The following is a 55,098-nucleotide window of genomic DNA, read 5'->3' on the forward strand; positions in this document are numbered from 1 at the left end:
TCGACGGCACTCAGCATTGGGCTGGAAAAGCCCGGTCGCCTTCGAACGGAAAGTGGCTTAAACGAGCACCTGGAGCGGCACAAATACGTGACAGGTCCACTGGGCCTGAAGCAGAAGGCTGAGGCGCGTCCCTGAGCACCTGCTCATATCTGAAGTTGAAATCATCACCGATGGCGGCCGGCGCGCGCGCCAATGGCTTGGCGTCGATTCTACAATGAGGAACGTCCGCACGGCGCGATTGCCAAAAAAACCCCGATCACGCTGACGAAATCGGGGGCATCACCAGCCTGTCACCCTGATCGAGGCGGAAAACTCTCGCCAAGGGCGGTCCAACGTTGGGGGTCGGATCAAAAGGTAACAAGCTCGACTTGCGAATGGTCTTCAAAAAGGGGGCGGGTAAGAAGGACTCCAACAGAAAACCGCGAAAGAAGGCAGGTCAGACGGACACGAACAGAGCAGATAGCACCGCTTCGGCGGATCAATCATTTGTGCAAAAACGCTTGACCGCCAGGCCCCCGTTACCGAAGCCCTGACCCTCAATCCGAAAGGCTTTAAAACGTTGTGTAAAAATGATAAATATTTGATAGACTGGTTTGCCGTTCATGGCTGACCAAGCGGAAAGGATTTGCTCGTGGTGCGTCCAAATGTGCTGGTTCTCGATGACGAGATTCAGATTACAGAACTACTTGAGATGGCCCTGTCCGAGTACGGGTGTGACGTATGCACGGTCAGCAAAATCTCGGAATTTCAGAACAAGCAAGCCGAGCAAGCTTTCGACATTTACATCATTGATCTTGGTTTGCCGGATGGCAACGGCTTGTCCTTGATTCAGGAATTGTCCCAAAATCCGGCTTGCGGCGTCATTATTGTGAGCGGACGTGGGGCGGATACCGATCGTATCGTTGGTCTTGAGATTGGGGCGGATGATTACATCACCAAACCGTTCAAGTTGCGCGAGTTGGTGGCCCGCGTCCACGCTGTTTTGCGCAGAACGCAAAGGCACCGGGTCGTGCAACAAGACGTCGCCCATGCTACCACGGATAGTACGGCTGACACGACAAGCACCATTCAGTTCGATGATTACAGACTTGATCTTGGTGCCCGACTTCTATTCGCGCCTCACGGGGGCGAAATCGAGCTGACCACCGCAGAGTTCAACCTGCTCGCCGCATTGCTGAACCGTCGAGGACAGGTGCTCACCCGAGACCAGTTGATGAACGCCATCAAGGGGCGTGATTGGGAAAGTTACGATCGCGCAGTCGATAGTCTGGTGAGCCGGTTGAGAAGCAAGATACCCGCTCCGTCGAGGCGCTCTCACTATATACGAACGGTTCACGGGGTTGGATACGCGTTTTCGCTGCCCTCCAACGACCGTGTCCGCGATCATGAGGGCTAAGCATCTGGCAACACAAACATTTCCTCTTATTGGGCGCATGGCCGACCTCTAGCACGCTCCGGCTTGTTTTGAATGAAAGACTGTTTCACACTATTCTTTAGGATTACTTGCAGCGATGTGGTTTGCTGGTCGCGCGGCCTCGCAGACTCGACTTCGCCAACACGTTACGCGGAAGCCGGCAGCAACAGCTTTTGAAATGAGAGAATCCATGCGTGGCGACTGTACCTCAAGGAGCGAAGAAAGAGGCGCTTGGTACCGATGCTCATCTGCATTTTTCCATCTTTTCTTTTGGCTGTTCGTGTCGACGGCAGCGCTCTCTGGCCAGACCGCACTCGCTGACCCGATACGGATCGGCGGAGTTGAGTATCTTGGTGACTTGCCAACTTTCATCGCAGAGCGTGACGGGCATTTCGCGCGTCATCACGCGGATGTCGAAGTCATATTCAGCGGTTCCGGGCGTGAGAATCTGCGCAGGCTGCGTGCGGGGGAGATAGATTTCGCGCTTATGGCCATGACCCCACTGGTCTTCGATGCACTTGCCAATCCCGTACGTGACGGCCCGGACTCCCCGGTGATCTTGGCCAACCTGTCGCATGCGCGCCCCGTGGTTCATTTGATGCTGCTCGATGTTGGTGACGTTCCTATGGACGAAGCGCTGCGCGGGCGGACCATTGGGGTGCCGCACGGCTCCAATGCTGATTATGTTCTTCACGTGATCGCCAGGATCGCAGGCATCTCTGAAAGCGACTACAGCTTGCTGGATATTGACCCCGAGGAAATGGGCGATGCGCTGGCTTCCGGTCGGATCGACGCCGTCAGCGTATGGGATCCGTGGGCGGGTCAGCTTCGCAACCGCTTCGGCGACCGCCTGAAAGAGCAGCCAGATACTGGCCGCTACGTCTCACGCTGGTTGCTCGTCACGCGGCGTGAAACCGCAGAGACCGATCCTGGCCATACCCAGGATATCCTGCGCGCGTATCGGGACGCTGTTGTCTGGATCCAGGCAAACCCGGAGGCAGCCTTTTCTGCACATGCGGCGCGCATCTCCGGCGCGAACTCGACTCAGAGAAACGGGGAGGTCGATCTTCTGTTCGACGTGACGCTCGACTGGTCGCTGATCGCCAGCTACCAACAGCAACTGGTCTGGGCCCTCACGGATACAAGAACGAACGACAGGGAAGTACCCAGCTTCATGGACATGGTTGCTCCCGCGCCGTTGGCCGCCATCGCTCCGGAAGCGGTGACCATACCGTATATCCCAAAAGACAGCGGCAGGCAGGACAAATGAGCCTCGTTCGCCTTTCGCAAATTTGCCTCGCCCTTGGCCTGATGAGTTTTCTTGCATTGTCCGGGGTGTCGTTTTTTCTGCTGGACCGCCTTCATAAAGAACAGCAGCAGCTTGCGTTTCTTTTGCAGGTTCAACGAGAGGTTAGCGCCATATCGGTTGGAGCCGACGCGATCGCGCTCTCGGGGACAGATCAAAAGCTCTACGAGGCATTCGTAGCCAAAGCGCGTCGTTTACAGACGGATTTGAAATCGCTCAGCAACGAGTTTCCGGATGCCCGCAATGCCGTCAAGGCCATCGACATGATCCTGACCGACCTCGATCCTTTGGTTCCGCGAGACCGCGCAGATTACCTTGGTCCTTTCGCGCGTGCCAATGCCGACGACTATTTCTCGAAACTTGCAGACTCCAATATTGCCAGCCACGGCATCGCACTGGATGCCGCTGTCAGTGAGGCGCTGAAACAGCGGCAAGAGCAGATTGCAGACCGGGCATTCTGGGTCGCCGCATCTTTCGCGTCCGTTGCATCATTTTTCCTCTTCGCCACGGTTGGCAGCTTTGCGCTGATCTACCAGCGAATCGGAGGACCACTACGCGCGTTCGCCCGGACGATTAAAGCGATCGACCAAGGGCAACCGGATGCGCGCGCGCCAGACACTGCCGATGACGAGATCGGAGAGGTTGGCCGCGCGTTCAACGAGCTCATCAAGCATCGCCGTGCCGCAGAAGAAGAATTGGAACGCTCCGCTTCGCTTTTGCGTATTGCCGGCCAAATGGCCCAGTTCGGAGGCTGGCGCTATGATGCCGTAAAGCGGGAAATCGAATGGAGCGACGAAACTGCGCTTATCCACGGAGAGCCCCCTGGCACACAGCCATCGCTGGAAGACGGCTTAAACTACTACGTAGAGGAAGACCGTGCCCGCATCGCAAAATTGTTCGGCGACTGCGTCGAAAAAGGCCAGCCGTTCGACGACATCTTCCGCATTTGCAATGCGAACGGAAATGTTGTGTGGATTCGCTCCGCGGGCCAGCCAGTCTATGGCGGCGACGGCACCATCAATGGCGCCCATGGTGCCTTCCAGGACGTGTCCGACCTTATGGCAGCTCGAAGTGAGGCAGAAAGGCGCGATGCGGAACTGCAGGATGTCATCAACTCGATCGGCGACGGCTTCATGATTCTCGATCAGGAGTGGCATTTCCGCTATGCCAACTCCACCGCATTGCGCCTGATGGAGCGCTCCGACAGTGATTTGATTGGTCGGAACATCTGGGAAGAGTTCCCAGAGGCGGTGGGGACGGATTTCGAGCATTACTATAATTCAGTTCTGGAAACCGGACAAAGCCAGTCCTTCGTGGCGTATTTCGCGCCGCTGGAAAAGTGGTTCGAGGTCAGTGCGCATGCCACCCGCGAGGGGTTGGCCGTGTACTTCCGCGACTACACGGATGAATACGAAAGGCAAAGCCAGCTGCGGCTGCTTCAAGCGGCAATCGATCGTATCGATGATATCATCCTGATCACCGAAGCAGAACCGATCAGCGGCCCCGACCATCCGCGCACCGTTTATGCCAATGCTGCCTTCGAACGACGGACGGGTTACTCGCGTGAAGAAGCGCTGGCGACCACTCCGCGGATTCTCCAGGGGCCAGAGACCGATCGGTCGGAGCTTGATCGCATTCGGGCCGCCCTGATCGCCTTGAAACCGGTGCGCGCCGAACTCGTCAACTATACGAAATCAGGCGAGCCGTTCTGGCTCGAGCTCGAGATATCGCCCGTTGCCGATGAGACCGGCAGTTACACTCACTGGATCTCTGTCGAACGCGACATAACCGAACGAAAGGAAATCGAGCGCCAGCTTCGGGAGTCCCAGAAGATGGAGGCAGTCGGTCATCTGACGGGCGGTGTCGCTCATGATTTCAATAATCTGCTGACTGTCATTCTCGGCAACGCGGAGCTGATCTCAGAAATGGCGAGCGACCCGAAAATTCGTCAGATGGCGGAAGTCACAATGTCCGCGGCGGAGCGTGGCGCCCAGTTGACCGGTCGCCTGCTGGCGTTTGCACGTCGCAAGCCACTGGATCCGAGACTGACCGACTTGAACCAATTGATCGAATCGATGCAACCACTCATTCGCCGCACCGTACCTGAAAGCACCGAGATCGAATGCGTACTCGACCCTGAACTCGGCATCGCTGAAATCGATGCCGGGGAATTGGACACGGCCCTGCTCAACCTCATTGTCAACGCGCGCGACGCCATGGAGGACGGTGGAAAAATTACCATCGAGACCGCCAATGTCGTGCTGGACGATCATTACGCTGCCCGCCACAGCGAAGTCGAGCCGGGCGAGCATATCATGGTCTGCGTGTCCGACACCGGCAAGGGGATGGATCCTGAGACGCTCCGGCAGGCCTTCGAGCCGTTTTTCACCACCAAGGACGTAGGCAAGGGAAGCGGTCTCGGGTTGAGCATGGTGTTTGGGTTCACCAAGCAGTCGGGTGGACACATTAAGATATATTCCGAGCCCAATGAGGGCACGTCGGTGAAGCTCTATTTTCCACGCCTGCCAATCGAACAAGAAACGGATGTCAAGCCAGCGGTCGAGGTTCCGCTGACAGGAGGAACAGAGCATATTCTGATTGCTGAGGATGATGACCTAGTGCTCCAACACCTCAAGAACCAGCTTGTTTCATTGGGTTACCGGGTGAGTGAGGCAATGTCTGGCCCAGAGGCGCTTGAAGTCATGCAAACGCACGAAGACATTGACCTCTTGCTGACAGACATCGTCATGCCGGGGGGTATGAACGGGCGCGAACTTGCTGAACAGGCGCAATCGGCTCGACCGTCCCTGAAGGTGTTGTTCACCTCGGGCTACACCGAGAACGCGATTGTCCATCAGGGACGGCTCGATCCAGGCGTCGCCCTGTTGAGCAAACCCTATACCCGGCTGGAGCTGGCAACCAAGGTGCGCCGCGTTCTCGATGGGGATCACGCCCAATTTACGCAAAACGCCATCCCACCTTTAGAATGATGGCGGCCGGCCGTTGAACCCGCGCCCTGCCCCTTCGGCTACCCAACTCCGATGTGTGATTGCTCGGAAGGCTGACGTCAGCTCCCCATCAGGTTCTTGAGCCCGCCTGTGAACGTCGCGTCCTCTCTGATCTTTCGGTCTTCGAGTATAGGATGTGCATCCTGGCCCGTGCGGAGGCGGAGGCGATCCCCGGTTTCGTTGGCGGCCTGCCAGATGATCTCGCCGACAACGTCAGGGGAGGACAGGGTCGCGACCAGCTCACCGAACAACCGGCCCATGGCTCGGCCTTCCAACTGGCAGACCGTGGTGTTTCCGTGGTTCGGGATCGTGACGGGGCTTCCACGCTATCGATAAAGCCATATTGCCTGCCGATTTACAAATCGGCAGGCGACCCCAAGTTGGTCGAGCGCGTGAACAAGCGGCGCTTGATGATGTCACCTGGAAGCAATTCACTTGACGACCACGCTCGACCACGGAGGGCACCCTTCGCCCCTTGTAATGTTGTCATTGTCGAGCCGCGCGCATCACCGATTGCGACACAGGAACGACATTTGACATCCCTGTTCGAGCGGAATACCCGACACGCTTGGTATCCTGAAACGGCAGTGAATTCTGCTTTGCGCGGCGTGCGCGGTCGAGACTCAGCTTGTAACCAATCCCATAGATAGTTTCGATGCCGTCGAACGCGGGGTCGAACTTGCGAAACTTGTTGCGCAAACGCTTTATGTGGCTGTCGATATTGCGGTCGTTGACACCACCCTGATGGCCATAGTCGTATACGATTTCAATCAGCTGTTCGCGCGACTTGACCACTCCGTCATGACGGGCAAGCGCATGGAGAAGATCGAACTCCGTCTTGGTCAGGAACAGCTCGCTTTCCAGCCAGAACGACTGAAACCGGCTTTTGTCCATGACAAGCGTACCACGCTTGCTCGGCACCTCTAGGCCCCGTTCCACGATGTGCTCACTCTTCTTGTCGACCGGACGCGCGCGGAACGTTATCCGGGCGAAGAGTACTTCGGGCGATACCGGCAAGCGAACGTAATCCAGCGCGCCAAGGCGCAGCACCGTCAATTCCTGAGAGGCCTCGCCATTGGCCGTGATCGCGATCACCTGTGCACCGCCATTGAAACCATGCCGGAACATTAACTTCCAGCCGCTGGCCTCGGGATCGTCGAGCGAGACCACGATCATTTCGGGCCGGAACCTCAAGAGTTCCTTTTCGGCGCGTCCGACATCAGCGACGACCAATGTCTGACTCCCAGCGTGGCGCAGCAAATCCGCGGTTTCATTGAGAAGTGCCCGGTCAGCCCCAACAAGCATCGTCCTGATCATTTTCTTACCCCCAGTATGTGCATCGGCCAATTCACCGACGACACCTACATGAGACCAGACTTTCGCCGTCTTTTGGCCCGGATCTCAGAAAACGTGCCACGTTTGTGCAAAAATGTGTGGTGGCTGTGGCGTTGTTGTTCTGCCCCCGCCTGAGGCGTGAGCTCCAATGTCCACTGACGTCATGCCATGCGGACGACGTGAGAGACGGCCAAGGGCGCTGAAGCGGTCCATCAGGGCCATGCGGATGTGGATTTCGGCGGTCTGGCGGCCGGGGCCTTTCGCGGCGATGCGCGCGCCGAAGGTGTTAAAGATTACATCGAACGTATGCGCGCGCGGTTTCCGCAACCGGAGAATAGACAGGCTGGGTCGCGTTCTTCCTCGAGGCCATGCACGCCCACGCCATGGTCGACATCGAGACGGCGGACGCAATCTTCAGCCTTCATGGCGAGAGCGGTTCCGCGAAGTGTTGAATTCTCAGTTCAATGACCAGGCATTGGACTTCGTTTGCGCCAGCCCGGCCTTCCGCGCGACCGGCTTGTAGGCCGCGTCCTTCGATGTTCCGGATTCCTTGTTCATCTTCGCGCCTTGGTGGCTGCGATGCGCCAGAAATCCGCCGTTACGAAATCCTCAAATCTGCCCCATAGATCCTGAGGCCAGACACTCGCACAAGTCACTCTCTTTCGTCCAACACCTGACGTATCTTCGCGGCCAAGTGTTCGCGCCGATAGGGTTTGTTAAGCAGCTTGACGCCCGGGTCCAGGCGTCCCTGGTGGACGATAGAGTTTTCGGTGTAGCCTGATGTGAACAAAACCTTCAGGTTTGGTCGAAGCTGGCGCGCTGCTTCCGCGAGTTCCCGGCCGCCCATGCCGCCGGGCATCACCACGTCAGTGAACAGCAAATCGATTTGAGCCGTCTGGCCCAAGATGTCCATGGCCTCTGCGCCCGCGGATGCTTCAAGCACATTATAGCCCAGCGACTTAAGCTGTGCCGACACATAATCGCGCACAGCGCCGTCATCTTCGACCACCAGAATGGTTTCTGTTCCACCGGTGATCTTCCGACCGGAGTTGACGATCGCGACGTTTTCCTCCTCGGTCCGAGCCCGCGGGAAATACATCTTGATCGCGGTTCCTTCGTCCATCTCCGAATAGACCCGGATATGTCCGCCGGATTGCTTGACGAACCCGAAGACCATACTCAATCCCATCCCCGACCCCTTGCCCACCTCCTTGGTGGTGAAAAAGGGCTCGAACACGCGTGCGAGCACGTCGGGCGGCATTCCAGTGCCAGTGTCAGTCACAATAATTACCACATACTGCCCCGGTCTGACATCCGGCTCCACGGCCACATAGTCATCATCAAGCATGGCATTGGCCGTCTCGATGGTCAGACTGCCTCCGTCCGGCATGGCATCGCGGGCGTTCACCGCAAGATTGAGAAGCGCCGACTCGAGTTGCGACGCGTCTGCCTCGATCTTCCACAGGCCGCCTGACCGGACGATCTCGATATCGATGGTCTCGGGGAGCACTCGACGCAACAGCACGTCCATACTCTGGATCAATGGCGCGATGTCGAGGATCTTGGGATCCAAGGCTTGTTTGCGTGAGAAGGCAAGCAGGCGGTTGGTAAGGTCCGCACCGCGATCGGCTGCGTCCAGAGACATCCTGGCCAGTCTTTGCAGGTGCGGCATATCTCTCAGCTTTTCTTCCAAGATCTCTGCATTGCCCATAATGATCGTCAGCAAATTGTTGAAATCATGCGCGACACCGCCGGTCAGGTGGCCAACCGCCTCCATTTTCTGGGCCTGGCGCAGACTCTCTTCGAGCTTCTCCCGTTCGGTTACGTCGGTGATCGATCCAAGAGCACGGATGACGTTACCGTGTTCATCACGAGTGGCAAAGGCGTGATCCTCGATAAGCACCCATGTGCCGTCGGGCCGTTTTACGCGATACCTCTCGTGCAATTCTGAAATTTCTCCCGAAAGGAACTTGCGCCAAGCCGTGTCGTAATTTTCAAGGTCATTTTTATGCACACGGTCACGCCAAGCTGCGTGAAATGACTCGGTTTCGTCCGGGTCAAAGCCCGTGATTTCGGCAAATCCGTCGCTCCACCATTGGGTGTCTGTTGTCAAATCCCAGTCGCCAATGGCACTGCCGGTGGATTTTGCGACCATACGGAAGCGCTCCTCGTTGGCGCGTAGGGCTTCCTCTACCTGCTTTCGCGCTGTGAAGTCCCGCTCGACAGCAATCCAGTGCGTGATCTGGCCGTCTTCGTTACGAAGCGGATGAATACTCAGGTCCTTCCAGAACGCCGCCCCGTCCTTGCGATAATTCAGGATTTCTGTCTCGATCCCCTCACCGCGCTCAAGCGCTGTGCGGATACGGGCCCGCGTCGCGCGGCTAGTCCCCGGCCCCTGCTGCAACCGGGGAGTCTGCCCGATCGCTTCTTCGCGGGTGTAACCCGTGGCCCGTTCGAATGCGTCGTTGACATAGACGATGCGCGGACCTTCGGGGGGCTCTATCGAAGCATCGGTAATGATCAGAACATCGCTTTGCTGGTCAACCGCGGCTTCGAGCAGCCGCAGCTGCATGTTCCGGGCGCGCTGCCGGGTGACGTCCCGGAAGTACACCGCGAGCCCTGCGGGGGTGGGATCGGCATTGACTTCGAACCACTTCTCAAGCGGGGAGAAGTACGCCTCGAAACGGACAGCACATCCTTCGGCAACCGCACGTTGGTAGTTCTCTTCGAACCCGCTACCGACAGCTTCCGGGAATTCCTGCCAGACGGACTTGCCTAGGAGGTTCTGTCGCGTTCTTTGCAGAAGTTCCTCAGCAGTGGAGTTGATGAACGCAAATTGCCAATTTTCATCCAGAAGGAAAAAAGCATCATGCATCCCTTCCAATGTGCTCCGTAGCCGGGCAGACAGGGTATCGGCCAGTGCTTCGACCTGGGTGATCTGCGTGAGGTCGCAAATACTCGCGACGATCGCCTCAGCCCCTTCAAAGGTAACTTTGCTCCAGGTGAAGGATACGGTGCGATGTTCGCCTGACCGAGTAATGATGGTCCAGGCTCCAGCATCGGCCTGCGTTCCATCGAAACGGCGAACTTGTTCGACGATCCTCGCCCGGTCGGCTTCGGGGCGCAGATCGGCGATGGTCATTTCCTGTAATGTCCGCGCGTCATAGCCGATCCAGCTTTGCGCTGCCGCGTTCGCGCTCAAGATACGAAGCGTCTCCGTCGAAAACATCCAAACCGGCAGCGACAGATGATCATAGGCTTTGAAAGCCGCTCGAGACAGTGTCGGAAATTTGGTCATGACAACCCCGCGTCGCCCGATGACGACCCTTTCTCATTCGATATATTGACAAAAATCGCCACATGCAAATTTGTTCAACCGAGGGCGCGACGCAAGATAGAGGTGCCCGGCACGCGATGTCAGCCGACGTGACGTGCGGCCAGCGGGAGCCATCAATCAGGTGTTCCCTGGCTAGTTTCCACCCCTTGTCAGAGAGTTTAGGGGACGGTTCTTTCAAAATTCCGATGCGCATTGCCCTGCACGGTTCGCGGGGTCAGAGCCAGCAGCTTCTGCCTGATGAGCCACTCCCGGCTCCGCACGAACTCGGGCAGCATTTTCGTGGTCCAGAGGTCAGCTTCATCCTCGATCAGGTGGCCGCCGCGATAGGCCGCATTCCGGCTTGTGATCCAGGCCTCGAAGGGCATGCCCTCTTTCTCTAGGTTTTCCTGGGAAGGCAACAGCTGCAGATTACCCAGCCTTTTCACCGCGGCCGCGATTTCTCGTGCCCGGTGCTCGGGTAGATCAATACACGGACGTTCCGAAAACGCCGCGTGCAGCACCAAAACGCTGCCGCCAAAACTGAAACGGAAATCGAACCAGCACCACCGTTACGATACTGCCTCAGCGTTCCGAAAAATTCTGGCGACGGACACGAGACCGATTTTGCTCACTCCAGAGGCCCTGATCCAAGGCAAGTTAAAGCTCGGCTTCATGAAATCGATCCCTGTCACCCGGACACCCACGGCGCCATGAATAGGGTTCGCCCCAAGGGTGTCAGCGTGATCTGATGCGGCGTGTTCTGCGCCGCCTCGGGCGCATACCGGCGCGATTGTTCGGGGCTTGCTCACGCCAGAACACATACAGTCCGGAGGTCAGGATGATCGTGATGCCTGCCCAGGTCGGGCCGTCCGGGATATCTGCAAACACCACGTAGCCTGCAACCGTTGCCCCGATGATCTCGAGATACTGGAACGGGGCGAGCAAACCTGCCTCTGCCTGGCGGAACGCTTCGGCAATCAGGATGAAGCTGGCGGCGGCAAGGCCGCCAGATGCAATGATTGCCCCCCAAACCCAGCCTGGCAGGCTGGTGTACGAAGGCTCCAGATGTCCTGTCGCTCCCAGCCCCAAGGAAATCAAGATCAGACCAAGGCCGGCATAGAACGTGGCGCCACACTGGACAGTCAGGCTCGACCGGGAACCTGACGCCTTGCGCAGGACAATCATGTTCAGCGCATAGCAAAAGGCTGCCAGAAGCGGCAGAAAGGCCATCGGCCCCAACTCGCCGCCGGGGCGAATGATGATCAGGACGCCGAGCAATCCGAACACGACAGCGATCATGCGCCGCGCGCCGACCTTTTCGCCAAGAAGCGGGCCGACGAGGGCCGTCAGGATCAGCGGCTCCGCGAAGAAGATCGCGATGGCCGTGGCGATCGGCATGACCGAGAACGCCCAGATCAGGCTGATTAGTGTCACCATAACCAGCGCGCCGGAAAGTGCGACGACCGGCGATAACATCGGTCCGCGCAGGCGGTTGCGCATCACGATAGCAATCGGGAGCAGGCACAGACCCTGCGCCACGAGGCGCGCCGTTGCCACCTCTACGGCGGAAAGATGGGCCGTCAGCAGCTTGGACAGCGTGTCACCGATCGGAAGCAGTAGCATCGCGACAGTCATGCACATCATGCCGACGACGGAGCTGTTCTCGAAAAGCGCGCCGCGGCGCGGCGATGTCGGGACGAATGTCATGGTCATCACTCCATATTCCAACGGCCCGAACGGCTTCGGGCGAGTGATGTCCGGGCGTTCAGGACACGGTTCAGGATTTGGGGTAAATGCGTATGTGAAAGCGACGCCATCGCAGAACGCATTGGACGGCAGATAAGGCCTCGGGGCGTCATGGGTCAAGGGGCTGACCGAGCCGGCTGTCCGAAAACTGAATGACATGACCACGCAGGCTTTTTGCAACCATCGGGCGCAGGCTGCGGATGGCGGAATTTCTCAGCTCGCGTCCTTTTGTGCTTTGATTTAAGCTGACCTTGGCGCCCATTTCTTCGCAAGGCGGTCAAGGCGTGCGATGATGCTGTAGGTCGCGGTATCTTTGGCATCGAAGGCCCCACCAGACCAGTGGATCATGTCCGCTTGTTGCCCTTGATCAAGCTCGGCGAGGACTTCGAGACACTCATGGTAACCCCACGCGCGAAGACTTCCTGCGCTTCGAGCGGGTGAACCGTGAGATTCTTGACGACGAGATGCTCGATATGATGCGCAATATTCCAGCGCATGTCGTCTACAGCGCGTTCTCGAAGGCATTCTTTCAGGGCATAGTCAGGATGTTTCAGCAAGACAACGAGATGCGCAGTGCGGTTATGACCGACAAGGGCGCACGAGAGCAAACTACGCGGCATTTCTTCAAAAGGGCGCAACGGCAAGCGCCGGAGGGGTGACATGGGGATCAGCAACACGCGCGCGGCTTCTTCGCGGTGCATACTTGAGAACAACGATATCAGGAGCCCCCAACAAGATCCGGCGCCTGTAAACGTCAATATCGAGAAAAATGGTAGCGGAGGAGGGACTTGAACCCCCGACACGCGGATTATGATTCCGCTGCTCTAACCACCTGAGCTACTCCGCCACTGGGTGACGCGGGATTTATGGGAAGGCGCCCGCGCGGTCAAGCCGGAAATCGCGCTTTTTCGATGCTTTGCGCGCGCGGGGCCTTCAGCCCTCGCGCCACTCGAAAAAGCCTGGCCCCGCCTCGTCCAGAAGATCCTGGGCCATGGCCTCTGCCAGCGCCACGCCATCGGAAATGGGCGCGCTGCGGTCTGCTCCGAGCCGCTCGGACCCGTCGGGGCGTAGTACTTCACCGCGCAGGCGCAGGGTGTTTCCATCCAGCTCGGCCAGGCCCGCGATCGGGGTGTCACACGACCCGTCCAGCGCAGCCAGAAACGCGCGCTCGGCGGCCAGCCGCTGGCCGGTTTGCCCGTCATGGATCGCTTCGAGCATGGCCGCGGCATCCAGGTCGTCGCTGCGCCGCTCGATTCCGATTGCTCCTTGCGCGATGGCGGGCAACATATCTTCGGGCGCGATGGCTGCACGCGCGACATCGGCCATGCCAAGCCGATTCAGCCCAGCCATCGCCAGGAATGTCGCCTGCGCCACGCCATCATTCAGCTTTTTCATGCGGGTCTGCACATTTCCGCGGAACTCGACCACCTTGAGGTGCGGAAACCTGTTCAGGATCTGCGCCCTGCGCCGCAACGAGGACGAGCCGACAACCGCACCTTCGGGAAGGCCATGCAGCCCATCGGCCGTGACACTGACAAAAGCATCGCGCGTATCCTCACGCGGGAGGTAGCAATCCAGCATCAGCCCCGGCGGCTGTTCGGTGGGCATGTCTTTCATCGAATGTACGGCGATATCGATGCGCCCCTCGATCATCGCGTCTTCGATTTCCTTGGTGAACAGGCCCTTGTTGCCAATCTCTTTCAGCGGGCGGTCGGCATCGATCATGGCGCGGTTGTCGCCAGTTGTCTTGATCACCACGATCTCGAACGCTTCGTCGGGCAGTGAAAAGGCCCGCATCAGGCGATCACGGGTCTCGTGGGCCTGCGCAAGGGCAAGGGGCGATCCGCGGGTGCCGATCTTGAGAGGAGAGGCGGGGCTGGGCAATTGCGTTGTCATGGCGAAAGGATTAGCCGTGTCACACTGTCCTGACAAGCGCCCCGCGCTTGACAATGTGTCGCCGTGAGGGGACGAACAGTGTCAACAAGGAAGGACAGCCCATGCCAGACAAGACGATCCTCAAGGCCCTTGCCGGTGAAACCCAGGAAACGCCGCCAATCTGGATGATGCGCCAGGCCGGGCGCTACCTGCCCGAATACCGCGCGACACGCGCGCAGGCGGGCGACTTCCTTTCGCTTTGCTACAACCCCGAACTGGCCGCCGAGGTGACGCTGCAACCCATTCGCCGCTACGGGTTTGACGCGGCGATCCTTTTTGCCGACATCCTGCTGATCGGGCAGGCGCTGGGCTCGAAGCTGTGGTTTGCCCAGGGCGAGGGGCCGCGCATGTCCACCGTGACCGACGCGGCAGGGGTTGCCGGTTTGCGGCCCGCGTCCGAAGTTCACGAAACACTGTCGCCCATTTACGAAACGCTGCGCATCCTGTCGCGGGAATTGCCGCGCCAAACCACGCTGATCGGCTTTGCCGGCGCGCCCTGGACGGTTGCCACGTACATGATCGGTGGAAAAGGCAAGGATGAACAGGCTGCAGCGCATGCTTTCAAGGCGGCGGACCGGGCGGCCTTTTCACTGCTGCTCGACCGGATCGCCGAGGCAACGGTGGAATACCTGTCCGCACAGATCGATGCTGGCGCCGAAGTGGTAAAGATTTTCGACAGCTGGGCCGGAAGCCTGAAGGGCCAGGATTTCGCCGATTTCTGCGAAGCCCCGATTGCCCGCATTATCCAAGATCTCAAGGCCCGCCACCCGGCCACCCCCATCATTGCCTTCCCGCGCGAGGCCGGGGACCGTTATATCGGGTTTCACAAGCGCACGGGTGCCGACTGCGTGGCCGTGGATGACAGCGTGACACCGGAATGGATAGCCAAGAACGTGCAACCCGATGGGTGCGTGCAGGGCAACCTGAAATCGTCGCACATGGTGACAGGCGACCAGGCGCTGGTGGACGAGACACGCCACATCGTCGAGACGCTGAAGGGCGGGCCCCACATCTTCAACCTGGGTCATGGGATCACGCCGGATGCCGACCCCGACAACGTGCAACTGATGATCGACACGATACGCGGCGCCTGAGCCGAGGGAGCGGCGGGCAAATGCCCGCCCTACCCGTTATGCCGTGCGGCCCGCGCGGTTGACCAGCCACACGCCGGTTACGCAAACGGCCATGCCGGCCATGGCCATTGGCGTCATGATTTCGCCCAGGATTGCCCAGGCCAACAGCATGGCCAGCGGCGGCACCAGGTACATCAGCGACGAGATGCGCGTGGCATCACCGCGCTGCACCAGGCCGACATACAGGCTGATCGAAACGATGGAATTGGCCAGCACCAGGTAGGCCAGCGATATGAACAGGTCGCCCGTCCAATTGACCGAGCCCAGCCCGAACGACAGCGCGATGGGCGCCATCACCACGAACCCGACGGCGTATTGCACGATGCCACCTATCACCGGGTCGGTGCGCCGTCCGTGCCATTTCTCGAACAGGGTGGCAAAGGTGATCGCCAGGAGCGCAGCAATGGCAAAGGGAACGGCCACCCAGGGGCTGGGCCCGATGGTCTTGCCCCCCAGAATAACGATCAGCACGCCCAGAAGACCCAGAACCAGCCCCGACCAGAGCCGCCGCGAGCCACGGCTTGCCCCCACCATCGGCGCAAGAGCGGCAACCAGTATGGGCTGCAATGCCATTATAAGGGCCGTGGTGCCGGCGTTCATGCCGTTCTGCATGGCCACGTAGGCGCCCCCGAAATAGAGGCACTGGATCATGAATCCGGACAGCGCAATAACGCCCCAATGCCGCCCACCGCGCGGCCATTGCGGGCGATAGAACAAAAGAAGCGGCAACAGCACCAGAACCGCCAACCCGTAACGCAGCGCCAAAAGCGTCATCGGGCGGATATGTGGCAACCCCAGCTTGGCAAAACTGTAGCCGCCCGCCCAGAACAGCACGAAGATTACCGGCGCCAGGCGCCATAAAAGGCTGTCATCGTTCGGTGTGGTCACGTTGGTCATGGGGCCAGTTACGCCGATGCGTCGCGACGCCGCAATGCGCAATTTAACGTTTCCCTGCCATTAACGATACTTGAAAAACCCTCTTATTGTCGGGCGAATGCCACGCTGCTGCCAGATTTCGGCGCGACACCGTTTGTTGACGAAACGAGGTATCGAGGTATCGAAGCATGGACCGACTGACGGAAATGGAGGCCTTCGCCACCGTCGTTGATCAGGGGGGGTTCACCGACGCCGCCAAGAAGCTGGGAATTTCCAAATCCGCCGTGTCGAAACACGTTTCCAGCCTCGAGGCCCGACTGGGTGCACGCCTGCTGAATCGCACGACCCGAAGGGTCAGCCCGACGGAAATCGGATTGGCCTATTACGACCGCGCGCGACGCGTTCTGAACGACGCGGGCGAGGCAGATGCACTTGTCACCTCGATGCAATCGGCGCCGTCGGGGCTGTTGCGAATCTCGGTGGCGACCGATTTCGGGGTGAACCACCTGTCGCCGGTTCTGGGCGAGTTTCTTCAGGAATATCCCGACATCACCGTGAACATGGTGCTGAACAATCGTTATGTCGAATTGATCTCCGAAGGCTTCGACATGGCCATCCGCATAGGCGAGTTGGAGGATAGCAGCCTGCGCGCCCGAAAGTTGACGGAAACCAGCAAGCGGATGATCGCGGCACCGTCCTATTTCCAGAAATACGGCCGCCCGCAAAAGATCGACGACCTGAATGAACACAAGTTGCTGCATTATTCCAACCAGTCGGCTGGTAACCTGTGGAAACTGACCGCGCCCTCGGGTGAAAAGCGCCAGGTGCGCACCGCCGGGTGGCTTAGCGTGAATGACGGGCAATCGCTGCTCAATGCTTGTGTCGCGGGGCTGGGCATCGCCTACCTGCCGTCCTTCCTGTATGCCGACGCAATGGAACAGGGCCTTGTGGAAGACGCCATTCCTGATCTGCCAGTGGAAACCCAGGGCATTTTCGCCGTCTACCCTCCGGGCCGCTTCACCCAACCCAAGGTGCGCGCCTTCATTGATTTTCTTGTCGACACCTTTGCCAACAAGGGGCCGACCGACTGGTAAGGACCGGGCTTTTGGCGGCACGGGCGCGTTCGGCACCGGGCGCGCCCTTTTTCGTGACGGCCCGCGCCCCTAGATTGACCTGCATGGACAGCCGGCGCGCAAGCCGATAGGACACGCCATCATGGCCAAGGCAAACACAGACCCGAACTACAAGGTGATCGCGGAGAACCGCCGCGCGCGGTATGACTTCGCGATCGAGGACGATATCGAATGCGGTATCATTCTACAGGGGTCCGAGGTGAAATCCCTGCGCGAGAACTCGGCCAATATCGCCGAAAGTTACGCAATGGTCGAAGACGGTGAACTGTGGCTGACCAACAGTTACATCGCCCCATACGAACCCGCCAAGACCTGGGGCCATGACGAACGCCGCAAACGCAAACTGTTGGTGTCGAAAAAAGAACTGGCGCGACTGTGGAACGCGACCCAGCGCAAGGGCATGGCGCTGGTTCCGTTGGTTTTGTATTTCAACCATCGCGGCATCGCCAAGATGAAGATCGGCATCGCGAAGGGCAAAAAGAACGTCGACAAGCGCGCGACCGAGGCCAAGCGCGACTGGAACCGCCAAAAGCAACGCCTGCTCAAGGAAAACTGAGCCCGCGGCACCGGGCAGGCGGGGCCGATGCCGGTCGCCGGCTCGATGTGCTTGGGCGCCCGGCGGCTCGGGCCTTGCCTCACACCGGCCCCCATTGTAGGCAATACACGACAATCGCAGGGGCATGGCATGGCACAAGACGATCCCAAGACGCTGGTTTCAACCGATTGGCTGGCGACACATCTGAACGACCCGGATTTGCGCGTCATCGACGCGACATGGGCCTTGCCGCAGATGGGCATCGACGCGAAGGCCGGGTATGCGGCGGCCCATATCCCCGGTGCCCGTTTTTTCGACATCGACGAGATTTCCGACCACCGCTCGGACTTGCCCCACATGGCGCCGCCAGTGGAAAAGTTCATGTCGCGAATGCGCGACATGGGCGTGGGCGATGGCCACCAGGTCGTGGTTTACGACCAGATCGGCACCCATTCGGCCGCCCGCGTCTGGTGGACATTCCGGCTGATGGGGCAAGACAATATCGCCGTGCTGAACGGTGGCTTTCCCAAGTGGCAGGCCGAAGGCCGCCCGATCGAAGATCTGCCGCCGGTCATCCGTGACCGCCACATGACCGTGCGACGCCAGTCCCATCTGGTGCGCGACGTGACGCAGGTTTCCGCGGCCTCGAAACTCGGGGATTACGAAATACTCGATGCGCGCTCGCCCGGCCGCTTTGCAGGCACCGAACCCGAACCGCGCGAGGGGTTGCGCAGTGGCCACATACCCGGCTCGAAATGCCTGCATTACGAAACCTTGCTGAACACCGACGGCACTCTGAAATCCCCCGACGATCTGCGCGCAGTGTTCGCCGCGGCGGGTGTTGATCTGTCGAAACCCGCGATCACCACCTGCGGGTCGGGCATAACCGCCGCGATCATCAGCCTTGCGCTTGAACGCATCGGCAAGACCGATCATTCGCTTTATGACGGGTCCTGGGCCGAATGGGGGGCATTCCCCACCCTGCCCGTCGCAACTGGAGAGTCATGATGTTTTCCTCGCTCAATGAGCAACCCGCCGACAAGATCCTGCAGCTTATGCAGCTGTTCAAGGAAGATCCCCGCGACACCAAGATCGACCTTGGAGTGGGTGTCTACAAGAATGCCGAGGGCGTGACCCCGGTGATGCGGGCCGTCAAGGCCGCCGAAAAGCAGGTCTGGGAAGAACAGACCACGAAATCCTATGTCGGCCTGCCGGGTGACCCGGCCTTTGGCGACGCGATGGTAAACCTTGTGCTGGGTGACTCGGTGGCGCGTGACAAGGTGGCCGCTGCCGCCACGCCGGGCGGCACCGGCGCGGTACGCCAGGCGTTCGAACTGGTGCGCATGGCCACGCCCGACGCGCGCGTTTTCGTGTCGAACCCGACCTGGCCCAACCATGTCAGCATCCTGAAATACCTCGGGATACCGATGGTCGAGTATCGCTATTTCGACAGCGAGACCGGCGGCATCGACTTCGACGGGATGATGGCCGACCTCGAAGGCGTCAAGCCGGGCGACGTGGTCTTGCTGCATGGCTGCTGCCACAACCCGACGGGTGCCAACCTGAACATGACCGAGTGGCAGGCGGTGGTCGACCTGCTGAACCGCACAGGCGCGGTGCCGATGATCGACATCGCGTACCAGGGCTTTGGCGACGGTCTGGAAGAAGATGCCGCGGCAACCCGCCTTGTGGCCGCCTCCTGCCCCGAAACCCTGATCGCGGCAAGCTGTTCCAAGAATTTCGGCGTCTACCGCGAACGCACGGGCATCCTGATGGCCGTGGCACAGGATGCAGGTCTGAAGACGCTGACCCAGGGCTCGCTCAACTACCTGAACCGGCAGAATTTCTCTTTCCCGCCGGATCATGGCGCGCGGGTGGTCACGACGATCCTGAACAGCCCCGAACTGCGTGCCGATTGGGCCGCCGAGCTGGAAGATGTGCGCCTGTCGATGCTGGGCCTGCGCGAACAACTGGCCGGTGAATTGCAGCGGCTGTCTGGCTCGGATCGTTTCGCGTTCCTCGCGCAGCATCGCGGCATGTTCTCGCGGCTGGGGACCAGCCCCGAGATGGTCGAGCGCCTGCGCGCCGAACATGCCATCTACATGGTGGGCGACTCGCGCATGAACATTGCCGGGCTGAACAAGACGACCGTGCCGATCCTGGCCAAGGCAATCATTGACGTGGGCATCTGACGCGCGTTCCACACGGTCTGACCTAAACGACAGGGCCGAAATCTTTCACAAGATTTCGGCCCTTTTTCTTGTTTCAAGAAAATACCGCGATCAGTTGATCAGCCCGGCATGACGCATCGCCGCGTCCATCTTTTCCTTGGTGGCATCGCTCAGCCCCATCAGCGGCAGGCGCACCTCGTCAGAGCACAAGCCCAGCTTCCACATGCCGTATTTCGCGCCGCACAGGCCCGGTTCGGTAAAGATGGCGTCGTGCAACGGCATAAGGCGGTCCTGGTATTCCAGAGCGGTCTGGTAATCGCCGGCCAGGGTCGCGGCCTGGAATTCGGCACAAAGGCGCGGCGCCACGTTCGCCGTGACCGAAATGCACCCGATGCCGCCATGCGCGTTGAACCCCAGCGCGGTCGCGTCCTCACCCGACAGCTGGATGAAATCGGTGCCGCAGGTGATGCGCTGGCGTGGCACGCGCGCCAGGTCGCCGGTGGCATCCTTGACGCCGATGATGCGCGGCAGGCGGGCCAGCTTGCCCATCGTGTCCGGCATCATATCCACAGCCGAGCGACCGGGAATGTTGTAGATGATAATCGGAATTTCGCAACAATCGTGCAGCGCCGTGAAATGCGCGATCATGCCGTCCTGGGTGGGTTTGTTGTAATAGGGCGTCACCATCAGCGCGGCATCGGCGCCCACCTTTTCGGCATGCTGAATGAATCGCATCGCCTCTTGCGTGTTGTTGCTGCCAGCCCCGGCTATGACGGGAATGCGCCCGGCGGCGGCCTCAACCACCGCCTCGATCACGCGCTCATGCTCCTGGTGGGTCAGAGTGGGGCTTTCGCCCGTGGTACCAACCGGCACCAGCCCGTTCGAGCCTTCGTCGACATGCCACTCGACCAGTTTCTTGAGCGTCTCATAGTCTACTTCGCCGTTCTTGAACGGCGTGACCAAGGCGGGAAGGCTTCCCTTGAACATGACACGCTCCTTTATTCGATCGGGGGCACAAGATTGCCCCGTGGCTGGTTTCGCGCCTTTCCCGTTCTGCCGCCCGGTTCTGCCGCGTTCGTGAATTGCGGCGGCAAAGGCACAGGAGTAGGCTGGCGCTGTTCTATCCTTTGTTCGACGGGAAAATGCAAGAGATGTTGCGCCGTCTTTTCCTTATAGTCTGCTTGTGTTTCGCTACGGGTGCGGCCGCCCAAGAGGGGCCAAAGCCATTCTCTGCCGCGATGAACGCGATGCGCAATGGCGACTGGGCCACAGCCCATGCTTTGGCCGAGCGGGCAGGTGCGCCTGCAGGCGACATGGTAGAATGGTTTCGCCTTCGCGACGGGCAAGGCAGCTTGGCCGAGGCAGCGGCGTTCCTGTCGCGCAATGCCGACTGGCCGGGCCTGGCGCTTTTGCGCAAGCGCAGCGAAGCCGTTGCCGAGGATGCCTCCAACACCGAGATACTTGAATTCTTCGCCGAAGCCCCCCCGCAGACCGGGGCCGGCGCGCTGGCCCATGCGCGTGCGCTGGCGGCAGCCGGGCGGCTGGGCGATGCTCAGGCAGGGCTGGTTCTGGCCTGGCGCACGATGGGCCTGACCTCCGCCGAACATGACGCATTCCTGGCCGCGCACCAGGATCTGTTGATGCCGCATCACGAGGCGCGGCTGGACATGGCCTTGTGGCGCGGAATGACCGGCGATGCAGAACGCATGTTGCCGCTGGTCAGCCCCGACTGGCAGGCATTGGCACAGGCGCGGCTGGCGCTCAGGGCCGGTCGTAACGGCGTGAACTTGCTGATCGACGCGGTTCCCGAACGCTTGCAGGATGATCCCGGCCTAGCCTACGAACGGTTCAACTGGCGCGTACGCAACGGCGCGACCGATGGCGCGTTGGAGATGATCGCCGAACGCTCGCACTCGGCGCCGGGTCTCGGTCGCCCCGAGAGCTGGGCGGGATGGCGCCGGTACCTGGCGCGGGCCGAAATGCGTGCAGGACGGGCCGACACCGCGTATGCGCTTGCCGCGTCGCACTGGTTGACCGAAGGGGCCTCTTACGCCGATCTGGAATGGCTGTCGGGCTACCTGGCGTTGCGATACATGAACGAACCTGACCTGGCACTCGATCACTTCCAACGGTTCCGCGCCGCGGTGGAAACGCCCATTTCGCTTGGGCGGGCTGGCTATTGGATCGGTCGCGCGCAAGAGGCGTTGGGCGATACCCAGGCCGCGACGCTGGCCTATACGCAGGGCGCCGCGCATCAGACCAGCTTTTACGGCCTGTTGGCCGCAGAACGCGGGGGAATTCCGCCAGATCCCGATCTTGCGGGCGAGGAAACCTTTCCCGACTGGCGCGACGCGCCGTTCACGAAAGCCAGCGTGTATCGTGCCGGTATCCTGGCGCTGAATTCCGGGCAGTTGTCGCTGGCCGAACGCTTCTTTATCCATTTGGCCGAAACCCTGGACAAGGTCCAACTGGGCCAGCTTGGCCAGATGGCGCAGGATCTGGGCCAGCCGCACCTGGCGGTGATGATCGGAAAGGCGGGGGCCGCACGCGGCCTTACCCTGCCCGGCCCCTATTATGCGCTGCACCCGATGAAGGAGATGAAGGCCCCGGTTCCGACGGAACTGGCGCTGGCCATCGCACGCCGCGAAAGCGAATTCGACCCGAACGTGGTCAGCGGTGCTGGGGCACAGGGGCTCATGCAATTGATGCCTGCCACCGCCGCCGAGGTGGCACGGGGCCTTGACCTTGACCACCAGGGCGACCGGGTGCTGCGCGACCCTTCGTATAACGCGATCCTCGGCAACGCCTATCTCGGGCAGTTGGCAACACGATTCGACGGCAACGTGGTCATGGTGGCAGCGGCCTACAATGCCGGGCCAAGCCGTCCGATCCGCTGGATGCAAGAACATGGCGACCCGCGCGCCGGCACCGTCGACATGATCGACTGGATCGAACATATCCCGTTTCGCGAGACACGCAATTACGTGATGCGGGTGACCGAAAGCCTGCCGGTTTATCGCGCGCGGCTGGGCCGCGATCCGCACCCGGTGCCGTTCACCAAGGAGCTGGTGGGTGACACGCTGCGTTAGGCGCATCGTGGCTAGGCAACGGCCCCCTCCGGGGCAATTACCGGGCCCGCCGTTCCCGCCAGAAGGTGAACAGGCCCGCGGCCACGATGATCGCTGCACCTATGGCCACGTTGTTGCGGATCACCTCGTCGAACAGGAAAACCCCCATGATCGACGCAAAGACAAGCTGGAAATAGGCGAATGGCTGCACCACGCTGGCCTCGGCCACCTCGTAAGTCTTGATCAGCAGGTAATGCCCGCCCGCGCCGGTCAGGCACAGAACGCTCATCCATGCCCAATCACCACCCCCCATGGGTTCCCAGAACCAGGCCCCGACGGCCGTCAAGGCGACCATGCCCACGGTGCCCGTCCAGAAAAACGAGGTTGCCGCGCTGTCGGCCCGCGCGGCATAGCGCGTCAGCAGCCCGTAAAGCGCGAACATCAACGCCGCGACCAGCGGGATGATGGCTGCGGGCTGGAACACCCCGAATCCGGGCTCAAGAATGATGACGATGCCGATAAAGCCCACACCGATCGCGGCCCAACGCCGCCAACCCACGGATTCGCCCAGAACCGGGCCTGAAAGCGCCGCGATAAGCAATGGGTAGCACGCGAAAACGGCGTGGCTTTCGACCAGCCCCAAAACGGTAAATCCCCATATCGCAACGCAAATCTCGGCCACGAGCAGAACCGCCCGAAACGCTTGCAGCCAGGGCTGACTGGTGGCTGCGGCTGCGCGGATGCCGCCTGCCTTGCGCGCGGCAATGGCGGTAACGAACGCGGCAAAGAACCAGTAGCGGATCATCACCACCATCAGCACGTTGTATTCACCGGCAAGGTGGCGGCTGATGCCGTCCTGTATGGCAAAGACGAAGGTGGTGGACACCATCAACAGGATCCCGAGGCGCGCGTTCGATTCCTTCATCACGTATGCGGTGGTCATGGTCCGGGCATCCTGGCTGTGGTCATGTGACGCTTGCGCCCGTATCCCGGCTGCCGGCTGACGTCAAACCCGGCCTCGGCCAGCGCGCGGCGCACGTGACCGGCGGCGGTATAGGTAGCGGCAGAGCCGCCCGGCAGGGTATGACGGGCCACCGCCTGCATCAGGTCAGCCCCCCAAAGCTCGGGGTTCTTGGCCGGTGAAAACCCGTCCAGGAACCACGCGTCGGCCCGGCCGTCCCAGCCGGGCAGGGTCTGACGCGCATCGCCCTCGATCACGTGCAGGGTCATGCCATGCCCCATGTCGATCTGGCGCTTGCCCTGCCGCCAGCCCGAAAGCAGGGGTGCGGCAAGCGAGGCAAGCCCCGGAAAGACCGACAGCGCCTGCGCCATGTCAGGGGCGCGCATCGGAAACCCCTCGAAACTGGTGAAACGCAAATGGCCGGGCGCGCCTGCACCGATCCACGCCTCCAGCGTGGCCAGCGCGTTCAACCCGGTGCCGAACCCCAGTTCAGCCACGCGAAACCCGTCGACAAAGCGCGCCGGCAGGTCATTGCCCGACAGGAACGTGTGGCGTGTCTCGTCCAGCCCGTTTTCAAGGCTGAAATACGGGTCGTTGAACCGGGTCGATACCGGCACCGCGCCATCGCGCCATTCCACCTGTGCCTGCTGGTCTTGCATCGCGCTGTCCCTTACACCGGGCAAGAGGATGAACCGGGGCGAGGGCATTGGCAATGGTGGACGTGACAGTGCGCGGGGCGGGCATTTTCGGCCTGTCAATCGCATGGGCCTGCGCAAGGCGCGGGGCACGGGTGCGCGTGATCGACCCGCACGGGCCCGGCGCCGGCAGCAGTGGTGGCCTAGTGGGCGCGCTGGCGCCGCATGTGCCGGAAAACTGGAACGAGAAGAAGGCATTTCAACTCGACAGTCTTTTGATGGCCGAAGGCTTCTGGGCCGAGGTCGCCGCAACGGGCGGCACCGATCCGGGCTATGCACGGTTGGGGCGGGTGCAGCCGGTTATGGATGACCGCGCGCTGGAATTGGCGCACGCCCGCGCAAAGGGCGCGGATACCTTGTGGCAAGGCCGCGCGGTCTGGCAGGTAAAGCGCGCGGATGACATGGGCGACTGGGCGCCCCGAACGCCGACCGGCTGGGTCATACACGACACGCTGACCGCCCGGATGCACCCGCGCCGCGCCTGCGCCGCGTTGGTCGCCGCACTGACCGCGCACGGGGTCGAAGTGATGCCTGGCGGCGCGCATGAGGGCGCGGTGATCCACGCCACCGGCGTCGCCGGCCTGGAAGAGATCAGCCAAGCCACCGGCGCCGCCTTCGGCAACGGGGTCAAGGGCCAGGCGGCACTGGTTCGGCTCGATCGGCGCGAGGCGCCACAATTGTTCGTGGACGGCGTGCATATCGTGCCCCATGCCGATGGCACCCTGGCCATAGGCTCGACCAGTGAACGTGACTATGACACCCCCTCGGGCACCGATGCACAACTGGATGTCGTTCTGGACAAGGCGCGCGCCGCCGTCCCCGCCCTGCGTGACGCGCCCGTGATCGAACGCTGGGCCGGGGTGCGGCCCCGCTCGAAGAGCCGCGCGCCGGTGCTGGGGGCGCATCCGTTATACGCCGGGCAGTTCATCGCCAATGGCGGTTTCAAGATCGGGTTCGGAATGGCGCCCAAGGTGGCGCAGGTGATGGCCGAGCTGGTGCTGGATGGCAAAGATTCCATTCCCGAAGGGTTCCGTGCCTAGACCAGCCACGCCAGCAGCAATGTCAACGTGAAGGCCGCGCCGACAGTGGCCAGCAACAGCGATAGTGATGCCAGCGCCTGCTGGCCATGGTCCTGCGCGAGGATCGGGTAGATGCCAAGCATCGGCATGGCCGCCGACAGCACGACCGCGGTGGCCAGCGCCCCCTCGGGCACAGGCAGGCCAAGCAAAGGCAGGGTGACCAGCGCACCCGCTACAAGCGCCGGATGCAGCACCAGCTTGGCCAGCGCGATCTGGCTGGCCAAGACCTTGTCACCCGCCACGGGCAGCCCGGCCAGCGAGCCGCCGATCACCACCAACGCCAACGCCGAGGACGACGCCGCCAGCATATCGAGCGTGCGCAGCACCGGTGCGGGCAAGCCCAGCCCCGACAGCGAAATGGCGAAGCCGGCCAACAGGCCCAGCACCATCGGACGCTTCAATAGACCCAGGACCACGCCGCCCAGAACCCGCAGAAACGATCGGTCCTTGCCTGGGCGGGCCAAGTCCATCAACAACAGGCAAAGCGGGATCAAAAGGACATTCTCGACCAGGAAATTCAGCGCGAGGATCACCCCCGCCAGGTCGGGAAAGACCAGCAGCATCACCGGAAAGCCCACGTAGCCCGAATTGGGGCACGATGCCCCCATCACCGCCACGGCCCGCCGCGCCGGGCCAACCCCCTTGAGCCAGACGAACAGGTAAACCAGCGCGATCGTGGCCAGCCCGCCAAGCGCGAAAACCCACAGGTAGCCGAGGTTCAGAACCTCGGCCATATCCCGGCGCGCGACGGCGCCACATAACAGCGCGGGCAGCGCAATGTTCAGAACATACCGGCCCAGAACATGCATGTCGGCGGTGTTGAACACCGCGAAACGCACCAATCCGAACCCCAGCGCCGCGGCCGCGAAAATGGGAAAGACAATGCCCAGAACCTCAGGCATCTTCGGCCCAGCCGTCGGCGTCATGCCCGATTTCTACGGCAAGATCGCGGGCGAAACGGCGCATCGTGGCGACCCGCGCCTGCGCCATCTCGCGGCCCGTGACGGTGCCCATTTCCTCGGGCAGGCGCAACAGCTTGATTGGCCAGTGATCCAGTGCAAAGGCGCGGTCATCCGGCTTTCGCCCGGCGGCGAACGGGTCATCCGCATCGTACAACGCACGATCCAGCCCGCCCGCCACGGCAAAAGCGCGCGCGATACCGATCGCCCCCAGCGCATCCAGCCTGTCAGCATCGCGCAGGATTCTTGCCTCGCGCGTTTCGGGCGGGATACCGGCGGAAAAGCTGTGCGCCCTGATGGCATGCTGGGTGGCGGCGACACGGCCGGGCGCCATCCCCAGCGCGGCAAGATGCGGTGCCGCCGCCCGCGCCGCAAAACTCGACGCCAGGGCCCGGTCGGGTGCATCCTTGGGCAGGTTCACCAGGTCATGCATGTAGGCGGCGGCACATAGAACATTCATGTCCGCGCCGCCCTCGGCCCGCGCGATTACAAGCGCATTGGCCCAGACACGATCCAGGTGGGCAAGGTCATGCGCGCTGTCCGCGTCCATTTCCGCAACCGCGACGGCGCGCAGGCTGTCGCGCAGTTCGCTCACCCGATACGGCCCCGGTTTTCCCCGACATGGCCGCGATGCAACAGCAGGTGATCCAGCAGCACGCAGGCCATCATTGCCTCGCCCACCGGAACGGCGCGGATGCCCACGCATGGGTCATGACGACCCTTGGTAACGATTTCCGTCGCCTCGCCGGATTTGGTAATGGTCTGGCGCGGTTTCAGGATGGAGCTGGTGGGCTTGACGGCAAAGCGCACGACGACATCCTGCCCGGTGCTGATCCCGCCCAGGATGCCGCCCGCGTGGTTCGACGAATAGACAGGCTGGCCGTCATTACCCATGAAAATCTCGTCGGCGTTTTCCTCGCCCGTGAGCATGGCTGCCGCCATGCCTTCGCCGATCTCCACGCCCTTGACGGCGTTGATGCTCATCATCGCGGCGGCCAGGTCGGTATCGAGCTTGCCATAAACCGGTGCGCCAAGGCCCGCGGGCACACCACGCGCGACAACCTCGATCATCGCGCCGACCGAGTTGCCGGATTTACGAAGCCCACCCAGGTAGTCCGCCCATTCTTCGGCCGCCTGTGCATCGGGGCACCAGAACGGGTTTTCGTCGACCTGGCCCATGTCCATTCTGGTGCGGTCGATTCCGTGCGGGCCGACCTGGGTCATGTACCCGGTGATCTGAAGACCCGGCACCAGGCTTGCCAGCGCCGCGCGCGCAAGCCCGCCCGCCGCCACGCGCGACGCCGTTTCACGCGCCGAAGACCGCCCGCCACCGCGATAGTCACGGATTCCGTATTTCTGCCAATAGGTAATATCGGCATGGCCGGGGCGGAATTTCTCGGCGATCTCGGAATAGTCTTTCGACCGCTGGTCTGTATTCTCGATCATCAACTGCACGGGTGTGCCGGTGGTCTGGCCCTCGAACACGCCCGACAATATCCGCACCTGGTCTGCTTCGCGCCGCTGGGTGGTGTATTTCGACTGGCCCGGCTTGCGCCGGTCCAGCCAGTGCTGCAACTGCACCTCGTTCACGGCGACCCCCGGGGGCACGCCATCCACCGTGGCGCCCAGTGCGGGCCCGTGGCTTTCGCCCCAGGTGGTGACACGGAAGATGTGGCCGAACGAGTTGAGCGACATGGGGCGGCGATCCTTGGCTGTGGTCAGGCCCGGGTTACCCGATTGCCGGGCCTCGCGCAATTGTCGGCGATGTCACCGCAGCGCGTGAAAATGATCGACCGGGCCGTGCCCGCCACCCACCTGCAACCCGTCCGCCGCCGCGATGGCGGCATGGATATATTCCTTGGCCGCGCGGGCCGCCGGCAGCGGATCGCCCTTGTGTGCAAGCTGCGTGGCCAGCGCCGAAGACAGGGTGCACCCCGTGCCGTGAGTGTTGCGGGTGTCGATGCGCGGGCTTTCCAGCCAGTCAGCCCCGTGCGCTGTCAGCAGCAGGTCGGGGCTGTGCCCGCCCGCAAGGTGCCCGCCTTTCAGCAGCACGGCACGGGGGCCAAGTGCCAACAGGGCCTTGGCTTGCCGCTGCATGTCGTCGCGGTTTTCGGCCTCGGGCTCGTCCAGCAGGTCCGCCGCCTCGGGCAGGTTCGGGGTGAGGATCGTCGCGATGGGCAACAGCCGGTCACGCAGCGCGGCCACCGCGTCGGCGGCCAGCAGGCGGTCGCCCCCCTTGGCCACCATGACCGGGTCCAGAACCACGGGCACGTCACGCCCGACCAGCGCGCCGGCAACGGCACCCGTGATTTCGGCGCTGCCCAGCATCCCGATCTTCACGGCATCGACGCGGATATCGTCGAATACAGCATTGATCTGATCGGCCACGAAATCGGGCGGTATCATCTGGGCCCCGCGCACGCCACGCGTATTCTGCACGGTCAACGCGGTGATCGCGGCCATCGCGTACCCGCCATTCGCGCTTATCGCCTTGATATCGGACTGTATTCCGGCCCCGCCCGAAGGGTCTGAGCCTGCGATGGACAGGATATTGGGGATCATGCGTACCTCCATGCGGTAACCAGTTCGCGGGTTGCTGTTTCGGGATCGGGCGCGGACGCGATCGCCGACACTACGGCAATGCCAGCGCATCCTGCCTGTTTCAGCGCCGGGATATGGGGCAAACCGACGCCGCCGATGGCCACGGCGGGCACCGCCGATTGCGCAACGAGGTGAGCCAACCCATCCAGCCCCAGCGGCGCGGCATGGTCGGGTTTCGTGGAAGTTGCATGCACAGGCCCTGCCCCGATCAGGCTGATCGCTCCGGCGGGCATGGCGGCCAGTTGCGCGGCCGTTTCGATCGACAGGCCCAGGTGCACGCCCGTGCCAAGGGCCACGCGCGCCTGTGCCGGGTCGCCGTCGCCTTGCCCCATGTGCAGCCCGTCCGCTCCGCTTTCCAGCGCGACCGACAGCCTGTCATTGATGATCAACGGCACACCCGCATCGCGGCAAAGCGGCAACAGGCGGCGGGCCTGGGCTACCATCTCGGCGTCGGTGGCCGTTTTGTCGCGGATCTGGATCATGCCCGCGCCGCCGACCAAGGCCGCCCGTACCAGCGCATCGTCGCAGCCATCCGGGGTAACGAAATAGATCATGCTCGCGTGACCCTTGCGCCTGCTGTTACCTCTTGTGGCGTCAGGGCATACAGCGCATCGAGAAACGCAGGCTGGAAGCTGCCAGGGCCCGCGGCCTGCGCACCCGCGCGTTCGCCCGCCAACCCGTAATAGGCCAGCGCCGCCACGGTTGCCGATAACGGGCTCTGCCCAACCAGGAACGCGCCGACGACGCCGGTCAGCGAGCAGCCCATCACGGTGATCCTGGGCATCAGCGCATGGCCGTTATCGACGCGATAGCCTGCTTCCCCGTCCGTTGCGTAATCCTGAGCCCCGGTCACGGCCACCACGGCGCCGGTGGCACGCGCCAAGTCACGCGCGGCGCCTTCGGCGGCGGTCACGCTGTCGGCGGCATCAGCACCCTTGCCCGCGGCCTCGGCCCCGGCCAGCGCCAGAATCTCGGACGCGTTGCCGCGAATGACCGTCGGCTTCAACGCCAACAGCCGCGCGCCCGCATCGCGGCGCATCGCGGTTGCACCGACCGCGACGGGGTCAAGCGCCCAAGGGGTGCCGGTATCGTGAGCGACCTGCGCTGCCGCCTCCATCCCGCGCAGCCAATGGGGGCTGAGCGTGCCGATATTCACCGTCAGCGCCTGCGCGATCCGGGCAAATTCGCCTGCTTCGCCGGCATCATGCACCATGGCCGGTGACGCGCCCGCCGCCAGCAAGACGTTGGCCATGACATTCATGGCGACGTAATTGGTGATGTTCTGCACCAAGGGCGCGTTGGCCCGCATCGTTTCAAGGTAAGCGCCACACTCTTTCATTGTCCGTCCTTTCATGGCGCAGGACGGGCCGCCCGAACCGGGCGCAACCACGACTTCCTCCGCCAGCATGATCTGGTTCAGGTTCAAAGGGTTCATCTCAGCCCCGCGTAATCGGGGGCGCCCCTGTCGTGAGAGCAAGGTAAACCGATTCCCGCGCCGGTCACCACCCCTTGAACTGGCCAAGGCGAAACATTACCGTCAGACCCACCTCGGGGTGCCCTGCGAACAGGGGCTGAGATGCGTTTCCGCGAACCCGTTGAACCTGAACCGGCTAACACCGGCGGAGGGAAGGTTTGGATCATCCTCCAAGGCTTTCACCCCGTCCGAAGCTGACAACGAGGATGCCATGCACCACCTGATGCTCGCCAGCACACTGATCGCAACCGCCACGATGGCCAGCGCGCAGGACCGCCCGGTTCTGACAGTCTATACCTATGACAGCTTCGTGTCGGGTTGGGGCCCTGGCCCGCAGATCGAACAGGCGTTCGAGGCAGAATGCGGCTGCGACCTGCAATTCGTGGGGGCGGGCGACGGTGCCGCGCTGTTGTCGCGCCTGCGGTTGGAAGGCGCAAGAACCAAGGCCGACATCGTTCTCGGCCTCGACACCAACCTGATGACCGCCGCGCGTGACACCGGGTTGTTCGATCCGCATGGAATAACGGCCGCCTTCGACATGCCGGTGGAATGGGATGATGACACCTTCCTGCCCTTTGACTGGGGATATTTCGCCTTCGTGGCAAATGCCGATTTCGACGCCCCCGGCGATTTTCGCGCGCTAGGGCAAAGCGACACCAGCATCGTCATCCAGGATCCGCGCAGTTCGACCCCCGGGTTGGGCTTGGTGATGTGGGTAAAATCGGCCTATGGCGACCAGGCCGCTGAAATCTGGGAGGGGCTTTCCGACAACATCGTTACGGTCACCCCCGGTTGGTCCGAGGCTTATGGCCTGTTCCTGGAGGGCGAGGCCGACATGGTTCTGTCGTACACCACATCGCCTGCCTATCACCTGATTGCCGAAGACGATTCCGGCAAGAAGGCGGTGCCGATGTCCGAAGGGCATTACATGCAGGTCGAGGTTGCTGCCAAGTTGGCCGGAACCGACCAAGCAGAATTGGCCGACCAGTTTTTGGAGTTCATGTTGACCGATGCGTTCCAGGGCGTGATCCCCACGACCAACTGGATGTATCCCGCCAAAACGCCCGCCGACGGGCTGCCAGACGGGTTCGACACGCTGATTACACCGGAAACAGCACTGCTGCTCGATGCGGACAAGGCCGCGGCCCTGCGTGACCAGGCGATTGCCGAGTGGCAAGCAGCGCTGGCCCGCTGAGGTGAGGGGCGGCACACCATTGCCGCTTTGGCCCGGCCGGATGGCCGGGCTTTTGCTTTTGCTGTTCCTTCTGGGGCCGCTGGCGGCGGTGGCATGGCGCGCCGGCGGGGGCGGTTGGCCAGGCCCGGCAGACATGGAGGCCCTGCGCTTCACGGTGGTGCAGGCGGTTCTGTCAGCCCTTTTATCGGTCGTGTTGGCGGTGCCTTTGGCGCGCGCGCTGGCGCGGCGGCGCTTTCCCGGGCGCGGGGCGTTGATCACGCTGTTGGGCGCGCCCTTCATCCTGCCGGTGATCGTGGCAGTTCTTGGCCTATTGGCGGTGTTCGGGCGCGGCGGCATCGTGAACGATACGCTGGCATTTCTGGATCTGCCGCGCGTGCAGATCTATGGTCTGCACGGGGTTGTGCTGGCGCATGTGTTCTTCAACCTGCCGCTGGCGACGCGGATGATTTTGCAGGGCTGGCAGGCCATCCCGGCCGAGCGGTTTCGCCTGGCCGCCAGTTTGGGCATGACCCCCGGCACGGTACTGCGCGTACTGGAACGGCCGATGCTGCGCGAGGTGCTGCCGGGGGCGACGCTTATCGTCTTTGCGCTGTGCCTTTCCAGCTTTGCGGTGGCGCTGACCCTTGGTGGCGGACCACGTGCCACGACGCTGGAGCTTGCGATCTACCAGGCGTTTCATTTCGATTTCGACCTGGGCCGCGCGGCGGTGCTTGCGGTCATGCAGATGGGGCTTGTGATGGCGGCAGCCGCGCTTGCGTTACGCGCGGGCGGGGTGACCGGGTTTGGCGCGGGGCTGGACCGTGTCCACCGCCGGTGGGAGGCAGAAATCCCCCTGTTGCGCGCGCAGGATGCGGCGTTGATCTTTCTCGGTGCGCTGTTCCTGCTGACTCCGCTTGCAGCGATCGGTTGGCGTGGAGTGGCCGGCCTTTCCGAGATGCCGGCCCAGGTTTGGCGCGCCGCCGGCGTATCGCTGGGCGTTGCGCTGACAGCAACGGCACTATGCCTGGTGATGGCGCTTTCGCTTGCCGCGATTGCCCTGCGCCATGGCTGGGTTGAGGGGGTGGGCCTGCTGGGCCTGGCAATTTCACCGCTGGTGATCGGCACCGGGTTGTTCCTGCTGGTCAATCCCTGGATCGACCCGGCGCGCCTTGCGCTGGGGGTGACGGCAGTTGTGAACGCGGTGATGGCCCTGCCTTTTGCCATGCGGGTGATCTTGCCGCGCCTGCGCGAGGTCGAGGCCACCCATGGCCGGCTGGCCACCTCGCTGGGGATGGTGGGCATCGCCAGGTTGCGATGGCTGATCCTGCCGCGTCTGCGCACCGTTCTGGGCTTTGCCGCCGGGCTTACCGCCGCGCTGGCGATGGGAGACCTGGGGGTGATCGCGTTGTTCGCCGATGCCGACAACGCCACGCTTCCTCTACAGATCCTGCGCCTTATGGGGGCCTATCAAATGCAGGCGGCAGCGGGCGCGGGCCTGCTGCTGCTGGTCCTCAGCCTGTCGCTGTTCTGGTTGTTCGACCGTGGGGGGCGCCACCATGCTGCGGTTTGACGACGTTCGGATCGTTCAGGGCGATTTCACCCTGCGCGCCGATATGGCGGTGGATGCCGGTGCGCGCGTCGCGGTTATCGGCCCCAGCGGGTCGGGCAAATCGACCCTGCTGAACGCGTTGGCGGGGTTCCTGCCATTGGCCGGGGGCCGCATCGGTTGGCACGGCACGGATATAAGCCTTGCCGCCCCTGCCTTGCGGCCGGTGGCCATGCTGTTTCAGGATAACAACCTGTTCCCGCACCTGACCGTGGCACAGAATGTCGGGCTGGGCCTGCGCCCCGACCTGCGCCTGAATTCGACAGAACGCGCGCAGGTCGATGCGGCGCTGGAGAGCGTGGGCCTGGCAGGCATGGGCGCGCGGCGCCCCGGCCAATTGTCTGGCGGGCAACAAGGGCGCGCGGCACTTGCGCGCGTTCTGGTTCAGAAGAAGCCGATGATCCTGCTGGATGAACCTTTTGCCGCGCTGGGGCCTGCGTTGAAGGCCGAAATGCTTGACCTTGTGTCCCGGGTTCTGGACGAGACAGGCGCGACCCTGCTCATGGTCAGCCACGATCCGGGTGATGCGCGCCGCATCTGCCCCCAGACCATCGTGGTGGATGCGGGCCGCGCCGAAGCGCCTGTCGATACCATCACCTTGTTGGACAACCCTCCGCCCGGTCTGCGCGCCTACCTGGGCGGCTGAGGCCGAAATGAAAAAACCCCGCGCCGAAGCGCGGGGTTCGTCGTTTATCAATCGGGCCAGGGGTCAGTGGGTTTTCTTGCCCTTGACCGGCGCCCAGATCCGCTTGTTCGTCAGGTACAGCAGCACCGACAGTACCACGAGGAACAGAACAGCGACGAAACCGGCCTGTTTACGCGCCATCATCTTGGGCTCTGCCGTCCACATCAGGAATGCGGAGACGTCCTGCGCCATGTGATGAATCGAGTTCGAATGACCATCGTCGTATTCAACCGCTTCTTCGTAAAGCGGCGGGGCCATCGCGATCCAACCACCGGGGAAGGCGGTGTTCTCGTAAAACAGCGTACCGGCTTCTTCCTTTTCCTCGCCGGTATAGCCGGTCAGGATCGAGGCGATGTATTCCGCACCGCCCATGCCTTTGAACAACTGGTTCAGGCCGGTGCCGTAGGGCCCGTGGAACCCGGCGCGCGCCTTGGCCATGAGGCTGAGGTCGGGTGCGTTGGGGTCGCCCGATTCGGGGAAGTGATCGGTCGGCTTCGCGGGGCGGTAATCGTCCAGCTCGGCGTCGTAGACCTCGTACCGCTCGGCATAGGCACGCATCTGGTCCTCGGTGAAGCTCGGCCCACCTTCGTCTGCCAGCGTGCGCAGTGGCACGTATTGCAGGCCGTGGCAGGCCGAACAAACCTCGGTGTAGACCTTGAGCCCGCGTTGAAGCTGGTTCTGGTCAAAAGCGCCGAACGGGCCTTCGAAGGAGAATTTGAAGTCCTCGACATGACCGTCGGAGCCCGCGGCAGACGCCGCCCCGGCCGAAAGGGCCAAGGCTGCGGTTGCGGAGATCGCAAGTTTTTTCAGCATCTTCCGTGATCCTTTCTTATTCGGCCGGAGTGCCAGCTTTGCCGTAATGGGCATTGAAATCTTCCTCGATGGTCGCCGGTTGTTCCTGCGGCTTCTCGATCACGCCAAGCAGCGGCAGGATCACCAGGAAGTAGGCGAACCAATAGGCCGACGCGATAAGCGAGAAGGTTGCATAAGGCTCTTCCGCGGGCATGGCGCCCAGCCACATCAGTACCATGAAGTCGAGGGCCAGCAGCCAGAACCACCACTTGAACATCGGGCGATACCGGCCCGAACGCACGCGGCTGGTATCCAGCCAGGGTGCCAGCGCCATCACGGCAATCGCGCCGAACATCGCCAGCACGCCAAAGAACTTGGCGTCGATGATGCCGCCGGTGATCCAGCTTGCGAACATCACGATCCACACGTCCGAGGTGAAGGCGCGCAGGATAGCGTAGAACGGCAGGAAGTACCATTCAGGCACGATATGCGCGGGCGTCACCAGCGGGTTTGCCTCGATGTAGTTGTCGGGGTGGCCCAGGTAGTTGGGCATGAAACCGACAATGGCAAAGAACACCGCCAGTATCACGGCCAGCGCGAACAGATCCTTGATCACGAAATAGGGCCAGAAAGGCACGGTGTCCTTCTCGGCCTCTTCCTTGGAACCGCGGCGCACCTCGACCCCGGTGGGGTTGTTGTTGCCCGTGGTGTGGAAGGCCCAGATATGAACGGCAACAAGCGCCGCGATCACGAAGGGCAGCAGGTAGTGGAGCGAGAAAAAGCGGTTCAGCGTGGCGTTATCCACGGCCGGGCCACCCAGCAACCAAGTCTGGATCGGCTCACCGATAAAGGGAATGGCACCAAACAGGCCCGTGATGACAGTTGCACCCCAGAACGACATCTGACCCCAGGGCAGAACATAACCCATGAAGGCTGTGCCCATCATCATCAGGTAGATCAGCATGCCGATGATCCACGTCACCTCTCGCGGGGCCTTGTAAGACCCGTAGTAAAGGCCGCGGAAAATGTGCAGGTAAACGGCAACGAAGAACAGCGAAGCGCCGTTCATGTGCAGATACCGCAGCATGTGCCCGCCATTCACATTGCGCATGATGTGTTCGATGCTGGCAAACGCCATGTCGACATGCGGCGTGTAGTGCATCACCAGAACGATGCCGGTGATGATCTGCAAGGCCAGGCAGAAGGTCAGAACGATACCCCAGATCCACATCCAGTTCAGGTTCTTGGGGGTGGGGATCATGATAGTGTCATAGAGCAGCCCGACGATGGGCAAGCGGCTGTGCAGCCACTTTTCGCCACCGGTCTGCGGCTCGTAATGATCGTGCGGAATTCCGGACATGTGCGCGTTTCCTTATCCCAGTTGAATCGTCGTCTCGTCGACGAAAGCGGCGACGGGAATATCAAGGTTGCGGGGCGCGGGGCCCTTGCGAATGCGACCGGCCTCGTCATAGTGCGAGCCGTGACAGGGGCAGAACCAGCCGCCGAAATCACCGGCGCCGTTCCCGATCGGAACGCAGCCCAGGTGGGTGCAGACACCGATCATGACCAACCATTCACCCGCATCGTCCATGGCGCGATTGGCGTCGCTTGCATCGGTTCCGGGCTTGTTGGGGTTCTGCGAAAGCGGGTCGGGCAGTGCGTCCATATCGACCGCGCGCGCCGCCTCGATCTCTTCGGGGGTGCGGCGGCGGATGAATACGGGCTTGCCCAGAAATTTGACCGACAGCTGCGAGCCTTCGGAAACGCCCGACACGTCGACGCGGATCGAGCTGAGGGCTTGCACGTCGGCCGACGGGTTCATTTGGTTGACCAGCGGCCAGACGGCCGCACCGGTGGCAACGGCACCTGCGCCAGCTGTGGCGTAGTAGAGGAAATCTCTGCGGGTGCCTTCGTGATCTTCTGCGTGGGACACGAGGTTCTCTCCTTCTTCAGCCGATACCGGCCAATGCGGGTGGGGCCGCATGGGGTGCAGCCAATTCCGTGCGCGTGTTTAACCGTGCTTTCCCTTGCAGTCCAGCGGACAATGACGCGCAGTTTACATGCCTGCACGCATCGGTCCGCAAGACGGGCAAAGCGCCCTGCATGCAGGGCGGCTCAACCACGCTTGGGATAATGTTTAGGGGCGCGCGGGGCACTCTCAAGGGAAAGATTGCCGCAGGCACGCTCTTGGCCTGTTCAATCGCCGGGTGTGGTCGCCTGCATCGCCGGGCGTTCGGAAAAGGCGGCGAACCAGTCATCCAACGCACCGCGACCCTGCCGCCAGCCCCGGTCACCGTGACGGAAATCAAGATAGCCAAGGGCACAGCCAAGGGCGATCTGGCCCATGTCGAGCGGCCCGCTCAGGTGACTTATCCATATCTTGCCCAGCGCATCCAGGCTACGCGACACCTTGGCCCACTGCGCCTCGACCCAATCTTCGGATTGCATGTTCTCGGGGCGGAAGCGGCGTTCATAGACCATGCTGATGGCGGAATCGAGGATACCGTCGGCTGTCGCCTCAAGCGTCAGCACCTCCCAGATGCGGCTGTCGGGGTACAAACCGGCACTGGCATGGGTATCAAGAAAACGGCAGATCACCCGGCTGTCATAGATGGCCGGGCCCTCGTCGCGCAGCAGCGCCGGGATCTTGCCCAGCGGATTGGCCGCGGCCACGCTGCTATCGGTGGCCATTGGCGTGGTCTTGACCGGCACCTCTTGAACCTGGTCGGCCAACCCGGCCTCGTGAATCAACACGCGTGCCTTGCGCGCATAGGGCGAGGCGGGGGACGAAATCAGTTTCATGCCGGTCTTCCTTGCTTGTTGCCCGCGCAGGTTATCCCGCTTGGGGCGCAATGCAATGGCCTAGTCGTCTGGCGGGTCGCTCATCATTTCGGCCAAATCCCGGTCATGCGCTGACAAGGCCCGGGCCGCAGCCAGGCGCGCCGCCTCGGGTTTGTTCTGGCTCAGTTTCCAGGTGCTGTCGATTTCGTTTACCACCAGTCGAAATGGCAGGATATGGCGCATCATCCGCGCCATCGCGTCCTTGGGCATCTTCTCGGTGCGCCACCGCGGCTTTGGGTCCAGCGTGGCCTCGAACCATTCCGACAGCTCGTCAAGCATGGGGTGCAGGCTGTCTGCCGACAGCTGTTCCATGCGCCCGATCAGGTGGACCGCGACATAGTTCCACGTCGGAACCTGGTCATCCATTTCATACCAATCAGGCGAGATGTAACCATTTGGCCCGATCACCGCCAGGCGGGCCGGAACGCCCTCCCCCACCAGCCGGCAGATCGGGTTCGACCGTACAAGGTGAAACGTGGCCTCGGTTCCCGCTTCGTTCAGCAGGAACGGTATGTGGCTGATCAGCGGCGCCTCGGGCGTCGAAACTGCCAACATTCCAAATCCTTGCGAACGGGCAAAGGTGATGTTGCGCTCTGTTCCAGTTTGGCGAAAGGCGGGGTTCGGGTGCATGGGCGGGCTCCTTTTCAGTGGCGAAACTAGCGTGGGACGCCGCGCGGTTACAGTGCCGAATCGCGCAGTTTCCAAAGGGCCGTCAGCCCGCCAAAAGCTGCTGGCCCTCGGCCCCGGTGATAAGCGCCGTCACGATCTGCCCCTCGGGTTGATCGCTGCCGAACCGCACCTCGGTGAATTGTTCGGTCCGCCCCATGCGCGGGTTTTCCATGAGGATGTGATGCCGCCGCCCATGTTGACCGGCAAGGTGTCGGGCCACCTGTGCATCGCCGGCCGCCCTAAGCCGGGCCGCGCGATCCTTGATCACCGATCCGTTCACCTTTTGCGGGATGCGTGCGGCGGGCGTGCCGGGGCGGGCCGAATAGGGAAAGACATGCAGCCAGGTCAGGTCGCACTCATCGACAAGGCGCAGTGAATTTTCAAAATGCGCCTCGGTTTCGGTGGGAAAGCCCGCGATAATGTCGGCACCGAAGGTGATATCGGGGCGCAGCGCGCGGGCCTCTTCGCAGAACCTGATCGCATCGTCGCGCAAGTGCCGGCGTTTCATCCGCTTCAGAATCAGGTCGTCGCCATGCTGAAGCGACAGATGCAGATGCGGCATCAGGCGCGGTTCGGTCGCGATCGCCTGCATCAGGTTCTCATCCGCCTCGATCGAATCGATCGAGGATATGCGCAGGCGCGGCAGGTCGGGCGCCAGCCGCAGGATGCGCATCACCAGGTCACCCAAATGCGGCCGCGACGGCAGATCCGCGCCCCAGCTGGTCAGATCGACCCCGGTCAGCACCACCTCGTTATAGCCTGAATCCACCAACCGCTTGATCTGGTCCACCACCACGCCGGCGGGCACGCTGCGTGAGTTGCCCCGGCCGTAGGGGATAATGCAAAAGGTGCACCGATGATCGCAGCCGTTCTGCACCTGGACATAGGCCCGCGAGCGCGTGCCGAACCCGTCGATCAGGTGGCCGGCCGTCTCGGTCACCGACATGATGTCGTTGACCTGCACGCGCGGCGTGTCGCCGACGAAATCGGGAGCCAGGCGCGTCCAGGTTTCGGGCGCCATCTTTTCGCTGTTCCCGATGACATGGTCGACCTCGGTCATCGCGGCAAAGGTTTCAGGTTCTGTCTGTGCTGCGCATCCGGTGACGATGATCCGCGCCGCGGGGTTGTCGCGGCGCAGCTTGCGAATCTCCTGCCTGGCCTTGCGCACGGCTTCGGCCGTGACGGCGCAGGTATTTATGACAACAGCGCCCTCAAGCCCCGCCTGCGCGGCGAGGTCTTTCATCGCCTCGGTTTCATAGGCATTCAACCGACAGCCCAACGTGGTGAATTTTGGCGGTACCGACATCGCTTATCCCCGCCATACGCCATCGAAAACATGCGCCGTGGGCCCGGTCATCCAGACACCATCCTCGGCAATGCGAATCGCGATCTCGCCCCCGTCGAGGCGGATGGTCACCTCGGGGCCGGTCAAACCGCGCCGATGCGCCGCCACGGCCGTGGCACAAGAAGACGAGCCCGATGCAAGCGTGATACCCGTGCCCCTTTCCCACACGCGCATCTGCAGCACGTCGGGCGCAACGACATGTGCGAATTGCACGTTCGTACGCTCGGGGAAAAGCGGGTGACGCTCGATCAAGGGGCCTTGCGCTGCCAAGTCGATAGAACCAGCGTCCTTAACGAAAAAGGTGCAATGCGGGTTGCCCATCGACGTGGCCGTCGGGCCGCCCTCGATAGGAAGCTCCAGTGTATCCATTTCGCGCGCCAGGGGCACTTCGTTCCAACGTGTCATGGCGTGCCCCATGTTGACCGATGTCAGCCCGCCGCCCGCGTCCCGCGCCGTCAATGCACCACGGTCGGTGGTAAGTGTCAGCTCGGGGTGGCCGGTTTCCGTTATCAGGTGCCGCGCAATACAGCGCGTGGCATTGCCGCACGCCGCCGAAACCGAACCATCGGCATTGTAGAACACCAGGTGCACATCGGCATCCCGCGCCGCTTGCATAACTGCCAGTTGGTCGAACCCGATACCACGGTGCCGATCCGCCATTGCCCGCACCGTCGCAGGGGTAACCGCCAGCGCATCTGCGCGCGCATCAATGACCACGAAATCGTTGCCGAGTCCGTGCATCTTCATGAAAGGGATATCTGTCTGTCGCGCGTTCATGGCGCGCATATACGCCCCGTGCGGGCATGAATCCAGACGGCCAATGAAAAAGCTGTCGTTTCGGGGTTGACCCCCGCCACCGCACTTTCTAGATAGCGCGCCTAGTGGGCCGTTAGCTCAGTTGGTAGAGCAACTGACTTTTAATCAGTGGGTCGCAGGTTCGAATCCTGCACGGCTCACCACTGATCATTCGTATTTCATTGATCTTGAGCGCCCTCGGGGCGGCTTGATCTTGGTGGTTGGCATAGCCCGCCGCCCCAGAACGATGTTCGCGCGTCGCATCCCGATCACACCGGCGGCAGGCTTTCTCGCGGGTTCTCGATAATTTTCTGCCCCGGAAACGCGGGGCTCAAGCCGGTCGACAGCCACAAGGACGGCGTGTTGCACGCCTGTCGCTGCGCCCTGGCTGGCGGTCAGGTTTACAAGTTGGCGACCCCGGCAGGATTCGAACCTGCAACCTGCCCCTTAGGAGGGGGCTGCTCTATCCGGTTGAGCCACGGGGCCACGCCGCTTTTCTTAGCCGCCCAGCCCAGCTTGAACAAGAGACCCGGTTCAAGCTAACACTTGGGTAATCGAGAAAACAGGACATTGCCAAAACATGTCGCGCCCGTTCAACCGCCCCCTGACCTTGCGTGACGTGTCCGAAGCGTCGGGCGTCAGTGAAATGACCGTCAGCCGCGTGTTGCGCAACCGTGGCGATGTCAGCGCGGCAACCCGTGAAAAGGTGCTCAGGGCGGCGAAAACGCTGGGCTATGTGCCCAACCGCATCGCCGGGTCGCTTGCCAGCCAAAGAGTCAACCTGGTTGCGGTGATCATACCGTCGATGTCGAACATGGTTTTTCCCGAGGTGATGACCGGCATCAACCGCGTCCTTGAAGATACGCCACTGCAACCTGTCGTGGGTATCACCGACTACCTTCCCGAAAAGGAAGAAAAGGTTCTTTATGAAATGCTGTCCTGGCGGCCCTCGGGGATCATCATCGCGGGGCTGGAGCATTCGGATGCAAGCCGCGCCATGCTGCGGGCCAGTGGTATTCCGGTGGTCGAGATCATGGACACCGACGGCACCCCCGTTGACGCGATGGTCGGCATCAGCCACCGCCGGGCAGGTCGCGAAATGGGCGAGGCGATCCTTAAGGCGGGCTATCGTCGTATCGGCTTCATGGGTACGAAAATGGCGCTCGACCATCGCGCACGCAAACGGTTCGAGGGCTTTACCCAGGCGCTGGCCAAGGGTGGCGTGGAAATCGCGGACCAGGAGTTTTACTCGGGCGGATCGGCGCTGGCCAAGGGGCGCGAGATGACGGCCGACATGATGGCACGCACGCCTGACCTGGACTTTCTTTACTATTCCAACGACCTGATCGGCGCAGGCGGAATGCTTTGGCTGCTTGAACAGGGCTATGACATTCCGGGCCGCATCGGCCTGGCGGGGTTCAACGGCGTCGAGTTGCTGCAAGGGTTGCCACGGCGGCTGGCCACGATGGACGCCTGCCGCGCCGAAATCGGCGAACGCGCGGCCCGGATCATCGTCGGGCGCACGGCAGAGCCGGCGGAAGAGGTGGAAAATATTGCCACGCTGACGCCGACCATCGACCGCGGCGATACCTTGCGCCAAGTTTGACCCAACAGAATGTCGCACCACTAGACCCTTCATGCCGCGCCGGAAAGAAAGGGGCCACAAGCCAGGTTTTGCGGCGCACCAGCGGCAGAACGGGAACAGGCCCTAGTAGCGCAGGAAGAATTGCCCCGCCGCGCCGCGCCGGCTGTCCAGCCCGCCATCGTCGAACACCTGCAAGACATTCAACAGCCGCCAGCCGTCACGTTGCAGGCGCGCCGCCAGTTGCGCCTCGGCATTGGCGCGGGTGCAAGGCTCGGAGATCTGCGCCACGCCATAATGCAGTTCAAGCGGGTTGTCGCGCCGTGCCTTGTAATCGGCATAGCAGGCTGCCTGCGCAGGCAGCGCCAGCGTCATTAAAACTGCGGTAAGGGCCATGACAGGTCTCATGCAGCGACAATGGGCGCACACCTTGCGATATTCAATATCCAAAGGGGTTTACGCCGATGATATCCGATAACAGCCGGGCGTTATTGCCTGTCCGGGCGCGTGTGCCCCAACCTTTTCACGTCGCAACAGGGCACCCCGTGACGGGTGGCCCGGCCAAATGAAAAGGAGCCCCCATGTCCCGCAGATTCATTGCCACCATCCTGGTCGGCGCACTCGCCGTTACCGGCCTGACCGCCGTTCCCGCCCGCGCAGATGGCGAGGATATCGCCAAGGCGCTGGCCGGCATCGCGGCGCTGGCCATCATCGCCAAGACCATTGAAAACCGCAACGACCGCCGCCACGAAGCCGAAGTGAGCCGCCAAGGCACCTGGCCCAAGCACGGCCATGTTACCGGGCCGATCCGGCCTCGGCCCCTGCCCGACCACGTCAGGAAGGCAAGCCTGCTGCCGCGCGAATGCCTGGTGAATGTGCGGTCCCGCCACAGGGATTACCGCGCTTTTTCCGGCCGCTGCCTGGCCGATCACCGCATAACTGCGCGCAACCTGCCAAATGCCTGCATGGTCGAGACGCGGGGCCGCGGACACCGCTACAACCAGATCTATTTCCGCGAAAGCTGCCTGCGCGATCGTGGCTACCGCACGGCCCGTTACTGAGCCGCGGTCGAACCATGCGGGGCGCCTGCGCCCCGCTTTCGACTTGCCCGCCGGGTCAATCCGCGCAATCTGTTCAGGCAATGAAACTGCCTGACCTCTCCTTTGAAAACGCCGCTCGCGCGCATGGTGCCAATCGTATCGCCGGCGTCGACGAGGTGGGGCGCGGCCCACTGGCCGGCCCCGTCGTGGCCGCGGCCGTTGTATTGGACCCGGCCCATATTCCCGAGGGCCTGCGCGATTCAAAACAGCTTAGCGCAAAACGCCGCGCCGCGTTAAGTGAGATTATTCACGACGTGGCACAGGTCGGAATTGGGCAGGCAAGCGTTGCCGAGATCGACCAGATCAACATCCTGCGTGCCAGCCACCTGGCAATGGAACGCGCCGTCGCCGCTCTGCCGGAACCACCCGACCACCTGCTGATCGACGGCAACATGATCCCCCGCGACCTGGTCATTCCGGCCACGCCCTTGGTCAAGGGAGATACGCTTTCGGTCAGCATTGCCGCGGCCTCGATCATGGCAAAAATATGGCGCGATCAGGTGATGCGGGATTTGGCGCAACAGTTCCCCGGCTATGGATGGGAAACCAACGCGGGCTATCCATCAAAAAACCACAAGGCGGCACTCCGAAATCTTGGGGTCACCCCACACCATAGACGTTCGTTCAAGCCGGTACACAATATATTGTATCAAGACAAATGTGTAAGTGGCTGATTCAAAAAAGAAATTGACCACGAATCAGCTTTGAATCATCTTTGTGCCCAACCACAGAGCGCGCCAATGCGCCGGGGACAGAGGCAGAGATGACAACAATGACCAAGAACACGGGCGCAGGTGCGCTCCCTATCAATACGATTCTGGATGGCGACTGCATCGAGGTGATGAACAGCCTTCCCGAGGCATCGGTTGACCTGATTTTCGCGGACCCGCCCTATAATCTCCAACTGCGCAGCGACCTGCACCGCCCGGATAATTCCAAGGTGGACGCGGTCGATGATGCCTGGGACCAGTTCAGTTCCTTTGCCGCCTACGACAAGTTCACCCAAGACTGGCTCAAGGCGGCGCGCCGATTGCTCAAACCCAATGGGGCCATTTGGGTAATCGGTTCGTATCACAACATTTTCCGGGTCGGCGCGGCGTTGCAGAACGCAGGCTTCTGGATCCTGAACGATGTGGTCTGGCGCAAGTCGAACCCGATGCCGAATTTCCGTGGCAAGCGGTTCACCAACGCGCACGAAACGATGATCTGGGCCTCGAAGGAAGAAGGCGCGAAATACACCTTCAACTACGAAGCGCTCAAGGCGCTGAACGAAGGTGTCCAGATGCGCAGCGACTGGGTGCTGCCGATCTGCACCGGCCATGAACGGCTGAAAGATGACAACGGCGACAAGGCACATCCGACGCAAAAGCCCGAATCGCTGCTGCATCGCGTGCTGGTGGGATCCACCAACCCCGGCGACGTGGTGCTTGACCCTTTCTTCGGAACCGGCACCACCGGCGCGGTGGCCAAGATGCTGGGGCGCGAGTTCATCGGGATCGAGCGCGACGAAGGCTATCGCAAGGTTGCGCAAAAGCGCCTCGACAGTACCCGCCGCTATGATCGCGAGGCGCTGATCGTGTCGGCGTCGAAACGCGCCGCGCCGCGCGTGCCCTTTGGTCAACTGGTCGAACGTGGGATGCTGCGCCCGGGCGAAGAGTTGTTTTCGCCCCGCGGAAAGATTGCCAAGGTGCGCGCCGACGGCACGTTGATAGGCGACCAGGTCAAGGGCTCGATCCACCAGGTCGGCGCCGCGTTCGAGGGCGCGCCTTCCTGCAATGGCTGGACCTACTGGCATTTCCGTCGCGACGGCAAGACCATCCCGATCGACCTGCTGCGTCAGCAGATACGTTCGGAAATGGAAGCCTGAAACGCTTCTTTCACATGAATACCGCCCGGTGTCCCGCGTCCTGACTTGCGGGCACCGACTGCCTGCCCCGCCATCACCGGCGGGGCTTTTTTGCACGCGCCTGTGATGCCCTGCACATCGGCTGCGCCTTGTTGCCACGCCGGTTTTCCTGTTTGCTGCACGCAACGCGCAAAACAGGAATCTGCCATGAGCGACACGTACACACCCCCCAAGGTCTGGACATGGGAACAGGAATCGGGCGGCAAGTTCGCCAGTATCAACCGCCCCATCGCCGGGCCGACCCATGACAAGGATCTGCCGGTAGGGCAGCACCCGCTACAGCTTTATTCCCTGGCCACACCGAACGGCGTAAAAGCCACCGTGATGCTTGAGGAGCTACTGGCCAAGGGCCATTCGGGCGCCGAGTACGATGCCTGGCTGATCAATATTGGCGAAGGCGACCAGTTCGGCAGCGGCTTTGTCGAAATCAACCCGAACTCGAAAATCCCCGCGCTGGCCGATCATTCGATCGACCCGCCCTTGCGCGTGTTCGAAAGCGCTTCGATCCTATTCTACCTCGCCGAGAAATTCGGAGAGTTCCTGCCCACGGAAACCCGCGCCCGCACGGAATGCATGAATTGGGTGATGTGGCAGATGGGCAGCGCGCCCTACCTGGGCGGCGGCTTTGGCCATTTCTACGCCTACGCGCCCGAGAAATGGGAATATCCGATCAACCGTTTCGCGATGGAGACCAAGCGCCAACTTGACGTGCTGAATCGCCACCTCGAGGGGCGCGATTTCATGGTTGGCGACTATTCCATCGCCGACATGGCGATCTGGCCGTGGTATGGGCAGTTGGTGCTGGGCCGTCTTTACGATGCGGCCGAATTCCTTGACGTTGCAAGCTATGAACACGTGATGCGCTGGGCCAAGGCGATCAACGCCCGCCCGGCGGTGCAGCGTGGCCGCATGGTCAACCGCACCTTTGGCGAACTGAATACACAGCTTCATGAACGCCACGACGCCGGAGATTTCGACACGAAAACGCAGGACAAGATCGAGGCAGCCGATAAAAGCGGCACATAAACGCCTAAAAAGCAGTCAAGCCGGCGGGTTTTGCAGCGCAGGCCCGCCGGTCCTCACCCCGCACCGTGGCCCAGACCACGACAAGGGCGTATTCTTGGAAGATGATTCATCCTCTGCCGCTGCTGGTTTTTTCCGATCTCGACGGCACGCTGCTGGATCACCAAACCTATGACTTTGCGCCTGCACGCCCGGCACTTGATGCGCTGGCGGAAATTGGTGCCGGCGTGGTGCTCGCCAGCAGCAAGACCGCGGCTGAAATAGCGCCGCTGCGCAACGAAATGGGCCTGGCTGCCTGGCCCGCCATCGTCGAGAACGGCGCGGGGCTTTTACCCGCCGACACGGCGGGAACGGACGATGACAGCGTCTATCGTGACATTCGCACGCGAGTGGCGAGGCTCCCCCCCGGTTTCCATGGGTTCGCCGACATGTCGGCGCAAGCGGTTGCGCGCCTGACCGGCCTGCCGCTGACCGCCGCCCGCGCCGCCAAGGCCCGGCAATTCAGCGAACCGGGCCTGTGGAAAGGTGATGCTGCCAGCCTCGCCACTTTTCTGGATGCAGCAAGGAAGGCCGGGCTGCACGCACGACAGGGCGGGCGGTTCCTGACGCTGTCACTTGCCGGCACCAAGGCCGACCGGATGGGCGCGCTGATCGCCCGTTACCAGCCGCGCGCCACCGTGGCCCTGGGCGACGCCCCGAACGATACCGAGATGCTGCAAACTGCCGATTTCGGCGTGATCGTGAAAAACCCCGATGCCCCCGCGTTACCACCGCTTGCGGGAGAGGCCACCGGACGTATCATTCGCACCGATGCCCCCGGCCCCATGGGCTGGGGGCATGCGATATTCGACCTGCTGGCCCGCCTGGGCCTGACGAAGGAGAGCCCGACCGATGGCTGATTTTCACCAGAACGGCAACATTACCACGCTGCACAACCTGCGCACGCAATCGCTTGACGATCTGACTTACGAATTGTCGACCTTCGCCCAGACACGGCGCATTTCTCTGATCCTGCCCAGCCTATACTCCGAGCTTGAAGGCCCGGCCCTTGCGCATATCCTGGATGAGTTGTCGCAGGTGCCATACCTGCACCGCATCATCATCGGGCTCGACCAGGCGGACGAGGCGCAGTTCCGCCACGCGCGGCAGTTTTTCTCGCAGCTACCGCAAACCCACACGGTCATCTGGAACGACAGCCCCCGGATGCTCGATCTGGGCGCGCGGCTCGATCGGCTGGGGTTGGCCCGGCAAGAGCCGGGCAAGGGCAAGAACGTATGGACCTGCATGGGCTACCTGATCGCCTGTGCCGATAGCACCGTGATGGCGATACATGATTGCGATATCCTGACATATGACCGCGAAATGCTGGCACGGCTGATCTACCCGGTGGCCAATCCGGCCTTTCCCTACCAGATGGCCAAGGGCTTTTACCCCCGCGTGGGCGAAGGAAAGCTGAACGGTCGCGTCACACGCCTGCTGGTCAGCCCGCTGCTGATCGCGCTGAAGCGGGTGATCGGCGACCGTGATTACATCGACTACCTGCGCAGCTTTCGCTATCCGCTGTCCGGTGAATTTGCCATGCGCACGCCCATCCTGCCCGATCTTCGCATCCCGTCGGACTGGGGGTTGGAAATCGGCGTGCTTTCCGAGGCGTGGCGAAACATGGCGCCCAAATCCGTCTGCCAGGTCGAAATTTCCGACGCCTATGACCACAAGCACCAGGCCCTGTCGCCCGAGGACGCGAACCAGGGCCTCAGCCGGATGTCCACCGACATCTGCAAGGCAATCTTCCGAAAGCTGGCCGCCGATGGAACGGTGTTCACGCCCAACGTTTTTCGCACCCTGAAGGCAACGTATTACCGTGTCGCGCTCGATTTGCTGGAAGGGTATTACAACGACGCGCGGATGAACGGTCTGTCGGTCGATCGCCACAAGGAGGAAAAGTCGATCGAGCTGTTTGCCGAGAACATCATCCGCGCTGGCCAGGTATTCCTGGACAACCCGCATGAAACACCCTTCATCGCCACCTGGAGCCGGGTGCATTCGGCAGATCCGAATTTCCTGTCAGACCTGCGCGCCGCCACCATCGCCGACCAGGAAGAGTTTGCCTAGCCATCCCCGCCACGGTTCGTGATCCAACGGCATTGATAGGGTGCCAGCGGGATTTCGGGGCCGGCAGGGTCGATGGTTTCGCCGGTGATCAGGTCATGCCAGTCGTCACCATCTATCAGGTTGATCTGCCCGGGGCTGACGGTGACGGTATCGGCGCTGACATTATGGATGGCAAAGATCGACTGGTGCCGATCCAGGCTTTGCCGCCAGATGCCGAACAGCCGGTCATCCAGGCGCAGGGTGAATTGCGTCGCATTGGGGTGAAACGCGGGCTGGCGTGCACGAATACGCAGCAGCCGCGACATGCCTGCCAGTGCCAGTGCCTGGTGACTTGTCGGATCGTCCAGCCGCGCCAGTAGCGAGGGGTAATCCCAGCGATGGCGGTTGATCGCCCTGTTCATCCCGCGCCGGCCCACCGCGTCGTGATCGTTGGGGGTGGCCAGCATCGAATGGATGTAGAAGGCGGGTATACCCTCCAGCGACATGACAATGGTTTGCGAGCACAAGAACCGCGTCATGTGATGCGCGTCCTCACCCAAAAAGGTGGCGCGCATCGCCTCGAACCAACTGCAGTTCAGTTCATAGGGTTCCTCGCCGACATCCGGCGTCGCGCGCATCGAGACCAGCCCACCGATGCTGCGCACCGTGTCGATCACCCGCGCCTTTTGATCGGGCGGCAACACGCCCTCGGCCGGGCGCATGCCGATTCCGTCATGGCTGGCGGTAAAGTTCAGATACGCACAGCCCAGTTGCGCCGGCGGCATGGTCGCTTGCCAACGGTGGAGATACCGCGCGGTGCCCGCCATCATCGCATGCAAGATCAGCGGCGGCAGCGAAAAATTGTAAACTGCGTGCGCCTCGTTCCGGTTGCCGAAATAGCTGAGGTTCTCGGTCTTGGGTACGTTGGTTTCGGTCAGCAAAACCACGGTTTCAGTGGCATAGTCCGCCAGCAGGCGCATCAACTGCACGATGGCATGGGTCTGTGGCATGTGTATGGATGGCGTGCCCGCCTCCTTCCACAGAAAGGCCACCGCATCCAGCCGCAAGACGCGCACGCCCTGGTCCAGGTGCAGACGGATGATTCGCAGCATTTCCAACAGCACCTCGGGGTTGCGGAAATCCAGGTCGACCTGGTCATGGCTGAAGGTGCACCAGACATGGCGCGGGCCGGTGCTGGTTTCGACCTCTTGCAACAAGGGGGTGGTGCGCGGTCGCACGACCGCCGAAAGGTCATCGTCGGGCGATGCTTCGAAAAAGAACCGGTCATAAGGCGGTTGGCCCTGCCGATAAGCGTTGAACCACGGGCCCTGGCTGCTGACATGGTTCAACACCAGGTCCGACATGAGGTGAAAATCACCCGCGATTCGCCGGATATCAGACCAGTCGCCCAATTGTGGATTCACGGCACGATAATCGGTCACTGCGAACCCGTCGTCCGAGGTAAAGGGAAAGAACGGCAGGATATGCACCCCGTTCACCACGCCTTTCAGGTGGCGCAGCAGGAAGTCGTGCAACAGGTCCAGCGGTTTGTGCGCGCCATCCTGGATCGAGTTGCCATAGGTGATCAGCATCGCATCGCGTTCCGACCACAGGTTGTTGCCTGGCCTGCGGGCGCGTTTACGACGATGCCTGCCCTCTGGCCAGAACGCCTCGAGGATCTGGCTGGCCAGGATATCGGCATCCAGCTCCGGGTAGATCCGCCGCACCAACCCTGCCAGCCGCTGCGAAAATGACAGCGGCCGATCAGTCATGATGCAGCCCCACGCGGCGGGGCAAAGCGGCACGCCATCTACGGAAAATTCCCTTCATGCCCCGAGTTTTGCGCAGGCATGGCGCCCGCGGCAAGGGGCGACTGCGCCGGCATGATTTGCGTGGCCCGGACCCTGCCCAACAAACAGGCAAAGGCCCTGCCACCGCTCCACCAGGCAAGCCCGGTGCGTTGTGTTGATCAATAAGTTTTGAAGGATTTGGTGGACCTGACGGCAGAAGAATCAAACCTTCTGTTTGAGGTTCTTGAAGATTGGGAACGCCATCTCGCGCATTTAGACCTTGACGGTCTGGAGCGCGACCATGACGAAACTGACATATAAATTCAATAACTTAGAGGGATACGCCCCTCCTGCTGAAAAACCGGCCACCAAAAAGCCGACGCCGTTTTCGCTGCGGCTGAGCTTCGATGAGCGGGCGCGGCTGGAGCAGGATGCCTCCGGCATGGCGCTCGGGGCGTATATCCGTGACCGCCTGTTCGGCGATGATGTCGCGCCGCGTCAGACGCGCGGGCATTTTCCGGTCAAGGACTATGCCGCGCTCGGGCGTGTTCTGGCAGCGCTCGGGCAGTCGCGGCTTTCGAATAATCTCAATCAGCTCGCCAAGGCGGTGAACACCGGCTCGTTGCCTGTCACGCCGGAAACCGAAGCCGATCTGCGGCAGGCGTGCAAGGATGTGCAGGCGATGCGGCGCGATCTGCTGATCGCGCTCGGCCTGCACGAGACGGGATCAGCCTCCAAAGCCGGACCGGAGCTGGAACCATGATCCTCAAGGCCAAAGAACGCGGCGGCGGGGCGCAGCTCGCCCGTTACCTGCTTTCGATGCGGGACAATGATCATGTCGAGCTGCACGAGGTTCGCGGTTTCGTCGGCGATGACCTGCTGTCCGCTTTCCGTGAGGTCGATGCCATCGCCAAAGGCACGCGCTGCGAGAACTATCTGTTCTCGGCCAGCCTCAACCCGCCTGGCGGGGAAACCGTCACAACCTCCGATTTCGAGAGTGCCGCCGATGAGGTCGAGCGCAAGCTCGGCCTCGAAGAACAGCCCCGCGCCATCGTGTTTCACGAGAAAGACGGACGGCGGCACGCGCATGTCGTCTGGTCGCGCATTGATGCCGACCGGATGCGGGCGATCAACCTGCCGCACTACAAGATGCGCCTGCGCGACGTGTCGCGCGATCTGTTCCGCAGCCATGGGTGGGAAATGCCAAAAGGGCTGCGCGACTGGCAGGAGCGCGATCCGCTCGGCTACACGCGCGAGGAATGGCAGCAAGCGCGGCGCGTTGGCCTCGATCCCAAACACATAAAGGCGCTGTTTCAGGAAAGCTGGAACCGCTCGGATTCCGGCACCGCCTTCGCGCAAGCGCTCAAGGAACGCGGCTTCATGCTGGCGCGCGGTGATCGGCGCGGCTTTGTTGCCGTCGATTATCGCGGCGAAGTCTATGCGGTGGCGCGGCAGGCAGGCGTGAAGACGAAGGATGTGGCGGCACGACTCGGCGATCCCGAAGCCTATCCGTCGGTCGATGAAGCCCGCATCTACATCGCCGCCCGCATGTCGGAGCGGATCAAGGGCTTCATCCGGCAAGCGGAGCTTGAAGCCGGACAGGGCCGCAAGGGGCTGGAAGCCGAGCGCCGCGACCTGGCCGCACGGCATCGGCAGGCGCGGCAAGTGCAGAAAGAAGTGCAGGAAAAGCGCTGGATTACCGAAACCAATGCGCGGGCGGCACGGCTGCCGCGCGGGATTTCCGGCCTGTGGCAGCGTTTGACCGGCAAATACAGCAAGATCAAGGAGCGCAACGAGCGCGAAGCCTGGGCCGCGCTCGTCCGCGACCGCGCCGAACGTGACAGCCTGATCGCCAGCCAGCTCGACGAGCGCCGCGCCCTGCAAGAGCGGATTCGGGAACAGCGTGAACGGCAGCAGGCCGACCTGCTCCTGCTGCGCGAGGATGTCGCCCGCTATCAGGATATGGCCCTGCCGGAGCGCGAGCCGCAACGGCGCGAGCCCGATCCCGAACGCCAAGACCGCAAGCGTCAGCGTCGCCGCGACCGAGGGCGGGATCGCGGATTTGAACGATAGACGAGAGAAAGGAAAACCAATGGATGAGTTCATCTGCATTGTCTTCGTGCCGCGCCGCGTCCTGACGCTGTACGAAGCTGTTTACGCATATCCGAAGGACGTGTGCGATATGGCCGAAGAGGACATACGGCTCGCAGATGAGGCGCATGAATGCGAGCATCACGACGCGCAGCACTTCATGCACATGTATGAAAATCAGGACATGTGCGGGGCAATTAAGGTCATCGTCGTCGATGATCCGTCGCTCGACCGCCTGCACTGTGTGCTGCCCGAAAATCTGAACTGAAACGCCGCCCTCGATGAAGGGCGGCGTTCAGGAGGGGGTGGCGGCATCAAACGGGTGCCGCGCCCTCGCACTGGTACAGGACATCATGACCGAGCGGGCCGCAGTCGCGCCAGCGTTCGTCATGGATCGATGTATCTTGGGCGATCTGGACGGCGGCGTCCTCGTCGTTGGCCTCGATGATGATGTTGTGCACGACATATTCGCCGCGTGAGATGATGTAGCGTTGCATGGTCTTTTCCTTTCCTTGCATGATTTGAGTGAGAAGCGGGCGCGCTCACGCGCGCCCGTTTTCTTTTTCGTTCTGGTGATCCGGCCCTTCGAGGGGCTGGCGCAGGACGATGCGGCCATTGATCGGCACCGTTTCGAGCTGGAGGGTGTAGCCCTTGTCGTCCTTGTGCCGCCAGGCTGCTCCGACCTTGTTCCAGTACGATTTCTCGCCCTTGTCGATGACGTGCCAGGCCAGAAAGTCCGGCGCGTTGTACTGCGGGGTTTCAGATTTTTTCTGTGTGCGTGCCATGATGGTTCTCCTTTGGTTTGTGGTTGGCTCGTTACGCCATTCCGCAAGACCGGACGAAGAAGGCACGGCGTCATTTCCAACACGGTCCGGCTCTGCCGGAGTGGTGCGGGCAGGATATTGATGGCGGGCCGCGTGCGGTCAGGAAGTCAGGCGTTTCCTGAAAACGAGCCGACCGCGATCCAATGAGCGTTCATCGCACGAGCATCACATGAACTGAGACCCAAGCGATCAAAGCGCTCCCTCTTTCCTCTGGCGACCGTCCTGCGGTGCTTCCGAGAATTCAGTGCTGGCAGAAAGGGCCACGCTCTGCGGCCAAGGCGATAAGCCTGCTCCACTACGTTGCGCCCGAAGGTGTCCGCATAAGCCGCTTCCTGCGTCGTCCTGATCCCGAGAAGACCTGGATAGGCCGGGTCTCGAAGAGGAAAAGGAGGATCACATGATCACGCTTCTCACCATGCAAGAGCTGCACGGCTTGACCGCTCAGGAACTCGGCGAACTGCATCAACTTTTTTCGATGCTGCTGATCGAAACCGAGCCTGACACGCCGGATCGCCGCAATATACTGGCAACGCTCGAAAATATCGAACGCGCCATGGGCCATCAGGCCAGACCAGCGGCACGTTCGCGCTGCAAGCTCTGACGCGCCGCGCAGCCCGCCAGCGGCGGGCTGCGTACTGGCTGGGGCTCAATACGGCCAAGTAACCGGCCACAGAACCGGCCATATCGACGGCCATAAACTTACTGACATGTAGCCTAAACGCATGCTATGATTGATTAACTTAGATCATGAAAGTTACCATAAAAGCGGCCAAAATCGAGGATACATGACGCTACGGGACGATAAAGAGACGATAGGCTTGTTCGAGCCGCTGATGGTCAGCGAGGGCTCGCCGCACAGGCGCGAGCTGAACGATCTTGCCCTCGATCTGGCCGCGCGCGCTGCCGCCTTCCGCAGCAGCCTGCCGGATCAGGTTGCGGCGGCGCTGGCCACGCTCATCCGCTCCATGAATTGCTACTACAGCAACCTGATCGAAGGCCACAACACGCACCCTGTCGATATCGAGCGCGCCCTGCATGACGATTACAGCGCCGATCCAGAAAAGCGCGACCTCCAGCTCGAAGCCAAGGCGCATATCGCCGTCCAGAAATGGATTGACGACGGCGGGCTCACGGAGCCGCCGACATCACCGGCGATGATCAGCGAGGTTCACCGGCGCTTCTGTGAGTTGCTGCCCGAAGACCTGCTCTATGTAGAAATGCCAGATACCGGCGAGCAAATCCGCGTTGTGCCAGGCGAATTCAGGGAACGTGACGTGGTGGTTGGCCGCCACGTCGCGATCAGTCCAGGCGCGGTTCCGCGATTCCTCGATCGCCTGCACCAAGCCTACCGCATGGCGGGCCGGATCGAGTCGATCCTCGCATCGGCTTGTGCGCATCACCGGCTGTTGTGGGTTCACCCGTTTCTGGACGGCAACGGGCGCGTTGCGCGCCTGATGTCCTATGCCATGCTGCGCGACTCTCTGAACACCGGCGGGCTCTGGTCGGTCGCGCGCGGCCTTGCGCGCAACGAAGCGGCCTACAAGAAGCACTTGCAAGCCTGCGACGAGCCAAGACACGGCGACCGTGACGGGCGCGGCACGCTCAGCGAAGCGGCGCTTGCGTCCTTCGCCAAATTCTTGCTGCAAACCTGCATCGATCAGGTGGAATTTATGGAAGGCCTGATGAAGCCGGACCGGCTGCGTGACCGGATCATGATCTGGGCGGAAGAGGAAATCCGTGGCGGGCGGCTGCCCCCGAAATCCGACGCGGTTTTGCGTGCGATCCTCTATGAAGGCGAGCTTCCGCGCGGCGCGGTGGCCGACATTCTGGGCACGAGCGACCGGACGGCGCGGCGCGTAACCTCCGCGCTGATCGAAGCGGGCGCGCTGACATCGGAAAGCTCGCGCGCGCCTTTGGTTCTGGCATTTCCGGCAACGCTTGCGGGGCGCTGGATGCCTGGCCTGTTCCCCGAACAGTGAGCACCTGCCTGTTAATCATCTGATATGCGGAAATGCCCTCATTGCCTATCAACAGATAGG

Annotated in this window: 53 protein-coding genes, 3 tRNA genes, 1 pseudogene and 2 riboswitches; of the genes and pseudogenes, 26 read left to right on the plus strand and 31 right to left on the minus strand. The window is 62.0% G+C overall.

All coding sequences use genetic code 11. The features are described from left to right. Positions 1 to 646 precede the first annotated feature (646 nt). The 3 genes from M8744_RS16045 (at position 647) to M8744_RS16055 (ending at position 5,710) form a co-directional block, all read left to right on the plus strand. Positions 647 to 1,396, plus strand: a complete 750-nt coding sequence (locus tag M8744_RS16045; protein ID WP_251419651.1) for a winged helix-turn-helix domain-containing protein — start codon at positions 647 to 649, stop codon at positions 1,394 to 1,396. A 208-nt stretch (positions 1,397 to 1,604) separates the two neighbouring features. Continuing rightward, positions 1,605 to 2,684 (plus strand): ABC transporter substrate-binding protein, encoded by a 1,080-nt coding sequence (locus tag M8744_RS16050; protein WP_251419653.1) that lies wholly within the window; start codon positions 1,605 to 1,607, stop codon positions 2,682 to 2,684. After that, a complete protein-coding gene (locus M8744_RS16055) occupies positions 2,681 to 5,710 on the plus strand; it encodes a PAS domain S-box protein (RefSeq protein WP_251419655.1) in 3,030 nt (1,009 codons plus the stop codon). Before M8744_RS16050 ends, M8744_RS16055 begins: the two co-directional genes overlap by 4 nt. A gap of 504 nt (positions 5,711 to 6,214) precedes the next feature. Here M8744_RS16055 and M8744_RS16060 read toward each other — a convergent pair. The 8 genes and pseudogenes from M8744_RS16060 to hemC form a co-directional block, all read right to left on the minus strand. After that, complete coding sequence (locus M8744_RS16060) at positions 6,215 to 7,045, minus strand: response regulator transcription factor (protein ID WP_251419657.1); 831 nt, start codon at positions 7,043 to 7,045, stop codon at positions 6,215 to 6,217. A 207-nt stretch (positions 7,046 to 7,252) separates the two neighbouring features. Next, positions 7,253 to 7,348, minus strand: a pseudogene (locus M8744_RS16065) (IS5/IS1182 family transposase); the annotation flags it as partial. Positions 7,349 to 7,715: 367 nt separating this feature from the next. Further along, positions 7,716 to 10,361: a hybrid sensor histidine kinase/response regulator gene (locus tag M8744_RS16070; protein WP_251419659.1), complete on the minus strand. Its 2,646-nt coding sequence runs from the start codon at positions 10,359 to 10,361 to the stop codon at positions 7,716 to 7,718. Positions 10,362 to 10,558: 197 nt separating this feature from the next. Next, positions 10,559 to 10,900 carry a hypothetical protein gene (locus tag M8744_RS16075; RefSeq protein WP_251419661.1) on the minus strand — a complete coding sequence of 114 codons (342 nt, stop codon included), beginning with the start codon at positions 10,898 to 10,900 and terminating at the stop codon, positions 10,559 to 10,561. A gap of 214 nt (positions 10,901 to 11,114) precedes the next feature. Next, complete coding sequence (locus M8744_RS16080; protein ID WP_251419663.1) at positions 11,115 to 12,284, minus strand: DMT family transporter; 1,170 nt, start codon at positions 12,282 to 12,284, stop codon at positions 11,115 to 11,117. A 185-nt stretch (positions 12,285 to 12,469) separates the two neighbouring features. Continuing rightward, complete coding sequence (locus M8744_RS16085; protein ID WP_251419665.1) at positions 12,470 to 12,826, minus strand: hypothetical protein; 357 nt, start codon at positions 12,824 to 12,826, stop codon at positions 12,470 to 12,472. A 69-nt stretch (positions 12,827 to 12,895) separates the two neighbouring features. Continuing rightward, positions 12,896 to 12,972 (minus strand) — tRNA-Met (locus M8744_RS16090). Between the two features lie 86 nt (positions 12,973 to 13,058). After that, a complete protein-coding gene (gene hemC / locus M8744_RS16095) occupies positions 13,059 to 14,021 on the minus strand; it encodes a hydroxymethylbilane synthase (protein ID WP_251419667.1) in 963 nt (320 codons plus the stop codon). 101 nt (positions 14,022 to 14,122) lie between these two features. On the opposite strand from hemC, the gene hemE reads away from it, so the two are divergent. Next, on the plus strand, positions 14,123 to 15,154 hold the full coding sequence (hemE, locus tag M8744_RS16100; RefSeq protein WP_251419669.1) for a uroporphyrinogen decarboxylase: 1,032 nt from the start codon (positions 14,123 to 14,125) through the stop codon (positions 15,152 to 15,154). Between the two features lie 36 nt (positions 15,155 to 15,190). On the opposite strand, the gene M8744_RS16105 is transcribed toward hemE, so the two are convergent. Continuing rightward, positions 15,191 to 16,090, minus strand: a complete 900-nt coding sequence (locus M8744_RS16105) for a DMT family transporter (RefSeq protein WP_251419671.1) — start codon at positions 16,088 to 16,090, stop codon at positions 15,191 to 15,193. Between the two features lie 167 nt (positions 16,091 to 16,257). Here M8744_RS16105 and M8744_RS16110 point away from each other — a divergent pair, with 167 nt between their 5' ends. From M8744_RS16110 to M8744_RS16125, 4 genes are all read left to right on the plus strand, one after another. Next, positions 16,258 to 17,163 carry a LysR family transcriptional regulator gene (locus M8744_RS16110; RefSeq protein WP_251419673.1) on the plus strand — a complete coding sequence of 302 codons (906 nt, stop codon included), beginning with the start codon at positions 16,258 to 16,260 and terminating at the stop codon, positions 17,161 to 17,163. A gap of 121 nt (positions 17,164 to 17,284) precedes the next feature. Beyond that, positions 17,285 to 17,758, plus strand: a complete 474-nt coding sequence (gene smpB, locus M8744_RS16115) for an SsrA-binding protein SmpB (protein ID WP_251419675.1) — start codon at positions 17,285 to 17,287, stop codon at positions 17,756 to 17,758. A 129-nt stretch (positions 17,759 to 17,887) separates the two neighbouring features. After that, positions 17,888 to 18,745, plus strand: a complete 858-nt coding sequence (gene sseA, locus M8744_RS16120) for a 3-mercaptopyruvate sulfurtransferase (RefSeq protein WP_251419678.1) — start codon at positions 17,888 to 17,890, stop codon at positions 18,743 to 18,745. Next, positions 18,745 to 19,929, plus strand: a complete 1,185-nt coding sequence (locus M8744_RS16125; RefSeq protein WP_251419752.1) for an amino acid aminotransferase — start codon at positions 18,745 to 18,747, stop codon at positions 19,927 to 19,929. Before sseA ends, M8744_RS16125 begins: the two co-directional genes overlap by 1 nt. A 90-nt stretch (positions 19,930 to 20,019) precedes the next feature. Here M8744_RS16125 and dapA read toward each other — a convergent pair whose 3' ends face one another. Continuing rightward, the gene (gene dapA / locus M8744_RS16130; protein WP_251419681.1) at positions 20,020 to 20,895 is read right to left on the minus strand and encodes a 4-hydroxy-tetrahydrodipicolinate synthase; all 876 of its coding nucleotides are present in this window, start codon (positions 20,893 to 20,895) and stop codon (positions 20,020 to 20,022) included. Positions 20,896 to 21,146: 251 nt separating this feature from the next. Between dapA and M8744_RS16135 the strand changes: the two genes are divergently transcribed. Beyond that, on the plus strand, positions 21,147 to 22,997 hold the full coding sequence (locus M8744_RS16135; protein ID WP_353049798.1) for a lytic transglycosylase domain-containing protein: 1,851 nt from the start codon (positions 21,147 to 21,149) through the stop codon (positions 22,995 to 22,997). A 37-nt stretch (positions 22,998 to 23,034) separates the two neighbouring features. On the opposite strand, the gene M8744_RS16140 is transcribed toward M8744_RS16135, so the two are convergent. Both M8744_RS16140 and mnmC2 read right to left on the minus strand, forming a co-directional pair. After that, the gene (locus tag M8744_RS16140; protein ID WP_251419753.1) at positions 23,035 to 23,901 is read right to left on the minus strand and encodes a DMT family transporter; all 867 of its coding nucleotides are present in this window, start codon (positions 23,899 to 23,901) and stop codon (positions 23,035 to 23,037) included. Positions 23,902 to 23,915: 14 nt separating this feature from the next. Continuing rightward, on the minus strand, positions 23,916 to 24,596 hold the full coding sequence (gene mnmC2, locus M8744_RS16145) for a tRNA (5-methylaminomethyl-2-thiouridine)(34)-methyltransferase MnmC2 (protein ID WP_251419687.1): 681 nt from the start codon (positions 24,594 to 24,596) through the stop codon (positions 23,916 to 23,918). A gap of 53 nt (positions 24,597 to 24,649) precedes the next feature. On the opposite strand from mnmC2, the gene M8744_RS16150 reads away from it, so the two are divergent. Further along, positions 24,650 to 25,672: an NAD(P)/FAD-dependent oxidoreductase gene (locus M8744_RS16150; protein ID WP_251419689.1), complete on the plus strand. Its 1,023-nt coding sequence runs from the start codon at positions 24,650 to 24,652 to the stop codon at positions 25,670 to 25,672. Here the strand turns inward: M8744_RS16150 and M8744_RS16155 are convergent. From M8744_RS16155 to thiM, 6 genes are all read right to left on the minus strand, one after another. Then, positions 25,669 to 26,613: an AEC family transporter gene (locus M8744_RS16155; protein WP_251419691.1), complete on the minus strand. Its 945-nt coding sequence runs from the start codon at positions 26,611 to 26,613 to the stop codon at positions 25,669 to 25,671. The two genes, M8744_RS16150 and M8744_RS16155, sit on opposite strands and share 4 nt — an antisense overlap. Further along, positions 26,606 to 27,265, minus strand: a complete 660-nt coding sequence (locus tag M8744_RS16160; protein WP_251419693.1) for an HD domain-containing protein — start codon at positions 27,263 to 27,265, stop codon at positions 26,606 to 26,608. The genes M8744_RS16155 and M8744_RS16160 overlap by 8 nt, the downstream gene beginning before the upstream one ends. After that, positions 27,262 to 28,365, minus strand: a complete 1,104-nt coding sequence (aroC, locus tag M8744_RS16165) for a chorismate synthase (protein ID WP_251419695.1) — start codon at positions 28,363 to 28,365, stop codon at positions 27,262 to 27,264. Before aroC ends, M8744_RS16160 begins: the two co-directional genes overlap by 4 nt. Before the next feature lie 72 nt (positions 28,366 to 28,437). After that, positions 28,438 to 29,232, minus strand: coding sequence for a bifunctional hydroxymethylpyrimidine kinase/phosphomethylpyrimidine kinase (gene thiD / locus M8744_RS16170; protein WP_251419697.1), 795 nt, complete (start codon positions 29,230 to 29,232; stop codon positions 28,438 to 28,440). Continuing rightward, complete coding sequence (thiE, locus tag M8744_RS16175) at positions 29,229 to 29,825, minus strand: thiamine phosphate synthase (protein WP_251419699.1); 597 nt, start codon at positions 29,823 to 29,825, stop codon at positions 29,229 to 29,231. The genes thiD and thiE overlap by 4 nt, the downstream gene beginning before the upstream one ends. After that, positions 29,822 to 30,610, minus strand: coding sequence for a hydroxyethylthiazole kinase (gene thiM, locus M8744_RS16180; protein WP_251419754.1), 789 nt, complete (start codon positions 30,608 to 30,610; stop codon positions 29,822 to 29,824). The genes thiE and thiM overlap by 4 nt, the downstream gene beginning before the upstream one ends. A gap of 37 nt (positions 30,611 to 30,647) precedes the next feature. After that, positions 30,648 to 30,745, minus strand: a riboswitch (TPP riboswitch). Positions 30,746 to 30,810: 65 nt separating this feature from the next. Beyond that, a riboswitch (TPP riboswitch) is annotated at positions 30,811 to 30,916 on the plus strand. A gap of 40 nt (positions 30,917 to 30,956) precedes the next feature. On the opposite strand from thiM, the gene thiB reads away from it, so the two are divergent. From thiB to M8744_RS16195, 3 genes are read left to right on the plus strand one after another with little or no spacing between them, the layout of a single operon-like run. Further along, on the plus strand, positions 30,957 to 31,940 hold the full coding sequence (gene thiB, locus M8744_RS16185; RefSeq protein ID WP_251419701.1) for a thiamine ABC transporter substrate binding subunit: 984 nt from the start codon (positions 30,957 to 30,959) through the stop codon (positions 31,938 to 31,940). A 40-nt stretch (positions 31,941 to 31,980) separates the two neighbouring features. Next, positions 31,981 to 33,489, plus strand: a complete 1,509-nt coding sequence (locus M8744_RS16190; protein WP_251419703.1) for a thiamine/thiamine pyrophosphate ABC transporter permease ThiP — start codon at positions 31,981 to 31,983, stop codon at positions 33,487 to 33,489. Further along, positions 33,476 to 34,171 (plus strand): thiamine ABC transporter ATP-binding protein, encoded by a 696-nt coding sequence (locus tag M8744_RS16195; RefSeq protein ID WP_251419705.1) that lies wholly within the window; start codon positions 33,476 to 33,478, stop codon positions 34,169 to 34,171. The genes M8744_RS16190 and M8744_RS16195 overlap by 14 nt, the downstream gene beginning before the upstream one ends. Before the next feature lie 63 nt (positions 34,172 to 34,234). Here M8744_RS16195 and M8744_RS16200 read toward each other — a convergent pair whose 3' ends face one another. From M8744_RS16200 to dapF, 7 genes are all read right to left on the minus strand, one after another. Next, positions 34,235 to 35,023: a cytochrome c1 gene (locus M8744_RS16200; protein WP_251419707.1), complete on the minus strand. Its 789-nt coding sequence runs from the start codon at positions 35,021 to 35,023 to the stop codon at positions 34,235 to 34,237. A 16-nt stretch (positions 35,024 to 35,039) separates the two neighbouring features. After that, on the minus strand, positions 35,040 to 36,362 hold the full coding sequence (gene petB, locus M8744_RS16205) for a cytochrome b (protein WP_251419708.1): 1,323 nt from the start codon (positions 36,360 to 36,362) through the stop codon (positions 35,040 to 35,042). Positions 36,363 to 36,374: 12 nt separating this feature from the next. Further along, on the minus strand, positions 36,375 to 36,935 hold the full coding sequence (gene petA / locus M8744_RS16210; RefSeq protein WP_251419710.1) for a ubiquinol-cytochrome c reductase iron-sulfur subunit: 561 nt from the start codon (positions 36,933 to 36,935) through the stop codon (positions 36,375 to 36,377). A 263-nt stretch (positions 36,936 to 37,198) separates the two neighbouring features. Further along, the gene (locus M8744_RS16215) at positions 37,199 to 37,804 is read right to left on the minus strand and encodes a glutathione S-transferase (RefSeq protein ID WP_251419712.1); all 606 of its coding nucleotides are present in this window, start codon (positions 37,802 to 37,804) and stop codon (positions 37,199 to 37,201) included. Positions 37,805 to 37,864: 60 nt separating this feature from the next. After that, complete coding sequence (locus M8744_RS16220) at positions 37,865 to 38,473, minus strand: FMN-binding negative transcriptional regulator (protein WP_251419714.1); 609 nt, start codon at positions 38,471 to 38,473, stop codon at positions 37,865 to 37,867. Between the two features lie 82 nt (positions 38,474 to 38,555). Continuing rightward, entirely contained in the window at positions 38,556 to 39,818 is a 1,263-nt protein-coding gene (mtaB, locus tag M8744_RS16225) for a tRNA (N(6)-L-threonylcarbamoyladenosine(37)-C(2))-methylthiotransferase MtaB (protein WP_251419715.1), read from the minus strand. Between the two features lie 3 nt (positions 39,819 to 39,821). Beyond that, entirely contained in the window at positions 39,822 to 40,643 is an 822-nt protein-coding gene (dapF, locus tag M8744_RS16230; protein WP_251419717.1) for a diaminopimelate epimerase, read from the minus strand. Positions 40,644 to 40,740: 97 nt separating this feature from the next. Between dapF and M8744_RS16235 the strand changes: the two genes are divergently transcribed. After that, positions 40,741 to 40,816 (plus strand) — tRNA-Lys (locus M8744_RS16235). 245 nt (positions 40,817 to 41,061) lie between these two features. On the opposite strand, the gene M8744_RS16240 is transcribed toward M8744_RS16235, so the two are convergent. Continuing rightward, a tRNA-Arg gene (locus M8744_RS16240) sits at positions 41,062 to 41,138 on the minus strand. A 94-nt stretch (positions 41,139 to 41,232) separates the two neighbouring features. On the opposite strand from M8744_RS16240, the gene M8744_RS16245 reads away from it, so the two are divergent. Next, positions 41,233 to 42,258 carry a LacI family DNA-binding transcriptional regulator gene (locus tag M8744_RS16245; protein WP_251419719.1) on the plus strand — a complete coding sequence of 342 codons (1,026 nt, stop codon included), beginning with the start codon at positions 41,233 to 41,235 and terminating at the stop codon, positions 42,256 to 42,258. A gap of 102 nt (positions 42,259 to 42,360) precedes the next feature. On the opposite strand, the gene M8744_RS16250 is transcribed toward M8744_RS16245, so the two are convergent. Continuing rightward, on the minus strand, positions 42,361 to 42,642 hold the full coding sequence (locus M8744_RS16250) for a hypothetical protein (protein WP_251419721.1): 282 nt from the start codon (positions 42,640 to 42,642) through the stop codon (positions 42,361 to 42,363). A gap of 173 nt (positions 42,643 to 42,815) precedes the next feature. Here M8744_RS16250 and M8744_RS16255 point away from each other — a divergent pair, with 173 nt between their 5' ends. From M8744_RS16255 to M8744_RS16265, 3 genes are all read left to right on the plus strand, one after another. Next, positions 42,816 to 43,295, plus strand: coding sequence for a hypothetical protein (locus M8744_RS16255; RefSeq protein WP_251419723.1), 480 nt, complete (start codon positions 42,816 to 42,818; stop codon positions 43,293 to 43,295). Positions 43,296 to 43,375: 80 nt separating this feature from the next. Then, positions 43,376 to 44,008, plus strand: coding sequence for a ribonuclease HII (gene rnhB, locus M8744_RS16260; RefSeq protein WP_251419725.1), 633 nt, complete (start codon positions 43,376 to 43,378; stop codon positions 44,006 to 44,008). Positions 44,009 to 44,097: 89 nt separating this feature from the next. Then, positions 44,098 to 45,201: a site-specific DNA-methyltransferase gene (locus M8744_RS16265; RefSeq protein ID WP_251419727.1), complete on the plus strand. Its 1,104-nt coding sequence runs from the start codon at positions 44,098 to 44,100 to the stop codon at positions 45,199 to 45,201. Here the strand turns inward: M8744_RS16265 and M8744_RS16270 are convergent. Beyond that, the gene (locus M8744_RS16270; protein WP_251419729.1) at positions 45,171 to 45,389 is read right to left on the minus strand and encodes a hypothetical protein; all 219 of its coding nucleotides are present in this window, start codon (positions 45,387 to 45,389) and stop codon (positions 45,171 to 45,173) included. The two genes, M8744_RS16265 and M8744_RS16270, sit on opposite strands and share 31 nt — an antisense overlap. Here M8744_RS16270 and yghU point away from each other — a divergent pair. The 3 genes from yghU (at position 45,388) to M8744_RS16285 (ending at position 48,375) form a co-directional block, all read left to right on the plus strand. After that, positions 45,388 to 46,266 (plus strand): glutathione-dependent disulfide-bond oxidoreductase, encoded by an 879-nt coding sequence (gene yghU / locus M8744_RS16275; RefSeq protein ID WP_251419731.1) that lies wholly within the window; start codon positions 45,388 to 45,390, stop codon positions 46,264 to 46,266. The genes M8744_RS16270 and yghU overlap by 2 nt on opposite strands. 101 nt (positions 46,267 to 46,367) lie before the next feature. Beyond that, on the plus strand, positions 46,368 to 47,162 hold the full coding sequence (locus tag M8744_RS16280) for an HAD-IIB family hydrolase (RefSeq protein ID WP_251419733.1): 795 nt from the start codon (positions 46,368 to 46,370) through the stop codon (positions 47,160 to 47,162). Continuing rightward, positions 47,155 to 48,375, plus strand: coding sequence for a glycosyltransferase family protein (locus tag M8744_RS16285; RefSeq protein WP_251419735.1), 1,221 nt, complete (start codon positions 47,155 to 47,157; stop codon positions 48,373 to 48,375). Before M8744_RS16280 ends, M8744_RS16285 begins: the two co-directional genes overlap by 8 nt. Here the strand turns inward: M8744_RS16285 and M8744_RS16290 are convergent. Continuing rightward, complete coding sequence (locus M8744_RS16290; protein WP_251419737.1) at positions 48,372 to 50,126, minus strand: sugar phosphorylase; 1,755 nt, start codon at positions 50,124 to 50,126, stop codon at positions 48,372 to 48,374. The two genes, M8744_RS16285 and M8744_RS16290, sit on opposite strands and share 4 nt — an antisense overlap. Positions 50,127 to 50,445: 319 nt before the next feature. Here M8744_RS16290 and M8744_RS16295 point away from each other — a divergent pair, with 319 nt between their 5' ends. From M8744_RS16295 to M8744_RS16305, 3 genes are read left to right on the plus strand one after another with little or no spacing between them, the layout of a single operon-like run. Then, positions 50,446 to 50,907 carry a MobC family plasmid mobilization relaxosome protein gene (locus M8744_RS16295; protein ID WP_251419739.1) on the plus strand — a complete coding sequence of 154 codons (462 nt, stop codon included), beginning with the start codon at positions 50,446 to 50,448 and terminating at the stop codon, positions 50,905 to 50,907. Next, entirely contained in the window at positions 50,904 to 52,217 is a 1,314-nt protein-coding gene (locus tag M8744_RS16300) for a relaxase/mobilization nuclease domain-containing protein (RefSeq protein WP_251419741.1), read from the plus strand. Before M8744_RS16295 ends, M8744_RS16300 begins: the two co-directional genes overlap by 4 nt. Before the next feature lie 19 nt (positions 52,218 to 52,236). Beyond that, on the plus strand, positions 52,237 to 52,503 hold the full coding sequence (locus tag M8744_RS16305) for a hypothetical protein (protein WP_251419743.1): 267 nt from the start codon (positions 52,237 to 52,239) through the stop codon (positions 52,501 to 52,503). A gap of 46 nt (positions 52,504 to 52,549) precedes the next feature. Here the strand turns inward: M8744_RS16305 and M8744_RS16310 are convergent, their stop codons facing one another. Together M8744_RS16310 and M8744_RS16315 are read right to left on the minus strand one after the other, a co-directional pair. Then, positions 52,550 to 52,732: a hypothetical protein gene (locus M8744_RS16310; protein WP_251419744.1), complete on the minus strand. Its 183-nt coding sequence runs from the start codon at positions 52,730 to 52,732 to the stop codon at positions 52,550 to 52,552. Between the two features lie 45 nt (positions 52,733 to 52,777). Beyond that, positions 52,778 to 53,020, minus strand: coding sequence for a hypothetical protein (locus tag M8744_RS16315; protein WP_251419746.1), 243 nt, complete (start codon positions 53,018 to 53,020; stop codon positions 52,778 to 52,780). A gap of 436 nt (positions 53,021 to 53,456) precedes the next feature. Here M8744_RS16315 and M8744_RS16320 point away from each other — a divergent pair, with 436 nt between their 5' ends. Further along, positions 53,457 to 53,660 (plus strand): hypothetical protein, encoded by a 204-nt coding sequence (locus tag M8744_RS16320; RefSeq protein WP_251419748.1) that lies wholly within the window; start codon positions 53,457 to 53,459, stop codon positions 53,658 to 53,660. 184 nt (positions 53,661 to 53,844) lie between these two features. Further along, the gene (locus M8744_RS16325) at positions 53,845 to 55,038 is read left to right on the plus strand and encodes a Fic family protein (protein ID WP_251419749.1); all 1,194 of its coding nucleotides are present in this window, start codon (positions 53,845 to 53,847) and stop codon (positions 55,036 to 55,038) included. The last annotated feature ends 60 nt before the right edge of the window (positions 55,039 to 55,098 follow it).

The organism is Lutimaribacter degradans (assembly GCF_023703375.1).
Taxonomy (GTDB): domain Bacteria; phylum Pseudomonadota; class Alphaproteobacteria; order Rhodobacterales; family Rhodobacteraceae; genus Lutimaribacter; species Lutimaribacter degradans.

What these genes read in the sequence shown, in the direction of transcription:
- M8744_RS16050 (WP_251419653.1), top strand. Translation starts at nt 1,605, where the DNA reads ATGCGTGGCGACTGTACCTCAAGGAGCGAAGAAAGAGGCGCTTGGTAC.
- M8744_RS16055 (WP_251419655.1), top strand. Translation starts at nt 2,681, where the DNA reads ATGAGCCTCGTTCGCCTTTCGCAAATTTGCCTCGCCCTTGGCCTGATG.
- M8744_RS16060 (WP_251419657.1), bottom strand. Translation starts at nt 7,045, where the DNA reads ATGATCAGGACGATGCTTGTTGGGGCTGACCGGGCACTTCTCAATGAA.
- M8744_RS16070 (WP_251419659.1), bottom strand. Translation starts at nt 10,361, where the DNA reads ATGACCAAATTTCCGACACTGTCTCGAGCGGCTTTCAAAGCCTATGAT.
- M8744_RS16080 (WP_251419663.1), bottom strand. Translation starts at nt 12,284, where the DNA reads ATGTCATTCAGTTTTCGGACAGCCGGCTCGGTCAGCCCCTTGACCCAT.
- M8744_RS16085 (WP_251419665.1), bottom strand. Translation starts at nt 12,826, where the DNA reads ATGCACCGCGAAGAAGCCGCGCGCGTGTTGCTGATCCCCATGTCACCC.
- hemC (WP_251419667.1), bottom strand. Translation starts at nt 14,021, where the DNA reads ATGACAACGCAATTGCCCAGCCCCGCCTCTCCTCTCAAGATCGGCACC.
- hemE (WP_251419669.1), top strand. Translation starts at nt 14,123, where the DNA reads ATGCCAGACAAGACGATCCTCAAGGCCCTTGCCGGTGAAACCCAGGAA.
- M8744_RS16105 (WP_251419671.1), bottom strand. Translation starts at nt 16,090, where the DNA reads ATGACCAACGTGACCACACCGAACGATGACAGCCTTTTATGGCGCCTG.
- M8744_RS16110 (WP_251419673.1), top strand. Translation starts at nt 16,258, where the DNA reads ATGGACCGACTGACGGAAATGGAGGCCTTCGCCACCGTCGTTGATCAG.
- smpB (WP_251419675.1), top strand. Translation starts at nt 17,285, where the DNA reads ATGGCCAAGGCAAACACAGACCCGAACTACAAGGTGATCGCGGAGAAC.
- sseA (WP_251419678.1), top strand. Translation starts at nt 17,888, where the DNA reads ATGGCACAAGACGATCCCAAGACGCTGGTTTCAACCGATTGGCTGGCG.
- M8744_RS16125 (WP_251419752.1), top strand. Translation starts at nt 18,745, where the DNA reads ATGTTTTCCTCGCTCAATGAGCAACCCGCCGACAAGATCCTGCAGCTT.
- dapA (WP_251419681.1), bottom strand. Translation starts at nt 20,895, where the DNA reads ATGTTCAAGGGAAGCCTTCCCGCCTTGGTCACGCCGTTCAAGAACGGC.
- M8744_RS16135 (WP_353049798.1), top strand. Translation starts at nt 21,147, where the DNA reads ATGAACGCGATGCGCAATGGCGACTGGGCCACAGCCCATGCTTTGGCC.
- M8744_RS16140 (WP_251419753.1), bottom strand. Translation starts at nt 23,901, where the DNA reads ATGAAGGAATCGAACGCGCGCCTCGGGATCCTGTTGATGGTGTCCACC.
- mnmC2 (WP_251419687.1), bottom strand. Translation starts at nt 24,596, where the DNA reads ATGCAAGACCAGCAGGCACAGGTGGAATGGCGCGATGGCGCGGTGCCG.
- M8744_RS16150 (WP_251419689.1), top strand. Translation starts at nt 24,650, where the DNA reads ATGGTGGACGTGACAGTGCGCGGGGCGGGCATTTTCGGCCTGTCAATC.
- M8744_RS16155 (WP_251419691.1), bottom strand. Translation starts at nt 26,613, where the DNA reads ATGCCTGAGGTTCTGGGCATTGTCTTTCCCATTTTCGCGGCCGCGGCG.
- aroC (WP_251419695.1), bottom strand. Translation starts at nt 28,365, where the DNA reads ATGTCGCTCAACTCGTTCGGCCACATCTTCCGTGTCACCACCTGGGGC.
- thiD (WP_251419697.1), bottom strand. Translation starts at nt 29,232, where the DNA reads ATGATCCCCAATATCCTGTCCATCGCAGGCTCAGACCCTTCGGGCGGG.
- thiE (WP_251419699.1), bottom strand. Translation starts at nt 29,825, where the DNA reads ATGATCTATTTCGTTACCCCGGATGGCTGCGACGATGCGCTGGTACGG.
- thiM (WP_251419754.1), bottom strand. Translation starts at nt 30,610, where the DNA reads ATGAAAGAGTGTGGCGCTTACCTTGAAACGATGCGGGCCAACGCGCCC.
- thiB (WP_251419701.1), top strand. Translation starts at nt 30,957, where the DNA reads ATGCACCACCTGATGCTCGCCAGCACACTGATCGCAACCGCCACGATG.
- M8744_RS16190 (WP_251419703.1), top strand. Translation starts at nt 31,981, where the DNA reads ATGGCCGGGCTTTTGCTTTTGCTGTTCCTTCTGGGGCCGCTGGCGGCG.
- M8744_RS16195 (WP_251419705.1), top strand. Translation starts at nt 33,476, where the DNA reads ATGCTGCGGTTTGACGACGTTCGGATCGTTCAGGGCGATTTCACCCTG.
- M8744_RS16200 (WP_251419707.1), bottom strand. Translation starts at nt 35,023, where the DNA reads ATGCTGAAAAAACTTGCGATCTCCGCAACCGCAGCCTTGGCCCTTTCG.
- petB (WP_251419708.1), bottom strand. Translation starts at nt 36,362, where the DNA reads ATGTCCGGAATTCCGCACGATCATTACGAGCCGCAGACCGGTGGCGAA.
- M8744_RS16215 (WP_251419712.1), bottom strand. Translation starts at nt 37,804, where the DNA reads ATGAAACTGATTTCGTCCCCCGCCTCGCCCTATGCGCGCAAGGCACGC.
- M8744_RS16220 (WP_251419714.1), bottom strand. Translation starts at nt 38,473, where the DNA reads ATGCACCCGAACCCCGCCTTTCGCCAAACTGGAACAGAGCGCAACATC.
- mtaB (WP_251419715.1), bottom strand. Translation starts at nt 39,818, where the DNA reads ATGTCGGTACCGCCAAAATTCACCACGTTGGGCTGTCGGTTGAATGCC.
- dapF (WP_251419717.1), bottom strand. Translation starts at nt 40,643, where the DNA reads ATGCGCGCCATGAACGCGCGACAGACAGATATCCCTTTCATGAAGATG.
- M8744_RS16245 (WP_251419719.1), top strand. Translation starts at nt 41,233, where the DNA reads ATGTCGCGCCCGTTCAACCGCCCCCTGACCTTGCGTGACGTGTCCGAA.
- M8744_RS16250 (WP_251419721.1), bottom strand. Translation starts at nt 42,642, where the DNA reads ATGAGACCTGTCATGGCCCTTACCGCAGTTTTAATGACGCTGGCGCTG.
- M8744_RS16255 (WP_251419723.1), top strand. Translation starts at nt 42,816, where the DNA reads ATGTCCCGCAGATTCATTGCCACCATCCTGGTCGGCGCACTCGCCGTT.
- rnhB (WP_251419725.1), top strand. Translation starts at nt 43,376, where the DNA reads ATGAAACTGCCTGACCTCTCCTTTGAAAACGCCGCTCGCGCGCATGGT.
- M8744_RS16265 (WP_251419727.1), top strand. Translation starts at nt 44,098, where the DNA reads ATGACAACAATGACCAAGAACACGGGCGCAGGTGCGCTCCCTATCAAT.
- yghU (WP_251419731.1), top strand. Translation starts at nt 45,388, where the DNA reads ATGAGCGACACGTACACACCCCCCAAGGTCTGGACATGGGAACAGGAA.
- M8744_RS16270 (WP_251419729.1), bottom strand. Translation starts at nt 45,389, where the DNA reads ATGGCAGATTCCTGTTTTGCGCGTTGCGTGCAGCAAACAGGAAAACCG.
- M8744_RS16280 (WP_251419733.1), top strand. Translation starts at nt 46,368, where the DNA reads ATGATTCATCCTCTGCCGCTGCTGGTTTTTTCCGATCTCGACGGCACG.
- M8744_RS16285 (WP_251419735.1), top strand. Translation starts at nt 47,155, where the DNA reads ATGGCTGATTTTCACCAGAACGGCAACATTACCACGCTGCACAACCTG.
- M8744_RS16290 (WP_251419737.1), bottom strand. Translation starts at nt 50,126, where the DNA reads ATGACTGATCGGCCGCTGTCATTTTCGCAGCGGCTGGCAGGGTTGGTG.
- M8744_RS16295 (WP_251419739.1), top strand. Translation starts at nt 50,446, where the DNA reads ATGACGAAACTGACATATAAATTCAATAACTTAGAGGGATACGCCCCT.
- M8744_RS16300 (WP_251419741.1), top strand. Translation starts at nt 50,904, where the DNA reads ATGATCCTCAAGGCCAAAGAACGCGGCGGCGGGGCGCAGCTCGCCCGT.
- M8744_RS16305 (WP_251419743.1), top strand. Translation starts at nt 52,237, where the DNA reads ATGGATGAGTTCATCTGCATTGTCTTCGTGCCGCGCCGCGTCCTGACG.
- M8744_RS16310 (WP_251419744.1), bottom strand. Translation starts at nt 52,732, where the DNA reads ATGCAACGCTACATCATCTCACGCGGCGAATATGTCGTGCACAACATC.
- M8744_RS16315 (WP_251419746.1), bottom strand. Translation starts at nt 53,020, where the DNA reads ATGGCACGCACACAGAAAAAATCTGAAACCCCGCAGTACAACGCGCCG.
- M8744_RS16320 (WP_251419748.1), top strand. Translation starts at nt 53,457, where the DNA reads ATGATCACGCTTCTCACCATGCAAGAGCTGCACGGCTTGACCGCTCAG.
- M8744_RS16325 (WP_251419749.1), top strand. Translation starts at nt 53,845, where the DNA reads ATGACGCTACGGGACGATAAAGAGACGATAGGCTTGTTCGAGCCGCTG.